Source organism: Halpernia sp. GG3, from assembly GCF_052976925.2.
Genome location: NZ_JBRIIR020000006.1, coordinates 230686 through 288356, shown reverse-complemented (window position 1 = coordinate 288356; position 57671 = coordinate 230686). Strand labels below are relative to the sequence as shown.

The following is a 57671-nucleotide window of genomic DNA, read 5'->3' as shown; positions in this document are numbered from 1 at the left end:
ACAATTGCGATATAATTACTACTATCTCTTATAAAACATTGAACTTCTACTTGCGTACAGGCTCATTCACAGCAAACTCCGCGAGATCAGGGTTTTACAATCTTTCCCAATTTGCATTAAGTTTAGATAAAATATTTTCTTCAAAAAGGGTAATGATTTTTTCTTGTTGTTTTTTATCTATTTTGTCTGAATTAAATCTAATCCAATTTCTATTGTCATTATCAAAAGATACACTAATTAATCTAACACTAGTAGGCTTTTCAGCGATATCTGAACTAACATTAATAACGAATAAAATCGTAATATTTTCAATTTTGAAATAATTATTATAAAAATAAATATTGTCGTCTTTTATTCCATCCTTTAATTCTTTAGTACTTTTTCCAGTCCTGAAAACCTTAAATGCTGGATTTTGCGTCTTCATTTCTAATAATTTTCTAATTACTATATTTCGAGACTCATTCACTGAAAAATTAATGGAATCATTATAACTTCCACAAGAAATGAAAATATTTGATACTAGCCAGAGCAATAGCAACCTTTTAACAATCATAATTTTATTTATTTTTGGGGAAATTAATGCCAACATTTGAAACGGCTTGTTGGGTAATTATCTGTTTAAACATGAATATACCAAAAAATGTTTCGGAAGTTGCAATTGACCTTGCTTTTTCGGTAAGATTTGGGTTTGCTAATGCGTTAATAAAATTATATACTGCTAGTTTTAAATCAGCACTTCTAACGGACGTGTTAAATAATGCACCATTAATTCCGCTTGCATTCTTTCTATCGTATTCCCTATCATGCCCCATTGATCCATATTCACTTAAATTTTTTGGCATAAATTGATAAGAATCTGTACCATCATATGCTTTCGGATTATTAGGTCCAGTATAAGTTGTTCCCATATAATTTTTATATAACGTTTCTGCATTTACACAACTATCACAAGTGCCAAATATAGTATATGATTCTCCGTATTTGATTTTGGTATTATCTAATACCTTGTCATTAATATCTTTAACTGTACCATCCTTATTTTCTTTTTCATCATTTGTAAAAGTGTATTTTTCCAACAATTTTCCATCTGCATCTTTTATAGAAAGAGTTGAACCCGAACCCATTATTTGGACTGCATTTTCTCCATACTTTTTATCTGCTTCTTTTTGCGTTTTAACATCTCGATCATAATAGGCTTCATAATTCCCATCATGCATTCTCAAAACCCAATACAAACCATCTTTATCAGTTTTTATTATAGGATTGTTACCTACATAATTATACGGCGAATGTGAGTAATAAAGTTCACTCAACAAATCTTGCACTCCCCATCTCCCAATATCGGGCATGTACATCCTTGCGCCGTATTCGTACATCCCGGTCTCCTGAAGTTCCTTGCCGTTGTACTTGTAGTTGTAGGATGTATTTCCTGCTAAACCATCATAGCCATAACCAGTTTGCTCTAAACCGAAGGGGTAGTAATTACTTTCTCTATCAGTCACCGCTTCGCCGTTTGTACCTTTAAAATAACTTAATCTTACGTTTCCAAGATGATCAACGTAGTTGTAAACGTACCGCTTGTTGACGTAATCATAATAACCTTCTGCCGTCGGGAAGAACTGCAATGCATTATTTTGATATTGAAAGCCGCCTAAATAATCTGTTATTTTTGTCCCTATCTTTTTCTGCAATTTCGTGCCGTCTGCTCTGTACACATAATTGGTAATTGCTCCACTTTGTGTGACTTGGTTTGGTAAATTTAGAAAATTATACGCTATTGCAGTAATATTTTTATCATTTTCTGAAGTCATATTGCCATTAGCGTCATAAATAATCGTTTTTCCAATTGCTCCGCCCGCTAATGGGTATCCACTAAGAGCATTACCATTACCTTCTTTTATATAGAGTAATTTATTACTCATTTCTGTATTTTCATAATGATAAGTAAGATCATCCATTAACTCTGCGGCAGTATAACCTATAAGTTTTTTACCAGTTCTGAAGAGGGTTTTTATATTGCCATTTACATCATAAGAAAGGTTTTCTTGATAACTGCCATTGTTTAAATTCATGGCGTCCCAAAATGCAGCAGAAACAAGTCGGTTTAGACCATCGTAAACATAATCGTATCTTCTTAAAGGTTCGTTTGATGCATATTCATGATTTGTATTTCTATATTAAATTATCACAATTTCTTTTATTATAGTACCTCCTTTTAAAACTTAACTTTGTCCAGTATAATTCTGTCTACATAAATTATAGGGTCATTTTCCGCAAAAACCGGGATCTTTAAAATTATAATTTACTCACACAATCAGATTGAATTATAGTATATTTCCGAAAAAAATAACTGGTGATTTTATGGAAGTTTGGGTAGCATATAGTTTTCTGAATAAAAATAATTCTGAAAAGATCGAACATCTATTTAACAAACTTCCTGAAAGTCTTGTAATGTCTGTTGCACTATATAAAAATATTGACGATAGATTGGGGAGAATGACCTCAAAGTTATTACTAGAAATTCTGGTAAAGAAAATACTACCTCAAGAGGATTTTTTTTGGGATCTGTATAAAAAAGATTCTTTATCAAAACCTTATTTTGACGGGTTGAATATCAGTTTTAACAGTTCTCATACAGAAGAATTATCTGTAGTTTGCGCCGTCCGAAACGGAAAATGCGGTATTGACACGGAAATCAATAAATCTGTAGATATCAATCTTTATAATGATTTCTTGCATGAGAAAGAAAGAAAATTGCTGAGTGAACAAAATAATCCGTTGGTGTCTTTTTATGAAATTTGGGTAAAAAAAGAAGCCAGTTTAAAAGCTTCAGGACTTGGGCTTACGGAAGACTTGGCAAAAATCGACGCGCATCAAAATTTTGTTTTGATTAATAAACAAAAATATTTTACAAAATCGTTAGAACTTTCTCCCAATCACAGCACCTATATTGCCACGAAAAATCGTGTCGGGAAAATTAATCTGGAAGAAATTATCTTCTAATCTTTAAAGCCATTTTTCATACACAAGTCTTACGGGCTGATAGCCTTGCAGGGCAAGCCAACGCTGCATTATTTCATTGTTGCATAAAGTATAGCGGTATATTTTTCGGATGTTATATTCTTTATAAGTTTCCTCAAAGGCTTTATTGAGCGCTGAATAAATCCCCTGTTTTCTGTATTCCTGCTTTATATAACCTTCCGAAACATATAAATCATCAGCATCTCCCAACTCAAAGTTACTATCATCTTTTTCGTCTATATATCCGAATAAAAAGCCAATGGGTTTTTCATCAATTGATGCGATAAGAAAAGTGCCGTCATTTTCATCCTCACATTCCATCATAAAATTAAGATAATGGTCGCGAATGTGCGGCCAATCAGCCGTTTTATCATTCATTTCTTTCTCAGAAATGTGAAGTTCTCCTACCAGTTCATCTACGACTGGCAAGTGTTCAGAAATTTTTATTTTTTTAATGCTATAATTCATCATTCGTTTTTTATTTCCCTCTAAGAGGACTTCCTTGCCATGAGGTACCATCTGAAAGAGATTCTCCTTTCATCACTAACGAAAGCGCATCGATATTCACATTATTCCCAATTTCGGTATCATACAAAATAATAGTTCTAGAATGGATTGTGGTCTGGCTTCCTATTTTGACACTTCCTACTTTCATGATTCTATCTTCAAAAAGGTGGGTTTGCGGACCACAATCCTCATTTAACATCGCTTCATCGCCGATTGAAACCATATCATATTCTGTAATATCGGTTGTATTTAGCCATACTTTTTTACCGATTTTTACACCTAAAAACCTCATAAAGAAGGGCAACCATAATGTACCGCGGAGGAAGTCCAGAAAAAATATTACGGGTAATGCCTCGTAGATTGTCGTAATTCCTTCGCTCATCCATACTTTCAGGCTGTACATCGGCATTTCTGTTTTTTTATATTTTCCTACCAATACCCATTTCAATAAGACCGTGAGAAAAAAGGAGGGAAGGGCAACAATTCCTAAATAATAAAATGGCGCAAATAATAAAAGATATTGAATCTTTCCTTCCAGATAAATACTTGTATATGCAATGAATAAGACACTGCAAATGATGATGATCGTTTGTGGAAGTATAATTCTGATACCTTCTACTATGCCTCTTGCTAATCTAAGACGGAAAGGCGGATTATAGGTAAGACTATCTTTAAAAGATTCTGATTTTTGTCTCGAAGGAAGTCCGATTGGAGGTGAACCAAACCAATCTTTTTCTGAGGAGTTTTTAAGTTGTTCCTCTGAAGGTGCTTTGCTCAGCACGCCAATTAGCATATTGTCTTTTAGCTCATAACCCTGTGGAATTACTCCACTATTTCCTACAAAACTGTTATTTCCTATTGTTGTTTTTGCTAAAATTAATTTTTCATTTCTTACATCGTGTTCCCCGAGAATTACGGCATCTGCGATAAATGAACCTTCGCCAATTTCCAAGAGATTATGCGAAACATCGCTTGCCGTTGATATTTCTGAGTTTTTACCAACTTTGGCACCCATCATTATATAAAATTTACTGATATAGATAGAGGCAAAAATCGGGTGAACAATAGTCAGTGATAAATTAAAAATCTGGTCTTTTACCCATTTTTTATAATACATAAAACTATAAACTGGATATATTCCCGGTTTCATATTATGTTGCAAGAGTCTTGTAATAAGGCTTACTACACCGATGAATAAAAGAATGTATATGGTGGATAATAATGGAGCTTGCCACAAATAGTAGAAACTATAATCGGGTGAGCGATCGTCCAAATAGTACAAAGTATAAAGTGTAGGAGCTAATGGTAGAACGATCAGAAGCGGGAAAAAAAATAAAGAACACGCGTACAAAACTGAATATTGATTTCTTTTTTTTGCAGAAGATAATAATGGAATCTTTACTTCCTCTTCAGTTTTTATCCTTATTTTTTCAGCCGGACTACCATCCCAGATTTCTCCAAATCCAATAGTTTTTCCTTCATTTAAGCAACTCAAATCTTGTAATTCCCCAAACGCTTCAATTGTTGTGCCTCCACAGACAATTGCTGAGGAGCCAAGATAGGCATGAGCTTTAATATGTACTCTTCTTATTTTTAAAACACCGTTTTCGACAGAAGCATTGTCGATACTGCATCCAGAGCTTGTAGTCACATTTTCATCAATCGTCACGAGATCTTCTGCTGCGATTTGCAAAAGACTTAACTGCGCACCAGGATGCACTTTTACACCTAATAATTTAAGATATTTTGGATATAATGGGGTTTCAACAATAAATTCGGAAGGCATCAATCTTTTAACGGTTTTCCACAGCCACCATCTGAAATAATACCAACCCCAAAGCGGATAATCACCTTCTTTTATTTTTCCGATGACCAGCCATTTGGCTAAAAGAATAATCAAGGAATAAATTGGGGGAATCAAACTGTATAAAAGAACAGCACTAAGTAATGCATATATGGTTCCATATCCATTAATCTGGAAATAATAGTAACTTATATAAGGGAAAAATATCTGAATACTGAAGAGTGCAAACACAGCCATCAAGCATAAAGTCTGAGCGGCATTACATGTGTAATACTGAAAATTTGAAACCCTTTGAAAAGGCTCTTGATCTACCGGTTTTTCACTCTGTTTATTTTTTAGACATTCGGCATAAGCTGATAACGGACGGTTCTCATAAATATCTTTTAAAGAAGCATATGGAATGCCTGCCTTTTGTCTTAAATGTGAAACAAGAGTCGCTGCCAGTAAAGAATGTCCACCAAGATCAGTAAAAAAATCATCATTCAGATTAATATCTTTTCCTGGAAATACCCATTTGAGAGTTTGAATCAGTTTTTCTTCTAAAGAAGCCTCTAAATCAATTTTAATTTCCTCTTTTTTTTCATGAAGACTAAAATTTTCGGGAATAGGTAATTTTTTTCTGTCGATTTTTCCACTTGGCATTCTCGGCATTTCTTTCAGTTTAATGATCGAAATAGGAACCATATATGGCGCTAAAAATTTCGCCAACTCTTTCCGCATTTCATTTTCATCAAATAAAGAATCGTCGTTCATAACGGCATATCCTACGAGTTGCGCTTGCTCATTAGAGTCTTCTTTAACGGCAACAGCGGCTGAAGAAACGCCAGGAAGCTGATTCAATCGCGTTTCAATTTCACCAAGCTCTATTCTATAGCCACGAAGTTTGATCTGATCATCTATTCTCCCTTGGAATTCGATAAATCCGTCTTCTCGAATAATAACTGCATCTCCCGTTTTGTAAATGGTATCACCAGGGAGTTCAGGGAAAGGATTATTTAGAAATTTTTGTTCGGTAAGCTCGGGAAGATTAAAATAACCTTTACTTACGCCAGGTCCCGAGATGACCATCTCACCACGTTCACCTCTAGGAACAATTTTTAGATTTTCATCAATGATAGCAATGTGATAATTAGGCAAGGGAGGACCAATGGTAAGTTCTTGCTGTGCATTCAGAATTGCCATGTTAGAAGAAACAGTGGTTTCCGTAGGACCGTAACTATTAATAAATATTCTATACGGTTGGGCCCATTTTTTCTGTACTTGTTTTGTACAGGCTTCGCCACCGGTATTAATTAATCTTATGGAAGGAACTTCATCAATAATCGCTAAAATACTTGGTACCGCATGAAGAACAGTAATCTTGTTTTTAGTTAATACCTCGCTAAGTTCATCGATTGCTTTTACGGTAATAGCATCGGCAATCCATAAAGTTGCGCCAGCGAAAAGGCTTATCCAGACTTCTTCACACCACATATCAAATGAGACGGAAAATCCTTGATAAACAATATCAGTATCTTTTATTTTTATAAAATCTTCTTCAGACCTTATTAAATGACAAATGTTTCTGTGAGATATGGGGATTCCTTTGGGGTTTCCCGTACTTCCAGACGTAAATAATACATATGCCCAATTATCCGAAAAATGATAAGATGGTAAAGAAGGAACAATAGAATCTGGTTGATCAGCAATTTGCAAAGACTTACAATGGATTCCAGCATCCGTATCAGAAAAATAGGTCTTAACTTGAATATCAGTAAAGACTTTTTTTATTCTGTCTTCTGGCATTTCTCTATCCAAAGGAACATAAGAGGCTCCGGCTTTTAATATTCCCAATATGGCAACAGGAAGTTCAAGACTTCTAGGATACCATATCCCAACACAATCGCCAGGCCTTACACCCGATTGTTGTAGTTGTTGGGCAATTGCATTACTCCAGTTATCAAGTTCTCCATACGTGAGTTTTTTATCTTTAAATATAAAAGCTGTTTTATCATTGTACTTTTTAAAAGTAGGAGCTAGTAATTCTGGAAGAGTTTCATCTCTTATAAATTCAGGAGATATTTTTCCTAAAATAAAGCTTTTTGTCATTGATGATCTATTAAATTCATAAGGTTGATATCTAAATTGCTTAAATCTCTCTGTAAATCTAAGAGATTAATTTGAAATTGATTTGGTGTTATTGAAATATTTCCGGTGATCTATTCCAATTTTTAAAACTTATTTATTTAAATTAAACATCTTGGTCTTAAAGGTATTCTATCCCGCATCAATTAAAGTTGAAATTATTTTTAAATTAAAATCATCTTAAAATGTGCCTCCATTCTAATTTCCTTTTGTCTGCCATCGTAGTATTGATACGGCAATTAATTTAGGCTTAGAGTTTTAGAAGTAAAATTTTAACTTTGTAATCATTAATAGACTGAAGGTATTTATTTTCAATAATTGTAATTATCAAACTATCTTTGCATCAAAAATTAGAGATAAAAAAAGATATTAAAATAAAGAAACGATGAAAAATTTAGGACAATTCAAAATAATTCTTCTCGCTGTAGGATTATTCTCAGGATTACTTTTTGGACAAAAAATTAGCAGTAACTCTGTTAAAACAGTAGTTTCGGGAACCTCTACTTTTCACGACTGGACTATGACTTCTGAAAACGGGTCTTTTTCTGGAATCATTTCCGGAAATATGATCAAAGATGTTAGATATTCTATGAATGGTAAAACTCTCAAAAGTGGAAAAGGTGCTATGGATAATAACGCATACAAAGCAATTCTCGCAGATAAATTTCCAAACATTACTTTTATCGCAACCTCCATTAATATTGGAAAAGGAACGATGACCGGCAAGCTTACCGTTACCAATATCACAAAAACAATAAATCTTCCTGTTAATGTAACTAAAAGTGGGGATTCCTATAACATTTCGGGTACAACCACTATCAAAATGACAGATTATGGCATAAATCCTCCTTCAATGTTTTTAAACACCTTGAAAACAGGAAACAACCTTGCTATCACCATCAACGCTATCGCTAACTAAACGAAGAGAAAAAAAATCTTAAAAAATTTTTATTTAACTGTTGCCTTCTCTAATTTTCTTGAAGGAATCACTCTAATAGAATCTTTATCTGTAAAAATAGTATCATTTTGAATAATTGAAAAAGCTTTCGGGTTTTTTTGAAATAGAATCTTTTTATAATCTTCTTTTTGAAACTGATAATATTTTTTTATACTTTCAGGATTTACACTAAAAACAATTTCCACAACTTTATTTAAACTTAAACTTTCCTTTAATTTATTTGCCAAAATTTTATAGCTGCCTTTGGATAAACTGTCATTTGGAAAGGGTTTTAAATTATATTTTAAATTTTCTATATCTAAATTTTGCTTTATAGAATCCGAAATATTTTGAACCGAAATTGGCGCTGATTCTTTTTTCTGATTAATAATAAAAAAATAAACGATACTTCCAGACCATAAAAATAGAGAGCAAAACGTCAAAATTTTAAAGACATCGTATTTTGGTTTGTCAGATCTATTATTATTTTTAGATTTTAATTTAGAATTATTGTTATCCCAATTTTGATGTGAAAAATTAGAATTTTCAAAATCTGGTTTAAATTTTAATTCAGAAAACGGTGTTAATTTAAAATTTACAACTTCTCTTCCATTTTTTAAACTATCCAAAAATTGACGCTTATTTTCGACAAAAAATTGTTTTACATGGTCGATATTTTGATGAGATTTTAGTAATAAGATTGCTTCACTGATAATTTTTAAGAATTCTGCATAATTTTTATTACCGTCTGAAATGTTTTTTTTTAAAGCATTTATTTTATCGTGATTTTCCTCATGAAATTTTAAATTTATACCAAGCTGCGTTTCCAGTTCCGAAACCCTTTTATCTCTTTCTATACCTAAATTTTTTTTTTCTTTTTCAAATTCCAAAATTTGAAAATTAATTTTTTCTTCATGTTCTAATTTAAAATCATTGAGTTCATTTTCATACTCTAAATGATGTCCAACGTTTTGGATCAATTTATAAATCCCTTTCTCATTTACAAATTTTGCTATTTCTTCACTGTTTGTAAAGTAAATGCAATCATATTTATTGAGCATTTTTAAAGCTTCGCTAAAATAATTATTCAGAGTATTTGGCTTTGTTTCACAAAAGACAACTAAATATTTATTGGAACTTTTAAAATCCGTTAAATCATTAAAACTTTTAGAATTAAAACTCAATTTATCAAAATCCTTTGGCAATTCTGCGGAAAACTGATTGGAATGATTGACGGAAATCACATCATCCTTGGTGTTTTTTAATACCAAAGTTTTGTGAAATTCATTTAACTTAGAAATTGTAATATTTTCATCAGCAATTTCACCAATAAAAATTAAACTCGAACCGATAAAGGTGCCTCCACGATCAGAATCCTGCTCCTTAGCATAAGTATAAATCGTGTAGGCAACTGTCTTTAAGCCGTTTACAATTTCCTTCCGGATGGCGTAAAGTGTATTTCCGGGGAAAAGTTTAATACTGTTTGTATTTAAATCAAATGTTTTAATTGATTTAAAAAATTGAGGATCTTCTGCAATAAAAGGACTTTGCCGGAAACCATTGGGATTTCCAAATGTACCAAAAGCCAGTAAATAAATTGGATCTTTCATATGAAGTTATTTATTGTTTTTTAAGGTCTTATGCAATCGCCTAACTTCATGAGTCTTCATTTGTAAATTTATTAAGCGCAAGGTCATAAAGCATTAAAAACCAAATTTAATCTTCTCCCAAAATGTACCTTCATAGTCCAACGGATAACCGACAATACTTTCATACAACCAATTTGAAAGCACTTCCGCAGGCGCTAAATTGAGTGATCTAATTCTTTCACCTTCACCTGCATTTTCTAAACTTCCTATTGTAAAATAGGTTTTATTAAGTTCATAGGAATTAATGCGGTTATTGGTTCTTGGTAATCTTTCTATGATAAAATTCTCTAATTCTGCTTCACTGGAAACATCAGAACGACCAGATTTATCCCATTTGGAAACCACTAAAATCACGTTTATTGATTTCAGATTTTGACCTTTTCGTTCCAGCTCATCTAAAAATTCATTGATTAATGTATCTTCCTGATGCGCCTTATCATAACTTGTAACAATAATAAAAGTGAGCGGAATATTGGCGTTTAAATAAGCGTCAATACTGCTGTGATAAGTACCGCCACGTCCAATATCTTTATGATTTTCCCCAGAAGTTTCCAGAAATGTAAGGTTAATGGGGGGCACTTTTTTAGATTTATTATTCGGCTCAAAGATCAGATCTAATCTTGTGACCTGATCGCGCGTTGTTCTACTCGGTAAAACTCCTTGTCGAATATTTTCAAAAAAGTCTGACAGTAAACCTTGTGCTTCTTTTGAATTTGGCGTACCCAATTTTGGTCTTAAAACTCCAGCTTGTGAACTTAAATAATATAAAATAGCCGAAAGAATTACGGATTTTCCCGATTCTCCAACACCAAAAAAGAAGACAAAATTGCTATCTTTATTTTTTATATCATTTGTTGTTGCGTTTGCTAAAGGCACGAAATTATCGTTTGAGCCGGTATTGGTATCAAAAGATAAGGGCTTTATGGTTTCCTGATTTTCAAAAGACAGCGGATCAAATTTTTCAGTATCGTCCATTATTTTCTAATTTTTTGGGATTAAAGTTCTGCCGCTTCGCTTATTATTGAAAACACTTCCGTTATTATCATTATTTCCACTGTTATCTGGCGTTACCAAAAGAACAATAATTACAATTACAAAATCTAATAAAATACAGCCCATTAAAACCACGAATTGATAAACACCAAAATTTTTGATTGCATGTTCAAAAGCAAAACCAATTTTTCCCACTTCCTGCGTTTTGGAAACTTCTGGTGTAAATTTATATTTTTCAGCACCTAAGACGGTTTGCGCCCGATTCCCCAATTTATTATAATCGGATAAAGATTCATCAATCAAACCTTGTGAGGCTTCATCTTGTTCTTTTTTTGACAAAAGTAACAGATCCTGAATTTTTTTATTCCATTTTACAACCGAAACATTAATATCACTTTTCAGCACACTTTCTTCTGGTGACAGATCTGATATCATATTATCGATCTGTTTGCCCATTCTTTCTGATAAATCTGCGTAATCGTTTTTTACTGGCGTTAATAAGTCCACTTTTTGACCCGTTAATTTTTCAATATCTGCAATTAAAGATTGCGCTCTCGTCCCAATTCCTTTATTACCAGGATCTTTGATCTGTTCTATTAATTGCTTCTTTTTAATTTCAACATTCTGCGTGGTGGCTTTATCGTATTTATAATTAAATTTAGTCTCGACATCTGCCTGTAGTTTATTAAAATTTTCATTAATGCTTCGAAGTTCCGACGTATAAATATCCGTGCGCATGAAACGCGTATAAAGCGCATTGAAATTAGCAATGAAACAAAAGGAAGCTACGAAAATGTAAATCCCGACCAAACTTCTGGTTGGTTTTCCTTCCAGTTTTGCCTGACGGATCATGAATATTAAAAACAATAATAACAGTGATAAAACAAAAGCGATCACAATAGAAGCATTGCCAAAAATTTGCTCTAATCCCAGCCAGGTTTGATAAAAGCTGACACTGATCAACAAAATTGCAAGCACCGCAAGAAAGATTTCACTTGGCCCAATTGCATTAGATTTTTTACTCATTTACTTTAATTTATGTTTGTGATAAGCCTACTATTAATATTTACTGATCATTTTACAAGTGATTAATTTTGCTCAATTATTACTTTTACTTTAAATCAAATTTTATATGATCAGAAATATAAAAACGGATTTTATACAAAAATAATATATTCTACTTATAATGCCCAAAAATCCCAAAATCACTTGGCGTCCAAAGCGCGGCTTTTTGTCCGGCTGCTTTCAAACCATTGTTTGTCCAGGTGTTGCAGGTATAAAGAAAACTATAACTTCCTTTGGCTTCGTAAAAAGAATCATTATCGCCATAGACGGCATTTGTAGAAATTAAAATATTATTTCCATCTTTATTTTTATCAAATTTTATGTCAATAAATTTAATCAAATCACCATATTGATTTTTGGTGAGCATGATTTTTTTACAATCTTTTCCTTCTTTCATTTCATTATAATAAGTGCAGTGCATCGCAGATTCACCAAGCCAAAAAGCAGCATAAAAAGCCGTGGAAAATTTTAATTGAGACCAAGTAGGCGTGTCAAGATAGAAACCTTTGTCGCCCCAACCGATTCCTACATATTTAAAATTTCCATTTTTCGATCTGGTGTCTATATAAGGAATTTTTGAACTCCAGTCAATCTGCTCAGATTTTACAGGAACAACCAAATCTGTATGGTCACCGTTTGTAAATATATAAATGGGAATGTTCGCGACATCATTTGTTGTTTTTTTTGCAACTTCGATCAAAGGAATTACCAAAGCTAAAATTACATAGATTACTACAAATCCTAGAATAGCACCGATGATTTTTAAAAGTATTCTAAGTGTTTTTTTGAGCATATTATTTGTTATTTTTTAAAATAGTAGCCATGTTGGTTTTCGTAAAATTAGATTAAAAAGTTAACATTGCTTTTAATATTAAATTTATTATAAACCAAAATTCTTCCTGATTTTTTATAAAATACTAATTTTTGGTTAAAAATCTAATATTTCTCTCTAAGCCCGCAAATTTTGTCCTTTTTACGGGAGATTTTTGAAATATTTCCGAGAACAGATCCTGACTTAGTTCCTGCCAATTTTCTTTTTTAAAATCTTTCAAATAAGCATTTGGTTGAAACTTTTCCTGCTTATTTGGTAAAGAAAATCGATTCCAGGGGCAAACATCTTGGCAAATATCGCAGCCGAACATCCAATCTTCCATTTTACCTTTAAATGACGTGGGAATTTCATTTTTTAACTCTATCGTGGCATAAGAAATACATTTGCTACCATCAATAATTTTATCTGAAATTATCGCATCTGTCGGGCAAGCGTCGATACATTTTCGGCAAGTTCCGCAATGATCAGTAGTTTCAGAATCTGCGATTAAATCTAAATCGCAAATAATCTCTGCCAAAAAATAAAAAGACCCGTTCTGTTTCGTGATTAAATTAGCATTTTTTCCGACCCAGCCAATTCCAGATTTTCTTGCCCAACTTCTTTCTAAAACTGGCGCCGAATCAACAAATATTCGGCAATGAAAATCACCTATTTCCTGCTTAAGTTCATTAACTAAGTCATTTAAAATTCCTTTGATAATTTCATGATAATCTTCTGCATACGCATATTTTGAAATTTTAAAATTGTCTAAAGTTTCAATTTTTTCGGTAGGAAAGTAATTGTAGGAAAGGGAAATGACAGATTTTGAATCTTCAACTAACAAAGTAGGATCTAATCTTTTATCAAAATGATTTTCCATGTAAGCCATTTCGCCGTGGTAATTATTTTTAAGCCAATTTTCTAATTTTGGTGCATCTTCTTCCAAAAATTCTGCTTTTGAAATACCACAAGATTGAAAACCAAATTTCTGGGCTTTTTGCTTTATTAAATCCGAGTATTTTTGTTGATTTTGAAGCATTCAAATTCTTTGTGGATAGTTGAAATTTTGGTAAATTTGTTTTCAACAAATACAAAAATACATTTAAAAATAATAAAATGACATTATCAGAAATTATAGAAGCGGGAAATTACCATTTAATAGATGTTCGCGAAGAAATGGAATTGGAAATGGATGGACAGATCGAAAAAGCGCACAATATTCCCCTTGGTGAAATGGAAGACAGAAAGCAGGAAATAATTAATTTTAATGGACCAAAAATTTTCTTTTGTAGGAGTGGTGCTAGAAGTGAAAAAGCGATGCAATATTTTAAAAATGAAGGAATGCTGGATGTTTACAATGGCGGCGCATTCGAAGAAGTTAAAAGAGCTCTAGAGCAAAATTAAATTCTTTTCATTCTAAAATTTTGAATAATCGGCAGAATTAAACTCTGATAAAAGATTTTCAAATACTTTTTCAACGGGCAAGATTTCCTTTATTAAAGAGGAAACTTGCCCGATTTCTAATTCACCTTCTTCTAAATCTCCGTCGAACATACCAAGCTTTGCGCGTGCCCTTCCCAACGTTTCTGTGAGAACTTCTTTATTTCTGCCATTTTCATAATGGCTTTCCAGATCTTGATAAAATTTATTTTTCACCATTCTAACGGGCGCCAATTCTTTTAAAGTTAAATGTGTGTCGCCTTCATTTAATTCTGTTATTTTATTTTTCCAATTTTCGTGGGAACTCGCTTCGTTCGTTGCCGCAAAACGAGAACCGATCTGAACGCCATCTGCACCAAGAATCATCGCAGCTTTCATTTGCGACCCAACTGCAATTCCACCCGCAGCAATTAAAGGTTTTGAAATATTTTCGCGAACATTGGGAATTAAACAAAAAGTCGTGGTTTCATCTCTTCCATTATGTCCGCCGGCTTCGAAACCTTCCGCAACGATGGCGTCAACATTTGCCTCTTCGCATTTGATCGCAAACTTTGTAGAAGAAACAACGTGCGCTACTTTTATACCTTCCTTCTGTAAAATTTCTGTATAAGTTTTTGGATTTCCGGCAGAAGTGAACACAATTTTAATATCTTCTTCTAAAATTATTTTGAAGATTTCTTCTAAATTCGGATACAACATCGGGACATTAACACCGAAAGGTTTTGAGGTTGCTTTTTTACATTTCTGAATGTTTTCCCGTAATATATCTGGATACATACTTCCCGCACCAATTAAACCCAAACCACCGCAATTTGAAACCGCAGAAGCCAACTTCCAGCCAGAGTGCCAAATCATTCCACCCTGAATAATGGGATATTTTATCTGAAATAAAATGTTGATTTTATTTTCACTTGTTTCTTTCATCTTTTTGGCTGTACCAAAATCTATAAAACTACTCATTGCGCAAAAATAAGAAAATTTTGGAAAGTTGGATAGTTGTGAAGTTGTGAATAGACTTATTTAAAGTTTTAAAATAGTATGATTTTAATAAAAAAAAATCTCTGAACGAATCAGAGATTAAATTTTATTTTGACATTGCTGTTTTCTTGTAATTGGTCTTAAATTTACATTCGTCATAGCGGTTATCAATGGAAATAAAGGTTTTAGGAATTTCTACATTAATCCACTTTTCTATCATTTCATTTTTCTTTTTGGTAAGTGCGAGGTCTTTTACGCGGTCATAATCTGTACTGATATCCAAACGGTGCGCTGCAATTACATCTTCTACTTTTAAAAGCGAAACCACTTTTTTATCATTTAGTGTATCCTCAAAAACATCAGTCATATCGCCTTTATTTATGCCTGCAATTTGATAAGCAATATTTGCAGCAAGTGTCGTTTTTTCTAATTTATCAGATCCATCCTGCCCGGAAATTAATCCACCGCTGAATTTTGTCTGTTTGTTATTAGAAAATTTAAAAGCGGCATTTTTAAAAGTAATTTCCCCTTTAGCGATCAATGTTTTAATACTGTCTAATTCTTTTTTAGCAGTTGCAATTTCACCTGCATCTGGCACGGCTTTCAGCAATATATGACGTGCATCATATTGCTTACCAGATTTTTTAACCAATTGAATAATGTGAAAACCAAATTCTGATTCGACAGGATCAGAAATTTCCCCATCTTGTAAATTTAAAGCTGTAGCTTCAAAAACTTTCACCATTTTACCGCGCGAAATATTTTTATAAAGACCACCATTCTTTGCTGAACCAGGATCTTCAGAATAAATTCTGGCCTCATTTTCAAATGTTTCACCGTTTTTAATATCCTGCTTAATTTTTTTTAATTTATCAATCAACTCCTGTTTGTGTGCTTCTTTTAATTTAGGATATAAACTAATTTCCGCCAAAGTGACCTCATCTTTTACTTCTGGTAGCTGTGCTTTATAAAGTGCATAAAAATCTGTTACTTCATTTGGTGTAACATCTGCTTTATCAGTTATTCTAGTATATTTTGCCTGTCCATAATATTGATCAGTATCAATTTTTTCTATCGTATTTTTCATCTCAAATGGAGTTCTGAATTTATACGCAGTAAGCATCGCTTTTTCGTCTGGAAACTGGGACAGAATTTGAGTGTATTTATTATTTGTATTTTCTTTAATTGCCGCGCTACGGTTCTCAATCAAGGTATCTTTTTTAGCCTGATAAATCAATAGTTTGTTGCCGACCATTTTTTCTAAAAACTTACATTTATCGGAAACATTTTCACCTTGCTGTTGCGCATAAGTAAGCTGTTCCTGGATATCTGATTCTAAAACTATTTCGTTCCCAACCACGGCAGAAATACCATCAACAAGTTGACCTGCTTTTATTTGTGCGTCTACTTTTATAACGCCCAAGAGAAGAAAAAATACGAAAAATAAATACTTTATGGCCTTTGTCATTATTTGATTTTAAATAAGTTGCAAATTTATGATTCTAAATGAATTATACTTAATATTTTATTATAATTATTTCTTAAAATTTTTTTCTAAGTCTTTTAAGAATTCTGGCTGAACAATAATTTTGGTTTTTGCCCTTTGCGCCGCAATTGTAGAATTTAATATTTCCTCCGAAACACCATCTTTCAAATAGTCTTCAGCTTCCTTCTCAGTCATCTGAGTTGGTGGCAAAATAGAATCAATCGCGATCACTAAAGTTTTAGAACCCATTTTTGTGGTAAAAACCCCTTTTTTAAAAGGCACTTTGTATTTTGTGAAAACTTCCGCTGTTTGCGACATTTCACCATTTTCAAAATTTACTAAGTTTTGCTTTTTAGCATTTGTTTTACCTTCATACTTCTTTTTTAAAGAGTCCCAGTTTTTTGAATCGCTGATTTCTTTTGAAATTGAAGTCTCTAATGATTCATCAGTTGTAATGGCAACCCGGCCTTCTGCCCTACTTTCCCAAATATACTTGTTTTTATTTTTGTCATAATAAGAAGTAAGCAATTCTGGATGAGCGGTCATTTCTTTTTTTAAATAATTAGAAAAAATAAAATCAGAATATAGATTTCTTTTTACTGCATCTAAACTTGGTTTAACGTCACTTCTAGAAGCAAAATCTTGTGCGTAAGAATTATAGATAAATTGTGAATTGATGATAATCAGTAATTCTTTCCATTGTTCAGGATTCAATTTATCTGAATCTTTCACTTTCTCCGCAAGTAGTTGCTTTAAGTCATCTATTGTCAACTGATGATTGTTGTACGCGTATAAAACCGCAAGTGGTTTTTTTTCGGCTTCAAAACTTGCATAAGATTTCTCAACATTTCTATATTCCGCCGTCTCCTTATAAGCGGGCTGGGATTTCAAATAATCTATCAATGATTTCTGAACCAGTTCTGCATATTGAGACTTCATCATTTCCGACTGAAAAAAGTCTTTGTTTTTCTCCTCAGAATTATAAGGAGTAAGTGCGTAAATATTAAAAACAAAATATTTATCTGCGACTAAAACAGGCTCAGAATATTCGCCTGCTTTTTTACCTTGTAAAGCTGAATAAACTTCATCAGGTAAAGTAGGCGAACCCATTATTAATCCTCCGTTGTTTTTTTCTGCCTCAGAAAAACCATACAGTTTAGCAACTTCTTGAAATTTCTTACCGTTTTTTAAATCGCTGTAAATGTCACTTCTCATTTTAGCTGCATGTGTATCGTTTGGGTAAGAAATAGTTCCAAAAACCATATATCCTAAACTTGGCCTGCTATCTAAATACTGCGCAAAAGCAACTACTTTTGAAGTTTGGTATAATTTTGTGAAGCCGTTTTTTGGTAAAGTTTTGATAGAACTATACATCTCATTATCTAAACTTCCCGGTTTTACATAAAAAGCACCTGCAGATTTGTCCATGTATTTCTTCATGGCTTCTTCCATACTTATTTTTCCAGATTTTACATCATTATATATTTGACTGTAAGGCGTTTTGTCTTCTGGTTTTAACTCTTTAATAAAAACTAAAACTTTTCTTTCTACTTTATTATCAGTAATATATTTGGCTAAAAGTGGATCAATGACAGTTGCCGGTAAAAATAATTTATTTCGTAATTCTAACTCTTTTCCGCCTAATCCATTTCGAAAATAAGCCATTGTATCTGCCTTTTTCTCTTGTGCAAACTGTTGCAGCAAATAGAAATCCTGAATGGTTTTAACCGTTTTCTCAACACCTGAATTTTGAAGTCCGTACAAGTTATCTTTCTTAAAATTTGCTAAAGAAATACTGTCTTTGCCAACAATCATATATTGTGCAAAACAAAAATTTTGAATAGAAATAAGGAGTAAGAAAGCAATAATTTTTTTCATTAATTTTAATTTTATAAAGTCACTTCAAAAGAAGTTAATTTTCTAAACTCTTCAATTCTTAATTTCAAATCCTCGCTCGTCACATTTACCAAGCGGTCAGTTCCAAATTTCTCCACTGTAAATGATGCCATCGCGGAACCAACAATAATAGCAGATTTCATATTATCAAAACTGAAATCACCTGTTTTTGCTAAATGCGCCGCAAATCCGCCCGCGAAAGTATCTCCTGCGCCAGTTGGATCAAACACTTCCTCTAAAGGCAATGCAGGAATCGCAAATATTTTTCCTTCATGGAAAAGTAAAGCGCCGTGCTCTCCTTTTTTAATAATGACGAATTTTGGTCCTAATGTATGGATTTTCTGTGCGGCCTTTACCAAAGAATATTCTCCCGAAAGTTGACGTGCTTCTTCATCATTAATTGTAATAACGTCGGTTTTTGCCACCATTTCCATTAATAAATCCCAAGTAAGATCCATCCAAAAATTCATTGTATCAAGAATAACCAATTTTGGACGAGAATGCATTTTTTCTAAAACAGAAAGCTGAACAGCTGGATGAAGATTTCCTAATAATAAAACTTCGGCATCAGCTGAGTCTGCAGGAACTTTTGGATCAAAATTTTCCAAAACATTAAGTTCAGTAATTAACGTATCGCGGGTATTTAAGTCATTGTGATATTTACCTGACCAGAAAAATGTTTTACCGTCCTTAATGATTTCCACACCTTCGATGCCAATATTTTTTGCGGACAGCATATCCAAATATTCTTGCGGAAAATCACCTCCCACCACGGAAACTAAACTGACGTCTGTTTTTAACACTGCTGCGGAAAGCCCAATATAAGTTGCGGCACCGCCTAAAATTTTATCTGTTTTACCAAAAGGCGTTTCTATAGCGTCAAAAGCGACGGTTCCTACTGCGAGTAATTTCATATTCTTATAATTATTTAGCCAAGTCGTGGCTCGTTTTTTATTTCTTTTTTGCTGGATCTTTAGTTAATTTTTTCACTTTCCTGTCCCATATCACATTTTTGATTAATTTAAATCAGACTTATTTCCATTTAAAAGTTTCTATTATATGGAGCATATCTCTTTTAATATAATCTACGGCGGGCGCAAGCGAATCTGGTTTTGGTCTGGAATTAAAATATAAATTGGCTGTCAGAAAATGCTTTGTGCTATCTGTCACATAAAACTGAATGTTTGATGCAGACTGTCCTTTTAATTCGTAAAAATTACCAAACACTTTCTTTTCTGGATAGCTAAAAGACTTTGTATCAATTGAACTGGCTTTAATAGTATGTTCATAAACTAGCTTTTCGGCTTCTTTCACGTGTAAATTAAAATCATTATTTACCGGAAAATAGGTAATAAACACTTTGGCTTTCATTTTTGGATAATCAATGTAGAACCAACATGCTCTTTTCGCATCTTTTATTTGTGAAAATGTAGAATAATCAAATGTAAACGGACAGCTTGGGTTAAAATTTTGATAGTTGTGCGCTGGATATTCTAAACGTAATTCACCGCTCGGTTTAGGAAGCGGATCTTTCACGCAAGAGCTAAGTATCGAGATTAAACAAACAAACAATATGTTTTTAAACATTCGGCAAAAATAGTGATTTTTTTATTTCTAATTAATTGAATTTGTTTTAGAATAATTCACCTTGAAATGAAGCTTTATCTTCTAGTTTTTCTAAGTAATTCTGAAGAGGTTTTGGGAAAGACTTTTGCTTGGCCTCATATAAATCTATAATTTCAAAATTATTATCGGCCGCAAAATCTTTGAATAATTTTAAATCAGAAATTTGAACATCACTAATACTAATCTTTAGTTTTTTGTGTGTTAATTTATGAGCCACAACAGACACCCTTTTTATAAACTGTTCAAAATTTTCCGGAATTTCTGTAGAAAATTCATATAGTTTTTTCCAGATAAAATCGTCTTTTCTTCGTTTAGTAAGAAACTGACTATTATAATTTATAAAATAATAGGTTAATTCTAAATCTGTGATTTTCGTTTTTTTTGTTTTTAAAGGGAAATTATTAATAGTTCCGGATTGAAAAGCCAAGCAGTCATTATTTAATGGACAGACATCACAAAGTGGATTTTTTGGCTTGCAAATTTCAGAACCTAAATCCATTATTGCTTCATTAAAATCTCCAAATTTCTTCTCTGGCATCATCAAAAGTGCTAATTCTGAAAAATATTGGAAGGCTTTTCCGTTAGAAATATCAAAATTATCCGCAAAAAGTCGTGATAAAACACGGTAAAAGTTCCCATCGATTGCGGGATATTTTAAATCGAAAGAAATACTTGCAATCGCTGCAGCCGTATATTTTCCGACACCTTTTAAACTTAGAATTGAAGTATGATCTTCGGGGAATTTTCCCTTAAAATCTAACATGATCTGTTTTGAAGCTTTATGCAGGTTTAGAGCACGGGAGTAATATCCTAAACCTTTCCAATACAATAAAACCTCATCTTCATTAGCTTCCGCGAGACTTTTAACATTTGGGAATCTCTCCACAAATTTTAGGTAATGATTTAAACCTTGTTTTACTTGAGTTTGCTGCAAAAGAATTTCACAAATCCAAATTTTGTACGGATCTTTTGTTTTTCGCCACGGCAAATCCCGAGAATTTGTCTTGTACCAATTTAATAATTTACTACCAAGATGTAGAAAATCAGGCTTTTGTTTTTTTGCTTTCAAAAATAAGTTTTATATTTGCACACCAAAAATATAAACAAAAAAGGAAATGACAAAGGCAGAATTGGTAAACACCATCTCAAATAAATTAGGCGTAGAAAAGAACGACACGCAGAAAGTGATCGAAGCTTTCATGCAGGAGGTACGCACTTCTATGTATAATGGTGATAATGTTTATCTTAGAGGTTTCGGATCTTTTATTATTAAAACCAGAGCGGCGAAAACTGGCAGAAATATTTCTAAAAATACTGCTATAGAGATCCCAGCGCACAACATCCCAGCTTTTAAACCTTCCAAAACTTTTGTAGAGAAAATCAAAACAAAAGTACCAGTAAAATAAATTAATTTTAAACTTATAAATAACAGAAAATTATGCCAAGCGGAAAAAAAAGAAAGAGACATAAGGTAGCGACTCACAAAAGAAAAAAACGTAGAAGAGCAAATAGACACAAGAAAAAATAGGCTTTTCTTAAACCATATATAAATATAGTTGATGCAAATTTGCTGAAAATTTCATTGACTATATTTTTGTTTATACCCTATTTATTCAAATATATTTTAAAATATACCTGATTTTTTATTAATGAAGAAAGAACTTATCATATCACATGAAGGTGAATACACTAAAATCGCGCTTTTAGAAGAAGGCCGGTTGTTTGAACTTCATGAAGAGGAAATGAAAAGTGAATTTGTAGTAGGTGATCTTTTTTTAGGAAAAGTTAAAAAATTAGCACCAAATCTAAATGCTGCTTTTGTAAATATAGGCTATGAGAAAGATGCATTTCTGCATTACCAAGATCTTGGTCCAGAATACCTAACGTATTCTAGTTTTCTAAAAAATGTAATTACCAAAAAATTAGAAAATCCGAGTTTAAAGAATTTTCCTCTAGAAAAAGAAATTTTTAAGAATGGTCTAATCGACAAAGTATTATCTAAAGATGATACGGTTTTATTACAAATCACAAAAGAACCCATTTCTACGAAAGGCCCACGGATTTCTACCCAGATTTCACTTACCGGAAGATTTTTAGTTCTCATTCCATTTGATACCAAAGTTTCGATTTCAAAGAAAATTGAAGATTCTGCTGAAAAAATTCGACTTCGTACTTTAATAGAAAGTATTAAACCTGAAGGTTTTGGTGTAATTATCAGAACTGTGGCCGAAGGAAAAAAAGTGGCGGAACTTCACAATGATATGAATCAATTGGTTCAAAAGTGGGACGCGACTTTTAAAAACATTCAGAAAGCAAAAATTCCTTCTAAAATATTGAGCGAAGAAGATAAAGCCTCTTCTATTTTGCGGGATAATTTCAATGCAGATTTTGTCAACATTTTTTGTGACGATGAGCAGATGGTTTCGGATATGAAAAATTATCTGGAAGTAATTGCACCAGAACGCAAAAACATTGTCCAGTTCTACGATTCTCATGTTCCTCTAATGGAATATTATAATGTAGAAAAGCAACTGAAACAAAGTTTTGGAAAGCACGTCAATATTCCTAGTTCAAAAGGTGCATATCTTGTCATTGAGCATACAGAAGCACTTCATGTGATAGATGTAAACTCGGGGAACAATATTAATTCTAGCAAATCTGGTAATAGAGAACACGCACTTTATGTGAATAAAATGGCGGCAACAGAAATTGCTCGCCAACTTCGTTTGCGCGATATGGGCGGCATCATTGTAGTCGATTTTATCGATATGATAGACGCCAATCACCGCCGTGAACTATTTGACCATCTTCAAGAAGAAATGTTGCGAGATAAAGCGCGGCATAAAATTTTACCGCCAAGTAAATTTGGATTAATTCAAATTACAAGACAAAGAACCCGACCTGAAAAAGTCATAAAAACGCAGGAAGACAATCCGAACGAAAACGGTGAAATCCTTGCGCCAATAGTTATTGTAGAGCGTATGGAAGAAACCATTCGCAACATCATGCAGACCCAAAAAGGCAAACTTTATTTGCACGTTCACCCTTTTGTAGAGGCCTATCTTACCAAAGGAATTATGAGTATTCAAAACAAATGGTATTTAAAATACAAAAAATGGGTCACCATTATTCCGCGAGATTCTTACAAATATTTAGAATACAAACTTTTAAATAGCGACAAAAAAGAACTGGTCAGTTATTCAAATTAAATCTACTGAAACTTCCAAAATCTGGAAGTTTCTTTTATTTTGGAGCAACGCAATTTTCGCTTTCTTTCAAACTTAGTCCTGCTGTTCGCTCTATCTTTTTTGGCGCTCGCTTCGCTCGCACCAAAAAAGGATGCCGCTTCCATCTGGGCTATCTAGACTATATTTTTTTTCTTTTCGACCACTTATTTTTCTTATGTAAAATATTAATCGTAATATTGCAATGTATTAATATAATTAAAAATGGGAGTATCCAAAACCGAAATATTTACAGATGAACAAAATGAAATTTCTTTATTCGCAAAAGTTTTTGGGCATCCTGCACGGGTTTCTATTTTGCAGTATTTGTTTAAGATAAATTCTTGCGTTTGCGGAGATCTAGTAAATGAAATTGGATTAGCGCAACCTACTATTTCACAACATTTAAAAGAATTAAAATATTTAGGTTTGATTAAAGGAAACGTAGAAGGAACAAGCGTTTGCTATTGCATTAACAAAGAAAACTGGACAAAAATGAAGGAAACAATGTTGCAATTTTTAAATCAAGATATCTCTGAAACAGGAAATTGCTGCTAAAATAAATTTAAAATTATTAATCCTAAAATCGAAATAAAAAATATAAAAATGAAACTCTTAGAAATAAAAAATAAACTGAATGAATTGGAAACAATTTCATTTGAGTTGCCAAACGGCAAATTAGTTCCAAATCATTTTCATGTAACAGAAGTAGGGAAAATCACAAAACATTTTATTGATTGCGGCGGAACCGTTCGAAGTGAAGAAGTTATAAATTTTCAACTTTGGAATGCAAATGATTACGACCACAGATTGCATCCAAAAAAATTATTGCAGATCATTGAACTTTCAGAAAAAGCTTTTGAAATCGGAGATTTAGAAATCGAGGTAGAATATCAAGGAGAAACAATTGAGAAATTTGGATTAGATTTTAACGGAGAAAACTTTATTTTAACAGCAAAACAAACCGATTGTTTGGCTAAAGATAAATGCGGAATTCCTGCACAAAAATCAAAATTAAAGTTTTCAGAATTTCAAAAAGAAAATTCTTGTGAACCAGGAAGTGGTTGTTGCTAAAATATTAAAAAAAATGAAAACAGAAAAATCACCTCTATTTTCGTCAATAGATAAAGTAATCAAAGGTTTAAAACCAGAAACTATTTCAAACGAAAGAAAATTAATTTTACAACCATTAATTAAATTTATTCAAACAAAAGTTTCTAATAACTCAGAAATTCGTTTGAATTTTATTTGTACGCACAATTCCCGTAGAAGTCATTTATCGCAAGTCTGGGCACAAACTTTAGCCCATTATTTTAATATTAAAAATGTATTCTGCTATTCTGGCGGTACAGAAAATACGGCGCTTTTCCCGATGGTTACGCAAACTTTACAAAATTCAGGCTTTCAAATCAAAACTCTTTCGGACGGAAAAAATCCAATTTATTGCATTAAATATGCACAAAATGAACATCCTATAATCGGATTTTCAAAAAAATTAAATGATAATTTCAATCCAAAATCTGAGTTTGCAGCAATTTTGACTTGTAATTCCGCGAACGAAGCCTGCCCTATTGTTTTCGGCGCAGAAAAGAAAATCCCAATTACTTTTGAAGACCCAAAAGCATTTGACAATACGCCGCAGCAAGGCGAAAAATACAACGAAAGAAGTCTGCAGATCGCCACTGAATTATTTTATGTTTTCACTCAAATCAAGTCTTAAAAATGATAACAAAAAAATTAAGTTTCTTAGATAAAAATCTTACTCTGTGGATTTTTGTCGCCATGATTGTTGGTGTTGCAATTGGCTATTTCATTCCTTCTTTTCTGGTTTTCGTTAATAAATTCAATAGCGGGACAACCAACATTCCAATCGCGATTGGATTAATTTTGATGATGTATCCGCCTTTAGCAAAAGTAAATTATTCCCTATTGCCAAAAGTTTTTCGAAATACAAAAATCCTTTCCATTTCCTTAATTCTCAACTGGATAATTGGACCCCTTTTAATGTTTTTTTTAGCAATTACATTCTTACGAGATTACCCAGAATACATGGTTGGATTGATTTTAATTGGTCTGGCGCGTTGCATCGCAATGGTTTTGGTTTGGAATGATTTAGCCGAAGGAAGTAGTGAATATGGCGCAGGATTAGTGGCGCTGAATAGTATTTTCCAAGTTTTTGCATATAGTTTTTACGCCTGGATTTTCATAACGGTTCTTCCGCCTTACTTCGGTTTTAAAGGTGTAATCGTTGATATTTCCATCGGAAAAATCGCAGAAAGTGTCGCCATTTATTTAGGTATTCCTTTCGTTCTTGGAATTTTAAGTCGTATGATTTTGGTAAAACTTAAAGGCGAAGAATGGTACACTAAAAAATTTATTCCCACTATTTCACCAATGACATTAATTGCACTTTTATTTACAATTGTCATTATGTTTTCTTTAAAAGGCGAATTAATAGTAAAAATTCCACTAGATGTTTTAATTATCGCTGTTCCCTTACTTATCTATTTTACAATTATGTTTTTCATTGGATTTTTCGTTACAAAAGTAATGGGAGCGGAATATGATAAAACTGCAGCAGTTGCATTTACTGCGGCAGGAAATAATTTTGAATTGGCGATCGCGGTTGCCATTGCAGTTTTCGGCTTAAATTCTGGACAAGCATTTGCCGGCGTAATTGGTCCATTGGTAGAAGTTCCGGCTTTAATATTATTAGTAAGGGTTTCATTTTGGTTAAAGAAAAAATATTTTCCCATAAATCGCGGCTAAAAAGTCATTTCTTTCAAACTTGTGAAATGTTATATTTTAAAGATTTATTTATATTAGCATGTAAATAAAGTATGACATAAATGCTGCGAATATATCCAAATTTAGGCGGCTTTGTATAGTTTTGTGATACATATAAACAAGTTATCGGTCAGCATAAAAAACGGCACAGCACAAACAAACATGAACGACAGACATAAAAATGAACATAATTGAAATCCAAACACGTTTTAATCCGACACTAATAAAAGGAGTTGGTATTGCAAGTGTTTTGTTCTTCGGTGCGACTGGAATTTACGGAATTAAGAAACTGTTCGACAATAATGTGGGGTTGACAATTGACGACAGCGGAATTATTGACAACACAAACGCAACAAGCATCGGACTTATTAAATGGGCTGACATAATTGAAAAAAGAACCGAACAAGTTATGTCGACAAAGTTTTTACTCATTTTCACAAAAGACCCGAATGAAATTTTAGAAAAAGTAAGTAGAATGAAACGCAAACTAATGGCTGGAAATATGAAAATGTATGGAACGCCATTATCTATAACTTCCACGACTTTAAAATATAACTTTAACGCCTTGAAAAAATTATTAAAAGACAGACTAAATTAACAGCGAGAAAGAATACCGAACCGTTAACAGGACCTACCTAAAGGGCAGGGTTTCGTTTTTCAAAGACACATTTGTGGTTAATGGAAGTTTAGTTTTTCAAATTAAGTTTTGTGGTAAAAGTTCCGTCCTTCGGTTAGCTGCAAAACGTTAAAATTTTTTTCTACTTTATTTCCTAAAACATAATTTCTTAATTTTGTATTATGCAAATTTTTGGTCGAGACTTATTAGAAAGAATAAAAAAAGCCCAGTTGGAAGGCGAAAATGCACATGCCGTTTATTCGCCGCCTTACAGGGCCGTACTTTCTGAGCAAGAAATTTTAGCAAATAATCCAAAATTGGCGGCCGTCAATATTTTACTTTATTTAAAAGATAATACCTGGTATTTCCCCTTAATTGTCAGAAGCAAAAATGAACGCGACCGTCACAGTGGGCAAATTTCATTTCCTGGCGGTAAAAAAGAAGAATCTGACGAAAATTTTTCACGTACTGCCACACGTGAAACGTCGGAAGAAGTTGGGATTTCCGAACACTACATCAGGATAATTCGTGAGCTTTCGCCAATTTACATTCCTCCAAGTAATTTTTATGTACATGCTTTTGTATCCTACACCACCAAAAATCCGTCCTTTATTTTACAGGAAACCGAAGCCGTAGATTTAATAGAATTTCCTATAGAATCTTTATTAAATCTTTCTGAAAAACCCGAAATGAAAATCTTAAATTCTTCGCGTGGCGTGGAAGTTCCGGTTATCAATTTTGGTGGTCACCAGATTTGGGGCGCGACTTCTATGATATTAAGTGAATTCAGTTTATTGTTAAAAAATATGTAAATTTGCGCGTAATTTTAATTGATAAATGGCGAAGAAAAACATATTTACAGACGCTTTTGGAAATCTCTATATTCTAAAAAGACTCATCATTTTTGTTTTGGGAATGATTTCCTACAGAAGATTTAATGGGTTTAATAAACTGAAAATAACCGGTACAGAAAATTTAGTAGATCTACCGGACAGTAATGTTTTATTTGTGTCAAATCACCAAACTTATTTTGCGGATGTTGCAGCAATGTATCACGCTTTTTGTTCCGTTAATAATGGCTATTTAAACTCAATTAAAAATCCAATTTATTTACTCAATCCTAAAGTTGATTTTTATTATGTTGCGGCGGAAGAAACCATGAATAAAGGAATTCTATCTAGAATATTTAAATTAGCCGGTGCAATTACGGTGAAAAGAACCTGGCGCACGGAAGGTCACAATGTGAACCGAATGGTAGATTTAACAGAGATTGAAAACATTATGAAAGCGTTAGATAATGGCTGGGTCATTACTTTTCCACAAGGTACCACTTCGGCTTTTGCACAAGGCAGAAAAGGCACGGCCAAATTAGTTAAGAATCAAAAACCAATTGTAATTCCCATAAAAATAAACGGTTTTAGACGGGCTTTTGACAAAAAAGGATTGAAAATAAAAGTGACTGGCGTGAAACCAACCATGGAATTCAAAAAACCGCTTGATATAGATTATGAAAAAGATGACGCGCAAACAATTTTAAATAAAATCATGCACGGCATTGAACAGACGGACGATTTTAATATTTTACACGATTACGAACAGGAATTGAAAGCAGGTAAAATGTCTGACACTAAACCTAAAATATTTCCTTACTAATATCGAAAATTCAAACAGAGAAAAAATTCATTTAAAATAAATTAATTTTGAGGACCCATTTTATTGCAATCGGCGGAAGCGCTATGCACAATCTAGCCATCGCATTAAAAGATAAAGGATTTGAAGTTAGCGGTTCCGACGATGCTATTTTTGAACCTTCAAAATCCCGACTTAGCAAAAAAAATATTTTACCAACAAAATTAGGTTGGTTTCCAGAAAAAATAACCTCAGATTTAGATGCAGTCATTCTTGGGATGCACGCTAGAATTGATAATCCGGAACTTTTAAGAGCAAAAGAATTAGGTTTGAAAATTTATTCATACCCCGAATTTCTTTACGAACAGTCTAAAAATAAAACGCGCGTCGTCATTGGCGGTTCTCACGGGAAAACTACCATTACTTCAATGATTTTGCATGTTTTAAATTTCCACCATAAAAACATCGACTATATGGTTGGTGCCCAGCTGGAAGGTTTTGATTGTATGGTTAAAATCACCGATGATACTGATTTTATGATTCTGGAAGGCGATGAATATTTGTCGTCACCTATCGATCTGCGTTCAAAATTTTTGCTTTATTTACCAAATATTGCTTTGCTTTCCGGCATTGCATGGGATCACATAAATGTGTTTAAAACTTTTGATGATTATATAGAACAATTTAGAAAATTCGTTGCAAGCATAATTCCTGGTGGCGTTTTGGTTTATAATGAAGAAGATGAAGAAGTCGTAAAAGTGATTGAAAGTTCAACTAATTTTTTCAGAAAAATTCCTTATAAAACACCAGATTATAAAATTTCTGACGGTAAAGTTTTTTTAAAAACAAATATGGGCGAAATTCCATTATCCGTTTTTGGGAAACATAATTTATTAAATCTAGAAGGCGCGCGATTTATTTGCCAACAATTGGGCATTATGGAAGAAGAATTTTATGAAGCAATCATGAGTTTTAAAGGCGCTTCGAAGCGTTTAGAAAAAATTGAAAGATTAGATAAAGGTATTTTATATAAAGATTTTGCACATGCACCAAGTAAAGTAAAAGCAGTGGTAAATGCATTTTGCGAACAATTTACAGCAGAAAAAAAATATGGGTTTTTAGAACTTCATACCTACTCTAGTTTGAATCCTGTTTTTTTAGAGCAATATGATTCTGCTTTGAATGGTTTAGAAGAAGCAATCGTTTTCTACGATGAAGAAGCATTGAAAATCAAAAGAATGGACGCTATTTCTGCAGATTTTATTAAAGAAAAATTTAAAAATAAAGATTTAAAAGTCTTTACAAACGCCGAAGATCTACATCAATACTGGGAAACATTAGATAAAACGAAAGGCGTTTTTCTGATGATGAGTTCAGGTAATTTTGGTGGTTTGGATTTGGTATGATTGGGTTTAGGAATTAATTTTTATTAATAAATCTTCTTCAAATTTTTTCAAATCATTATTTAAACTATTATTAATTCTATTTCCAATCCATTTTTTAAAGTTATTTTCAAGATTAATTTTAAGCTTGCAATTAAGGTAAATAATTTGATCTTCGCAGAAATTCAACACATGATTTAATTTAACATTATCTGAATCAATATCAATAAAATGAATTAAGCTTATGTATTCTGAATGTGCATAATTTGAAAATAAACGCCAAAAAGTAACAAAAGATTCCTCATTCAAATCTGTTTTATCAAAATAACTTACTTTATCAAAAATTTTAGTAGGAATTTTTTTTATTTTTTCATCAATGAAATATTCATTTAATTTTATTTCAGACTGAAGAAAATCCTTTCTAATGGATTCATCGTTTTTAATTTCCTCGAATTTTTTAATATTTTTTGGCGTGTATTTGCTTCTATTATGTAAACCACAGTACTCATATAGCAAATATCTGTAACATTTTTGTTGATAATCAATATTTTCGAAATGTAAATAATAGTTTATTAAATAATTTTCATTTAATAATCTCATTAAAGAAAATATCGAATTTATTTCAGGATGTTCATTTTCTATTAATTTAATAATAGTTTTTGACACTAAAATTTGTTTGTTTGATATTAAAATTAAAAATCTTTGATTATCTATGTCGGAAATATTTTCATTCTCTAATATTTCTAAATAATTGTCAATAATTGTATTCAATTGAAAAAGTAATTTATCTTCATCCATTATTTACTATATTTATTTATTAAAAAAATCCCAAACCACTTTTCCTTTCACTTTTCCTAAAATCTCTTCTAAAGTTTCGACATTAGATTCTTTCACGCGCTTTACAGATTTTAATTTATTTAAAAGCAATTCTATTGTTTTCTCACCAACGCCGGGAATTTCTTCCAATTCAGATTTTATAGTAGAATTTGTGCGGCGCGCTCGGTGATGCTTTACGCCAAAACGGTGAGATTCATCTCGCACGCGTTGCAAAATTTTTAAAGTTTCAGAAGATTTATCCAAATATAATGGAATAGAATCTTCAGGAAAATAGATTTCTTCCAGACGTTTTGCAATTCCGATGATGGTAATTTTGCCATAAAGTCCTAATAATTTTAAACTTTTCACGGCCGAACTTAGTTGCCCTTTTCCGCCATCTATTAAAATTAATTGCGGTAGATCTTCACCCTCATCCAGCATTCTTCGGTATCTTCGGTAAATGACTTCTTCCATACTCGCAAAATCATCCGGACCAACCACTGTTTTTATATGGAAAATCCGATAGTCTTTTTTAAAGGCTTTTCCATCCCGAAAAACAACACAAGCACCGACAGGATTTGTGCCTTGAATATTAGAATTGTCAAAACCTTCGATGTGTCGCGGTTCTGCGGGCATTCTCAATAACTTCTGCATTTCCGCCATAATGCGGTTTGTGTGTCTTTCTGGATCAATAATTTGAACCTGTTTTAATTTTTCAATTCTATATTCCTTCGCATTTTTCTCAGATAATTCCAAAATTCTTTTTTTATCGCCCATTTTCGGAACAAAGATTTTCGCATTCGGGATTTCTACAGAAAGATGAAAAGGCAACAGAATTTCTTTAGAAGTGGATTCAAATTTTTGACGAATTTCAATTAAAGCCTCTTCCATAATATCTTCATCACTTTCCTCCAGAATTTTCTTAATTTCTGTGGTGTAAGACTGAATAATATTTCCGTTTCGTATTTTAAAGTAATTAATATAGGCTGCCGATTCATCACTCGTCATCCCGAAAACATCGACATCATCAATATTTGGGTTTACAACCGTGTGTCTAACGCGATAATTGTCCAAAGTTTCTAACCGTTCTTTAATATTTTGCGCATTTTCAAACTCCAGATTTTGTGCAAATTTCTGCATTTGGATTTCCAAATAATTAGTTGCCAATTTAAAATCGCCTTTTACAATTCCACGTATCGCTTCAATTTTATGATCATAATCGGCCTCACTTTCGAACATTTCGCACGGGGCCTCACAATTTTTAATGTGGTATTCCAGACAAACTTTGTATTTTCCTTCAGCAATTTTATTTGGTGATAAATTTAAATTGCAGGTCCGGATTTTATAAATATGCTTAATAATGTCTAATAAAACCCTTGCTGGGCGAACTTTTGCATAAGGCCCATAATATTCTGAGCCGTCTTTTATTTTGTTTCTGGTAAGAAATATTCGCGGAAAATGTTCGTTCTTTATGACAATGTAAGGATAAGATTTATCATCTTTCAGCATTACATTATAAAATGGCTTTTGCTCTTTTATTAAATTATTTTCTAACAAAAGAGCGTCATATTCACTGTTTACAACGGTCGTTTCTAAACGATCTATTTTAGAAATCATCGTTCTTGTTCTAAAACCAACCTGATTTTTATTAAAATAAGACAATACCCTTTTCTTTAGATTTTTAGCTTTTCCAACATAAAGTAATTTACCACTTTTGTCGTAATATCGGTAAACGCCAGGATCGGAGGGCAAAGTCTGAAGTTGTAATGCGAGCGCTTCTTTCATCTAACAAAAATAAGGATTTTAATAAAGAAGATTTGCGTAAAATATTAAATAAAGATTACGTAAATATGATTTAAAAAATCAATATGTGACAATATTTCCGAAAAAATAATATTCTATCTGACATTAATTTGATTTAAAAGAAAATTTTGTTGAAAATATAAATGGCATAATTATAGTCAAAATCAGAATAGAACTTTAAAAAAATATATAAATATGTCAGTAAATTTTAGACCAATTGCAGACCGCGTTTTAATAGAACCGACCGCTGCTGAAACAAAAACAGCCTCAGGAATCATTATTCCAGATACCGCAAAGGAAAAACCTCAAGAAGGCACTGTACTTGCAGTAGGTAACGGTAATGTAGATGAGCCAATGACTGTAAAAGTTGGCGATAAAGTACTTTATGGAAAATACGCTGGATCAGAATTAAAAATTAACGGTACAGATTATTTAATTGTAAAAGAATCTGATATTTTAGGAATTTTAGGATAAAATGAGCTGATACTTTTAAAAAGTACAGCCAAACAGCTTTAAATAATTAAATAAATAAACTTAAATACTTTGTAGTTCTTACATCGTATAAAAATCCAAATAAAATGGCAAAAGAAATTAAATTTGACATAGATAGTAGAGACGCTTTAAAAAGAGGTGTTGACGCTTTAGCAAACGCAGTAAAAGTAACATTAGGGCCAAAAGGTAGAAATGTTGTAATTGAAAAATCTTACGGTGCGCCACACGTTACAAAAGACGGTGTTTCTGTAGCAAAAGAAATAGAATTAGCAGACCGTGTGGAAAATATGGGTGCGCAAATGGTGAAAGAAGTCGCTTCTAAAACCAATGATATTGCCGGTGACGGTACAACTACTGCAACAGTTTTAGCACAGGCGATTGTTCGTGAAGGTTTGAAAAACGTTGCCGCAGGAGCCAATCCAATGGATTTGAAAAGAGGAATTGACAAAGCAGTAAAAGCAGTTGTTGAAAATCTAAAATCTCAATCTCAAGAAGTTGGGAATGAATCAGAAAAAATTAAACAAGTAGCCTCAGTTTCTGCAAATAATGACGAAACTATCGGCACTTTGATCGCTGAAGCCTTTGGAAAGGTAGGTAAAGAAGGTGTAATTACTGTTGAAGAAGCAAAAGGAATTGACACAACAGTTGACGTAGTTGAAGGAATGCAATTTGACAGAGGTTACCAGTCACCTTATTTTGTCACTAATCCAGAGAAAATGATTGCAGAATTAGAAAATCCATATATTTTATTAGTAGAGAAAAAAATCTCTTCAATGAAAGATTTATTACCGATTTTAGAACCGGTTGCGCAATCTGGTAAAGCACTGTTAATTATCTGTGAAGAAGTTGAAGGTGAAGCATTAGCAACTTTAGTAGTGAATAAATTAAGAGGTTCACTTAAAATCGCGGCTGTAAAAGCACCAGGATTTGGTGACAGAAGAAAAGCATTACTAGAAGATATCGCAACTTTAACTGGTGGAACTGTAATTTCTGAAGACAGAGGTTTCACAATGGAGAACGTAACCTTAGAAATGCTTGGAACTGCAGAGAAAATTACCATTGATAAAGAAAATACGACAATTGTAAACGGTGCAGGTGAAGAAAGCTTGATTAAAGGCAGAGTAAACCAAATTAAAGCGCAGATAGAAACCACAACTTCTGATTACGATAAGGAAAAATTACAGGAAAGATTAGCTAAATTAGCTGGTGGTGTTGCAGTTCTTTATATTGGTGCAGCTTCAGAAATTGAAATGAAAGAGAAAAAAGACCGTGTAGATGATGCACTTCACGCTACGAGAGCAGCTGTTGAAGAAGGTATCGTTGCTGGTGGTGGTGTTGCTTTAGTTCGTGCAATAAAAGCGATTAACGTAGAAGGTGCAAACCAAGATGAAAATACAGGTATAAAAATCATTAAACGTGCTATTGAAGAGCCTTTAAGACAAATTGTAACTAACGCTGGTGGCGAAGGTTCAGTTGTAGTAGCGAAAGTTGCAGAAGGTTCTGGTGATTATGGTTTTAATGCGAAAACAGACGAATATTGCAACATGTTTGAGGCAGGAATTATCGATCCTACAAAAGTGGTTCGTGTGGCTCTAGAAAATGCAGCTTCCGTTGCGGGAATGCTTTTGACAACTGAATGTGTGATCACAGAAGTTCCGAAAGAAGATCCAGCAATGCCAAATATGGGCGGTGGAATGCCAGGAATGATGTAAGAAAAATCTTCGTGATTTATAAAAATCCGCTCAAGCAATTGAGCGGATTTTTTTATACTTTTTTTCAAGGTTATATTATAAATAAATTCTTTTCCGTATTTTTAACTATATTTAACGAATAAAAACTAAACACCATGAAAAAAATCCTTTTATTAGCGGGAAGCTTCTATATTCTAAATATAAGTGCACAGCAAACTATCTCGCAAGATAATATGACAGACATTTCTTCGCAAAAAATGAATATTATTAAAACAAATATTACGGCTTATGTCTTTAAAAATATAAACCTAACTTACGAAAGGTCGATTAATAGATGGTTTTCCATAAACGCGGGATTTGGAATAGTTCCCCAAGGAAAGGTCCCCTTTTTAAACTCATTTTTAGCCGAAAAAGATAGAAAGAAATTAGAAAATTTAGAAGTTAAAGCTTCCAATTACACCTTAGAATCCCGCTTTTATATCGGAAAAGGCTACGGGAAAGGATTTTATTTCGCACCTTATTACAGATATTCCAAAATCACTTCCAATACTTTTGATTTTGTTTATGATTACCAGCCGGTAACCGGTGTTACTTATGAAATTCCTTTGAAGGGCTTTGGAAATACCAATGGAAATAGTGGTGGACTAATGATTGGCTCTCAATTTTTTCTCACTAAAAGTCAAAATCTAGTTTTAGATTTTTGGATCGCGGGTGCGCATTATGGATCTGGAAAAGGAATTTTTGATCTTACAACAGACCAAACACTTTCCCCAGAAATGCAGGCACAATTGAAAAGAGAAATTGAAAATTTAAACGTACCTTTTATAAGGTACACAGTCCAGACAAATCCTCATGGCGCGCATATAGATGTAAGCGGACCTTGGGCGGGATTTCGAAGTGGTTTATCTTTAGGATTTAGATTTTAAAATAACAGACCGTTCTATATTGAACGGTTTTTTTAGGGGCAAAAGGTTTTTTTATTCGCTATCGATAATATTCACAATCGCCACTCTACTTTATTGCCAGAAAAAAGAATTTATGACTTCTTCAATTATTAAAAAATCAGACAAGAAAATTAGTATTAAAAGGAATTTAGATTCTACAAAAATCGCAAGAATAAATCATTATTTAAGTCACAGTATTGCGACTGCAGAAAATATTGAAAATCAAATAAAATATGGCAAAGCAAAATTCATTTCGTTTGGTATAGCAGACCAAGATTTTAGAAAATTTAAAGAAAATACGGTATTGATTTAAAAACTGAAGGTTGCGTTATTGATTATTTTTCCTCAAAAAGAGCCAAACTAAACAATACTTTTTTAGCACAATACCTAACAAATAAGTATGGTAAAACCTGGAAAAAAGATCTGCTTTCTAAACCTTTCGGCTTAGATAATATTTAAAAAAATAAAGCCAGATAAGTTACTAAGTGAAACGTCTTTACAAACTAAATTGATGAGCAATTTCAAAAAAATCTTTATCAGCTTTCCATTAAAATAATAAAAATCTAAACCTCTTCTTCAACCTGCAATTGTCCTTGATACAATTTCGAATAATAGCCTCGTTCTGATAAAAGTTCCTGATGTGTTCCTGCTTCCACAATTTTACCACTATCCATCACGATAATTTTATCAGCATTTACTATTGTTGAAAGTCTGTGTGCGATAATAATTGAAGTTCGGTTTTTTGTGATTTTTTCAGTTGCTTTCTGAATTAATTTTTCACTTTCAACATCAACGGAAGACGTTGCTTCATCTAAAATTAAAATTTTAGGATCAGAAAGATAAGCGCGCAAAAATGACAATAGTTGTCTTTGACCAAGAGAAATCGAAGAACCACGCTCACTCACCACAAATTCATAGCCGCCGGGTAAACTCTCAATAAAATCATCCACTTCAATATCCTTTGCAATCGCTTTAATTTTTTCCAGCGTCACACTTTCATCGCCGAAAGAAAGATTTTCAAACACCGTTCCGTGGAAGAGAAAAACATCTTGTAAAACAACACCGATATGTTCCCTTAAATTATAAAGTTCGTAATCTTTTAAATTGACATCGTCGAGCAAGATCTTACCAGAATTAATATCATACAATCTTGTAATTAAACTAATAATAGTTGATTTTCCTGCTCCTGTCGCGCCGACGATCGCAACAGTCTCGCCCGGATTTACAGTAAAACTAATACCTTTTAAAACTTCCTGTTTTTCATCGTAAGAAAAATAAACATTTTTAAATTCTATTTTTCCATCAAAAGTATTTTTAACAATTTTTCCAGTATTTGGCATTTCAAAATTCTCATCCATAACACCCAAAACTCTTTCTGCGCCAACTAATCCTCTTTGAATATTATTAAAACGATCTGCAATTTGTCTTAAGGGACGAATTAACATTGAAATATATTGAATAAACGCGATTATTTCACCCGGGAAAATTTTTATATAACCGCCGTAAAATAAAATTAATCCGATAAAAACTGAGGAAATCAATTCCACAACCGGGAAAAATAAAGAGAAAATATAGACAGTTCTAAGAAGTGCACTTTTTAAGCTGATATTTATGTCATCAAACTTTTTAAATTCTGCATCCTGTCGGTTAAAAACCTGAATAATTGACATTCCAGATAATCTTTCCTGCACGAAACTATTTTGAGTTGCCGTCCATGTACGCTCATCACCAAACGCTTTTTTCAATCTCTTCTGGAAAAACCGTGTGATCACAACCATTAAAGGTAAAATCGCCAGAGAAATATAACTTAGATGAACATTCACCAAAAACATCGCCACTAGAACGAAAATAATTCGTAGAACATCCCCAAAAACCATTAAAAAGCCGTCGGTGTAAACTGTCGAAATTGTTTCAACATCACTTACTGCTCGAGTTACTAACTGACCAATTGGTGTTTTATCAAAAAAAGAAGTTTTAAAATAAATTAATTTATGATAAAGACGTTCCCGAATGTCTCGGATAACGTTTTGAGAAATAAAATTCGAAAAGTAGACCAAGAAAAAATTGAGAATAGATTCCGCAAAAACTAGCGCGATTAAAATATAAATATGCGGCATGAGTTTCGAAAAATCCTTCGATTTCATGATATCCTGATCCACAATATTCATCGTAAGATAGGGTCTGTAAGTGGAAACAATCGCCAAAAGAATAGAAATTATCAGCGTAAAAATAAACCACGATCGGAATTTCATCCCAATTACGAAAAGCCTTTTCAAAATACTACCCGTGCTCTGTTCTTTCATTGGCGCAAAGTTACGCAAAGAATCAAACTTTCACAATTGACGGAATCTATATTTTTTTTCAAAAAAAAGCAAATTAAGTCTTAAAATCATAGCCAACATCCATCAAAAAAAGTCCTTGAGGCGGAGCAGAAGTTCCTGCTAAATTTCTGTTTTTTGCTAAAATAATCTCATTGAAATCTTCCAAAGAAATTTTTCCCGCCCCAAGATCAACCATCGTTCCAACTATTGCACGCACCATATTTCGCAAAAAACGATCCGCAGAAATCGCGAATTTTAGTTCATTTTCCTTTTGTTCCCAAACGGCCTTATAAATTTTGCAATTATTGGTTTTATTATCAGCGTGTAATTTTGCAAAACTAGTAAAATCTGTAGTCTCAAAAAGCATTTTGCAGCCTTCATTCATTTTCTCAACATCAATTTTTCCGCGCCGGATCTGCCAAGAAAAATCGGTTGTGAAAGGATTTTTTTCTAAAGAAATACAATATTCATAAGTTCGGAAAGTCGCATCAAACCGCGCATGAAAATCATTTTTAACCTTAAAAATTTTCTTCACAGCAATATCTTCCGGCAGTAGACTATTTAATCGGTAAACAAAATTTACTTCCAAAATTTCTGCAGTCTCAAAGTGCGCAAACATCTTTTTTGCATGCACGCCCGTGTCAGTTCTTCCTGCGCCCACAATTTTTATTTCAGCACGAAGTTTTGTCGAAAGCGCATTTTCCAGAACTTCCTGCACAGAAATTTCGCGAGGCTGTCTTTGGTAGCCAAAATAATTTTTTCCGAAATAACTGAATTCAATAAAATAACGCTGCATTTTGCAAATTTATGAAAAATTAGAAGCAACTAATTTGTATTTTTTACGAAGACTCGTCCTGCTTTCCACTATATCTTTTCATTTTTTAAGAAAAAATAAAAAGGATGCCGTTCCAATCAGGGCTAAAAATTTTATTTATCTTCTCTTTCGACTTAGGAAACGGAACCGTTACGAAAATTAAAATTTTGACCGTTAAAAAATTTCCACTGTTTGAGTGGCGGCGAAAAACAAACAACTCAGAAAACAATTAAACTTTCCGCCCGAGTTTGGAAATTTTAGGGCAAAGGTTTAATTTTTAGGTGAGTTTCCAGTCTTGAATTTTTGGTTCTTTTGCTTCAAGGCAAAAGAACAGAATAATAAAAAGAAATTTTTAAGATTCAAAAAAAATATCTCAACTTTGAAGCAATGAAAATTCTCCTGCTTTCCGATACGCATTCTCATATGGACGACCGTATTTTAGACTATGCAAATAACGCCGATGAAATATGGCACGCCGGCGATTTTGGTAATTTGGAAGTCTTGGAAAGTTTAGAAAAAATAAAACCATTTCGCGGCGTTTACGGCAATATTGACGATGAAAAAATCAGAAAAATTGTTCCTGAAGTTTTGAGTTTTAAATGTGAAGAAGTTTCTGTTTTGATGATACACATCGGCGGTTATCCAAACCGCTACTCTGCTTTGGCAAAAATTGAAATTGAAAAGCAGAAACCTCAACTTTTTATTTCCGGACATTCGCATATTTTAAAAGCGATGTATGACAAAAAATATAATTTGCTGCACCTAAATCCTGGTGCTTGCGGAAAACAAGGATGGCATAAAGTGCGAACGATGATGCAGTTTGAAATCAATAGCGACAAAATTGAGAATTTAAATATTATAGAATTAGGCGGTCGATAAAATATGTTTTAATTGTCAGTTGAAAATGCAACTCTTGGTTCTTGTCTCTAAAAAAATATGAAAAAAGGCGATTTAATTTCAGTATTGGATGAAACAACTACAGGGAAAATTATTTCTGTGGGAAAAGATTTTGTCCTAATTGAAGATGAATTTGGCTTTGAACATTCCATTGAAATTTCAAAAATCATCCCTAGAGAAGGTCACTTATATGAGAAATCTGCAATCTCAATAAAAGATGATTTAAAGAAAACGACAAGCAAAAAAAATTCTGACAATAGCCGAGTTATTGATTTACATTTTGAAAAATTAGTAAAAAATTCGGCAGAATATTCTGCTTGGGAACGTCTGGAAATCCAGAAAGAAACATTGATTAGTAATTTAGATTATTGCAAGAAAAATTATATCAAAAAATTAAACATCATTCACGGCATTGGTGACGGCATTTTACAAAATTTAGTTTACGATTATCTGCGCGGCTATAGCGGTATTCAATATGAAGAAGACGACTTTTTCTTCCACAGTTCGGGAAATGTCTGGGTGACATTTCTTTAAAACTTCTTGAATTTCAATTATTATAATAAATGAGTATTTGGTAAAATTTTGATAAATTTGCACTTTATGCAGAAATTAAAATTACTTTTCACAAAAGACGGCTTGCAGTATCATCTGACCAATTATAAAACGGTTTTAGAAGATCATTTTTATTTTATGGACGAAGAGTCGCCCGAAAATTTTATCGCAGAAAATTTAAATACAGTCCTTGAAAAAAATGATTTTCAGGAAATACAAGTTATTTCAGCTTTGAACCATTTTGCGCTAATGCCGGAAGAATTTACGCAACATGAACTGGGTTACAAATTAATTTCATACAACGCTTCAGTAAACGAAAACGAGGAAGAATTAATGCTTTCTGTTAATAAAAAATATGGCCTTCAGTTTTATTACACGTTCCCAAAAGAATTTTATCAAAAAATTAAATCTTTAGAAAAATCTGTAAATTTTAATTTTTCAGGCGAGAAATTTTTAAATTCTATTTCGTCAAAAAAGAAATACGAAATTCACATTCATCTTTACCACCATCAGTGTGAATTCATTGCTGTCAATGACAAAAAATTAGTTTTATATAATAATTTAGATCTAAATTCAGAGGTTGATTTTCTTTATTTTATTATGTTTACTTTAAATAAAATAAATTTTTCAATTACGGATACGCACTTTTTTGTTTATGGTGAAACGACTGAAAATGAAACATTTATATCAGAATTAAGAAAATTTGTAAAGCATTTATCAATTAAATTTGATAATCTTCACAAACACAATTTTATCTTAAATTAGATTTTTAATAGTCGTTACGGCTAACAAAGTAACCCTTTGTTTTTGAAGACTTAATCTAAATTTATAATCTATTAATTAAAAAATATGTACAGAATAATAGCAGGAAAATGGAAAGCCAAAAAAATTTCTGCACCAAAAAATTTCGATGTTCGCCCTACCACAGATTTCGCGAAAGAAGCACTTTTTAGTATTTTACAAAATAAATTTGAGTTTGAATTCTGTTCTGTTTTAGATTTATTTTGCGGTATTGGAAGCGTTAGTTTAGAATTTGCTTCTCGCGATTGTAAAGATGTTACATCGATCGATAATAATGCAAAACATGTCGGTTTTATCAACTCAACATCGGCAGAATTAGATTTGTCTTCACAAATAAGAACGATGCGCGCCGATGTTTTTGAATATATCAGGAAGAACAAAGCGCAGAAATCTTACGATATTATTTTTGCAGATCCCCCTTTTGAGACGGAAGAAAAAAAATATGAAGAAATCATAAATGGTATTTTCAATAATGCTTTTTTAAAACCAACTGGACTTTTTATTCTCGAACATCAAAGTAAAATAAAGTTTGAAAACGAACATTTACAAGACACCCGAAAATATGGAAATGTGAGTTTTAGTTTTTTTAAATATGCCGAAAAATAATTTTTGATTAAAATAAAAAAATGTTTCGATTAAAGTTACCGACCGACCCAAGATGGGCGAATATCGCAGAAAACAATTTAGAAGAAATCCTTTCTGATCACGCTTGGTGTGAGCAAAAAGCCGCATCAAATGCGATTCATTTAATTATTCAAAATTCTGAAAAGCCAGAATTGGTAACTGAAATGCTAAAAATTTCCATTGAAGAAATGGAACATTTTAAAATGGTTCACGATATTATTTTAGAACGTGGCTACGAATTTTTACGCGAGCGAAAAGATGATTATGTTGGTGAACTGGCGAAATACATGAAGAAATCTTCTAACGGCGAAAGAGAATCTGGTTTAATTGAAAGATTGCTTTTTGCGGCAATGATCGAAGCGAGAAGTTGTGAACGTTTTAAAGTTTTGGCAGAAACAATTAAAGACGAAAAACTAGCAAAATTTTATTGGGAATTAATGGAAAGTGAAGCCGGACATTACGCCACTTTCATCAATTTTGCCCGAAAATATGCAGAAACAATTGATGTAGAAGCCCGATGGAATGCTTGGTTAGATGAAGAAGCGCGGATTATAAAAAGTTTCGGAACTGGCGAAACGATTCACGGATAATTTACTTTTTCTTATTTTTTTCTTCAATCCACTTGCTCATATATTTTGTACTTTGAAGTGCATTTTGCTGCAAAATTTGACCAAAATAATTTTGATTTCTATGGAATTCTAAATTTTCAGTTAGATTTTTAAGCCTTTCAATAAAATCTTTTTCGAATAAATTTCTATCGAATTTTTTTTCTAAAATTTCAAAACCAATACTTTGCGCAGAATTCCAAATTTCATAATCTGAATAAATCTGAACAGTTTTTTCAATAAATTCTTCGTTAGTTTTTGTTATAAATCCATTCCACTTTTCATTAAATCGCATTCCTTCTGCACCAATTTCTGTGGTAATATTTGGCAATCCAAACTCCATGCTTTCTAATAATTTACCTTTAATTCCTGCACCAAAAGGAATTGGCGCCAATAAAACTTTATAATTTAGAAAAACATCATTTACAGATTTTGCGCGGCCTTTTATAATAAATCCATCTTTTTCATTGTGAAGTTGTTTGGCTTTTTCCGTAACATAACTTCCATAGATGTGCAGTTCACTTTCTGCTAATTTTTGCTTGATATTTTTCCACAGTTTTTTTAGAATTAAAACGGTTTGCCAATTTGGTTCGTGCAAAAAATTACCAATATGCATAAAGTTTTTCCGCTCTTGAAAATCTGGAATTTCACCTTGGTGTTTTTCAGAGAACATCGGTAAATAATATAAAATGTCAGGATTAATTTTATATTTTCCCATTAACAAATTTTGTTCAAAATCTGATATTATTAAAGATAAATCACATCTTAAAATTGATGAAATCTCACGCATGAAAATCTCAGAAATTTCGGATCGATTTCTATTTTCTTCTTTATTTTTAAAATCAAATTCACGCTGTTTTCTTAAAAAATGTAAATCTTCTGTATCTAATATTTTTAACGCTTTTGGACATTGTTCCGAAACGCGCCAACCGAATTGTTCCTCGGTCATAAAACGATCAAACAGAACGATTTCTGGCTGTAAATTTTTAACAAATTTATCAAAACTCAAATCATTAAGTAAAATATTTTCAGTAGAAACATTCAGAGAATTTAAATCAAATGAATGTTCAGATTTTGTCGAGGTAGAGCAAAAAGTAATCTCAAAATTTAAGTTTTGAAAAAGTGAAATTAATTGTAGCATTCTTTTACCTGCTGCGGTAGAAGTTGGTTCAGGCCAAACCGCTCCAATAATTAATAATTTTTTCATGAATTAGATTTGTTTTTGCAATAATATAAAAGATTTAGTAAACATAAAAAAACCGCTTAAAAAATTTAAGCAGTTTGGGAATTTTACTAAATAAAATTAAGATAATAATTTAATTAATTCTTCGGCGGCAGGTCCCGCTGACAATGGATTTTGACTAGTAATTAAATTACCATCAACCTTTACATTAGAATTAAAAGGAATAATAGAGTTGTCTATTTTTGCTCCTAAACTTTCTAATTTATCTTCTAATAAATAAGGAACCTGCTCTGTTTTGCTAACTAATTTTTCTTCAACATTACTAAAGCACGTTACATTTTTATCTTTCAAAAAGCCATTTTGATAATTTTCCGCAGCGATAAAAGCGGCAGAACCGTGACAAACTGCCGTCACATATTTCCCTGCGTTATAAAAATCGATAATTAATTTTCCTGTGTCCTTGTCTTCTGCTAAATCAAATAAAGGACCGTGTCCACCCGGAATAAATAAAGTATCAAAATCTGAAGCCTGAACTTCGCTAATTTTTTTAGTATTTTTAAACTGATGCTGTAAAACTTCATCATTCTGATATTTTCTGTTGGCTTCGGTGATATTTTCAGTCAATAAACTTGTTGGTTCAATCGGTGGTTCGCCACCTTTTAAACTTGCTAACGTGATCTCGAAACCGACCTCTTTCAATTCATAATAAGGATCCGTGAGTTCGCTTAACCAAACACCAGTTTTGCTATTCGTATTAACTAAAGAACTGTGAGACGTAAGAATCATCAATATTTTTTTCATAAATTTTTTTTTGATGCCTACAATTTTTAGATCTAAAAATAAAACTGAGCGGTCAGATTGAAAAAATTAGTTAATCAAATCTTTGAATTTTGAACAAAAAAAAACTCCACAAATATTGTGAAGTTTAAGTGAGCGCGACAGGATTCGAACCTGTGACCGTCTGCTTAGAAGGCAGATGCTCTATCCAGCTGAGCTACGCACCCATTAGAGATTAAATTTTTGCCTAATAAAGATAATCTTTTTGGGAATTTTTAAAAAGTCGGGGCGGCAGGATTCGAACCTGCGACCTCCTGGTCCCAAACCAGGCGCGATGACCGGACTACGCTACGCCCCGAGAATTTTGTCTGAAAGTTGCGGAGAGTAAGGGATTCGAACCCTTGGTACCGTTACCAGTACGCATGTTTAGCAAACATGTCCTTTCGGCCTCTCAGGCAACTCTCCAATGCAATATTTTTAAGAGCTTCTGTTCTGTAATTGCGAGTGCAAATATAAAATAGTTTTAAGTAGTAACCAAAAAAAATTCTAAATAAATTAGTATTTTTGAATATTATAATCAAAAATACCATCAAAAAATGCGTAAATCATTCTATATCATTAGTTTAGGAATTTTACTTTTATCTTGCGAAACTCAAAAGGCAGTAGTTAAAAATCCTGCGCCAAAACCAACACCGCAAAAACAGATACAACCACCTAAACCACCAAAGCCACCCGTTGAAACTATAAAAGGGGAATATTTTACAGTTAATTTATCAGACGCTATGAAAAACGACAATACTGTAAGTTATGGCTCGATTGTAACTGCGAAACCAATGAAATATAATGTCGTAAAAACATACTTTCCAGCATTAGCGCAGAACTTCCGCCAGAAATATTTAATACTTCATTATACTGCTTTAGATGATGAAAAATCAATCAGAGTTTTAACTGAACAAACCGTAAGTGCCCATTATTTGGTGAATGATTTTGAAGATAAGGAAATTTACCAGTTAGTAGATGAAAATAAAAGAGCTTACCACGCTGGAATAAGTGCCTGGAGAAAGGATAAAAATTTAAATGACAATTCTATCGGTATTGAGATCGTAAACAACGGCTTTACTTCAGACGCAACAGGGAAAAAAATATTTGTTCCCTTTCCCGAATATCAATTTAAAAAAGTGGCAGCTTTAGCAAAGGATATTGCGACGAGATACATGATACCACCGACCAATATTTTAGGTCATTCTGATATTGCACCCGGCAGAAAACAAGATCCAGGCCCAGATTTTCCATGGGAGAGACTTTACAAAGAATACCAATTAGGAATGTGGTATGATGATGCTGTTAAACAAATTTTTTATGATCAGGCCGTAAATTCTGATTTTATGACACAAATATCTACGTATCCTTTTATATTTAAAGTTCAAACAATGTTACAGACATTTGGATATGACACTCAACCTTCTGGAATAATGGATGATGCGACGAAAAAAACGATTGAAACTTTTCAATATCATTTCCGTCCCGCAAATTACGATGGTATTTTAGACGCTGAAACATGGGCAATTTTACAGGCTTTAGTTCAGAAATATCCTTGAAATTTAAGAAAAATCTCAGGCAGTCCGACTTGCTGATTAATTTTTAATTTTTCAATTTGAATCATCGTACTATTACTTAATTCTTCGTAATGACAACAAAAAGATTGAGAGCGACAGACTGTTGAGTCTGTTCAAATTATTATCTTTTATTGTGCTAATTCTTTCTTAATATCTGCTTTAAATTTTAGTCTTTGGGTTATAAATCCTAACTTCCAACATAATAATATTTATGGAAAACTTTAGAAAAGAAAGCGATCTTTTAGATGAATTAGACGTCCCAAAAGACGCTTATTACTGTGTATAAACTCAAAGAGCAATCGATAATTTTAAAATTTCCGGTCAGCTACTTTCGTCATATCCAGATTTTATTATAGGTTTTGCGTATGTGAAAAAAGCCGCAGCGAAAACAAACTACCAATTAGGTTTGCTTGATGAGTGACGGCGTTAAATCCTTATATTGGATATAAAAATTCTACAAAAATTGCAAAAGAAGCTCTTCAAACTGGGAAATCTGTTTATGATCTGGTTCTGGAACACAATCTTTTGTCACAAAAAAGATTAGACGAAATTTTAGATCCAAAACACAGGTTGAATCCTGAAGATCTGGTGTCTTAATTTTAAAATACGAAGCATTTCAAAATTTATTCGAAAAGCTTTTCTATTTCTAACTTTTGTAAAAATGACTAGGGAATGCTTCTTTTGGTTTCTGGCGTAAGATATTAAGGAAAAACCAAGATTTCAGGAAACCAAATCCGTAGGAAAACAGTTGAATGTAACTGGAAATAACCGCTAAGGAAGCGATACTAATATTTCTTGTTTTCCATAAAGCATGGAAAAAAATAATAAAAGTGTAAAGTCCATATAGTCCTAAAACCAAACCATGTTTCCACATAAAATAATTGAAAATACCCACAAAATAACCGAGAAAAAAAAGTGTCGGAAAGGCAAAGGTGAGTTTTGTAAACCGCGGATGGCGTTGGTTTAAAATAGGCCGCGCAATACCAAAATGGTAAACTTGTTTTGAAAATCTACCGAAATCTGTGCGCCTTTTATGATAAACACCAATATTGTCAAAAAATTTGGTGGTGAAATTATGTTCCCAAAGTGTCATCGACAAATCCGGATCTTCGCCCACGCGCAAATCAGAAAAACCGCCAACTTCCAGAAAGGCAATTTTTCGAACACCCATATTAAAACTTCTCGGTTGAAATTTAATCACAGATTTTGAACTGCCGCGAATGCCGCCGGTTGTGAAAACGGAAGTCATAGAATAGGAAATTGCTTTTTGAATCAAATTAAAACCGTTGTGTGCCTTATCTGCGCCACCAAAAGCATCACAAGGATTTTCTAAAAGGTTTTTCTTAATATTTTCAATATAATCTTTCTCAACAATCACGTCAGAATCCACAAAAATCAACCATTCATTTTTGGCTCTTTTTGCACCATAATTTCTGGATAAACCGGGGCCAGAATTGGATTTTCTACAAAACTGAATAATTAAACTCTCAGAAAATAATTCTACCGTTGGAAGCAAAGCAATTTTAGACCCATCATCTACTACAATAATTTCAAAATCCTTGTCTGTTTGTAAAACTAATGATGTAAGCAACTCAAAAAGTTCCTCTTTGCGGTTGTAGATCGCGATGACGATGGAAATGCTCAATTTAATAATTTAAATAATGCAGCAATGTAGTATTTTTTTTAGAATTTATAAATCGAAATTTAAACAACCTTTGTAAACTCTGTAATGATAGTATAATTTTTATTTGGACCTTTGATTCGAGTATGATGAATAAAATTAGAACCATTTAAGAATTGAAATCTTCCATCATAACAATCTTTGTTGCAAACATGTTTTTCTTGGGTAAATAAGTGGTTATCTTTCCGGAAATACTGCTGATAAAGATAAAAATTCTGCGTAGGCAGATCATAAAAGTAAATATCTAAACCCAATTTGGTGAAAAAATATTGATAGTTTCTAAAGAAAGCAATCTCCGATTTGTTTTCAATAATATTTAATTTGCCAGATTCTTGGTAAAATAAATAATTGTCTCTATTATCTCTAGTTTCTAATAAAACTTCTCCGTTTGCTTCTGCAAAAAGAATATTAGAATCTGAAATAAAAATTTCTCTATGGATTTGCCACGAACCTTTGAAATAGCTGCATAAATCTTTCACATCTTTATTTCTTACTTACGCAATTAAGAAATTTCCTCATTATTTAATTTATGAATTTTCTTCGTCCCTTCATACATTTCGTATTGTAAAAATCGGCATTCTAATTTTCCGTTAAACAATTTTATTTTTCTTGAAGGTCTTAAGCCCACTTTTTTCAAAGCATCAATGTCAGATGATATAAACCAAGCCAAAGTATTTGGATAATTTTTCTTAAAAGTATCACCTATTTTACTGTAAAAATCATCATCTGTTATTTCAATTCTTTCATCGTAAGGCGGGTTGAAAACCATTAACAATGGAAATAATTCTTTTTTACTTTCAAAAAAATCCTGTTTTCTAATTTCAATCACTTCTTCTAATTCTGTCGCAGCCACATTTTCTTCTGCTGCATCAAGCATCACATTATCAATATCATAACCGACAATTTTGCCGGTAAATTCACGAATTCTTTTGATCCGATTTTCTTTGATGGTCGAAAATAATTGCGCATCATAATTCGGCCAGTTTTGGAAGCCAAATTCCTTGCGAAATAACTGCGCCGGCAGATCCATGGCGATCATCGCGGCTTCTATCAATAATGTTCCGGATCCACACATTGGATCAAGAAAATTCCCTTTTCCATCCCAGCTCGCTAACTGCAACATTCCGGATGCGAGCACTTCATTAATTGGTGCTTCACCCTGCGTTTTTCTATAACCTCTTTTAAATAAAGCGTCACCAGAAGAATCCAGAGAAATCGTTACCAATTCTCGGTCAATATGAAGGTGAATTTTAATTTCAGGGTTTTTAGAATCTACGTTTGGACGCGTATTATACTTAAATTTAAAATAATCTACAATCCCGTCTTTCATTTTCTGCACCATAAATTGCGAATGCGTAAAACGGTCGGAATAGATGGTAGAATCTATGGCAAAACTTTGATCGACCCGTAAATAATTTTCCCAAGGAAAATCAAAAATTTTATCATAAAATCGATTTTCATCCCAAGTTTTAAAGGTTAAAATCGGTACCAAAATTTTTAATGCCGTTCTACAGCTATAATTTATTTTATAAAGAAATCCTAAATCACCTTCACAATTGACGGCGCGGTTTTTAATTTCAACATTCAGCCCGCCTAATTTTTGTAGTTCGTTTGCTAAAATTTCTTCAAGGCCAAAAAAGGTTTTGATCTGTATTTTTAAATTGTCTGAATCCATAGTAAGTTGTTTGTTGATAACTGCTGGTTGCTGGTTTTTAGCGCATACTTTCGAACCTCATCGCGAACCTTTCTCATCACATTTTTGCAAATTTAGTTAATTTTAATGATAGATTTTTTTAGTTTTTAAATAAGATAAATTTTAGAAAAGACCATTAACTACCAACTAAAAATCAATAACTATCAACCAAAAAACTTATTTTTGCGGAATGGAATGGTTTAATACTTGGTTTAATACACCTTACTATCACATACTTTATCAGGATCGTAATTATAAAGAAGGTGAGGAATTTTTGGAAAATCTAATTGGTGTTTTAAATTTACAACCAAATTCTAAAATCATAGATTTGGCCTGTGGTAAAGCCAGACATTCGATTTTTTTAAATAAAATGGGGTTTGATGTTTTGGGTTTAGACTTATCTGAACAAAACATTGGACACAATAAAAGTTTTGAGAATGAAACTTTAAAGTTTAAAATTCACGATATGCGTAACCCCATTGAAAGTGAAAAATCAGATGCCGTTTTTAATTTATTTACAAGTTTTGGATACTTCAAAACTGATGCAGAAGATCAAAATGTATTCACTTCAGTTTCAAATATTTTAAAAGATGAAGGTCTTTTTGTACTCGATTTTATGAATGCTAATTATATTAAAACGCATTTGATAGAAGAAGAAAAAATGACCAAAAGTGATTTGGAATTTACCATCAAAAAAAGAATTGAAAATGAACATGTGATCAAAGAAATTACATTTCAGGATAATGGAAAAGATTTAAAATTTGAAGAAAATGTAAAACTTCATGATTTAAATTCCATCGAAAATTTTGCAAGAAATGTTGGTTTGGAACGCATAAAACTTTGGGGCGATTATAAACTGAATGAATTTGATATCAACGCTTCACCAAGATGCATCAATGTATTTAAAAAAATAAATTAAATATGGTTCAGTTATTTATATTTATATTGCTGGTATTAAGCGTTTTACTAGGTGTTATTTTAGGTAAATACTTTGGTAAGCAAGAAAAATTTGCTAAAAATTTATTAATTTTAAGTGCCGGTTTTTTAATTACGATTTGTTTAAATGAGGTTTTCCCGGAAGTTTATGCCACAGAAAATCACAATATTGGCTTGTGGATTATTGGCGGTGTTTTGTTGCAGATGGTTTTAGAAAGTATGACGAAAGGCTTTGAGCATGGTCATTTTCACAGCCATTCTGAAAAAGCAATCTTACCAATTGCCTTAATGATTGGGTTGTTTTTCCACGCTTTTTTGGAAGGAATCCCGCTTGCATCTCAAAATGAAGTTTTCTCACCATATTTAATGGGGATTTTATTTCATAATCTTCCTATTTCATTTGTTTTAGGCGCTTTCTTAATAAAAGGTTCAAATAAATACAGCGGCAAATCTTGGCTGATCATTTCAATTTTTGCACTTGCTTCACCAGTTGGATTATTTTTAGGACATTATTTTAATCCCGATTTAAAAATATATTTCCTAGCCATTGTCGGTGGAATTTTCTTACATATCGCTTCCGTTATTATTTTTGAAAGCAGTAACAATCATAATATTGATTGGAAAAAAATTATCCTGGTGATTTGTGGCGTTTTGTTGGCTTTGAGCGGACATATATTTCATTTTCAGTAATTTTCTTATTATAAATTATCCCGCAAAAGGGATGGAAGCGGCATCCTTTTTTTACTGATGGAAATCGTAAGCACGAGAACTAAGCGTCGGTAAAAAAAGATAGAGCAAACAGCCCGACCCGGGCGGTGGGATTGCTTCGGCGAGGGAATTGCCCAAAAACAAAAAAGACTTTCACAACTGCGAAAGTCTTTTTAAATAAGATTGAAATTTATTAAAATTTATAACCTACAGTCAAGGAAATGTTGTTTTGGTTATTTTTAACTGCGCTTACTGCATAATTACTGCTTGGCAAAACAAAGTTATTTGAAAAGTAATTAGAATTATTTGCTGTAGTTCCTTGTAAAAAAGGACTATTGTATGTCGATTGAACGTTTTGATAGGCTGCATCCAAATAAATTGAGCCAAAGTCATAACCTATACCTCCAGCAACAGTTGTTTTTTTACCTAATATTAAATTATTAAAAGATCGATTACTAACTGAACCATCATTTTGATAAGCTGAAATAGTTTGGGAATTGAAAGGGCTACTTGCAAAACCGTATCCACCTCGCAATCTAAAACCCATCACCCGGTATTCTGCTCCCACTTTCACTTCAGATAAGTTTTTGTAATTATTATCAAAATAATTATTTAATTCTGTCTCAGCACCTCCATATACTTTATATTTTGGTTTTGTAAGTCCTAAAGTGTAATCTACATTTATCGCAAAATCTTTACTTCCCACAAATGCAGCACTAACAGTAGCTTTCAAAGGGGAGCTCACTCTTCGGTCTTCTGTGTAAGTACCATCAGTTGGGTTGGCGTATTCGCTATATACACGACTTATGTCCCAAAAAGTTGGTGATTCTATTGAGGCGCCTAATCTAAATTCATTACTTACTTTCCCAATCACACCTAAACTTGCCGCAAAACCATTTGATTGCTCAGAGAATGGAGTATATTGTTTATTAAAAATTTCTGTCGAATTTGCAAATGTATCCGTAAATGCCGCAGTGTCATATTGATTTATATTTGCTGATTTAAAGTGAAGCGCGGCACCGAAATAAAGATTATTATTATAATTTGCACCTACAGCGACACTGGTTTTTGAAGTATTACCGTAGCGATTATAGGCATGACCATTAAATTGGAGCGTAGTTGTTGCGCTTGGTATAACAAAATTGATATTGCTGTTTCCAGCTGTTTCACTATAATCCTCAATACTTTGATTGGAGTAATTAACAGCAATGTTTAAAAATTTCCAGGAGCTGTTGTCTCCTACCCTTAAAGTCGCAACGCCACCTATCTGACCTAAATCTGTATTTTTTATTTTGTAATCTAGAGATTTACCATTAAAGTTCGTAGTATCTTTACTATTATTTATCGATAGTGTACCAGAAATATCGCTCGATATAAATACACCAATTCCCGCAGGGTTAGTATTTATCGTTGAAACATCTCCACCTAAAGCACCCATCGAACCCGCCATTCCTTGAAATTTGGCAGATCCCGAATTTAAATTATTTGAATAAACATCAACAGTATTTCTTATCGTTGAAATGTCCTGTGCGCTTAAAAGGGAAAAACTTGCGGCAATTGTTAAAATCACCAATGAATTTTTTATCATTTTTTTTTATCTAATATTTTATAAAATTATCTTCTAAAACCACCTCCGCCGCTTGATCTGTTAGAACCGCTTGATTGAGAACTTCCACCATTTGAACCAGATCTGAAACCACCATCGCTGGATGAATTATTTCTTGGCTGATAACTTGGTTCCGGTCGCTGTTGATACTCTTGATTTCTTGTTCTTATTTGCTGATCAGATTGTGATCGTCTCGGCTGATTTTGTTGTCTCTGTCTATATTGAACAGGACTGTTATCATTTCTGTATCTAACATTACCGTTTTGACCATTTAAAGTATTATTTCTATTTCTTACAGGATTTTGATTCTCATAGCCTCCGTTTCTGAATCCACTATTTTGGATAACATTTTTGCTTGTGCTATTATATCTATTATTACTTTGACGGTTATTTAGACCTGAACCGTTTTCGCCACTTCTTTTATAATTATAAGCATTGTAATAATTGCCGCGTCCGTAATAACTGCCATAACCACCATAATAACTGCCATAACCACCATAATAATTGCCATAGTAGCCATAATACGGATTATAATTTCCTACTGACCCGTAGCCAAATGGGCTATATCCAAAAGACCAATATGGATTATAACCGTAGTAATTACCATATCCGCCATAACCGCCGTAGCCACCGTAACCTCCATAGCCTATTCCAAAGTAGTTGCCAAAACCGTAATTAGAATAAATATCATAATTTGTTTCCGTACCTGCAAAATTACCCCAGTCGGAATCCGTGCTATTGTTATTCCAAGAATCATAGCGATTCTGCTTCATGCTTTGATTTTCGTTACTTTTTTGAATAATTGACTGATCCTGGTAGTTGTAATAATCTCCAACTTGATTTGCGTCGTTTGTCGCATACCCTTGAGGAAGAGTATCAGTATTTGGATTATAGTAAACACCATCCGTCTCTGTATAAGCACCAGTTTGCATAACGCAAGAAGTCATCATCAGCGATGCTGATAAAAGTAATAAGCTTCTCAAAGCGAACTTAAAATTCCAATTTATTTGTATATTTTTTCTCATGATGATGTATAGATTTTAATTATAAATTATATTTGCACTTTGTACCAAAATTATACCAATTTCAGGGCTAAATTACGGTATAAAATTAAACATTTAAAGTTAGATACGAATAGATATCAAAAGTTAAAACTAATTTAGAAAAAATATGGCAAAACTTACAACAAGAACGGAAGATTACAGTAAATGGTATAATGAGTTGGTTGTAAAAGCTGATTTAGCAGAAAATTCTGGCGTACGCGGCTGTATGGTGATAAAACCTTACGGCTATGCCATCTGGGAGAAAATGCGCGATGAGATGGATAGAAAATTTAAAGAAACTGGCCATCAAAACGCCTATTTTCCACTATTTATTCCTAAAAGTTATTTTGAGGCAGAAGAAAAAAATGCGGAAGGTTTTGCAAAGGAATGTGCCGTTGTGACACATTATCGTCTAAAAACAGATCCAAACAATCCAAAAAAATTAATTGTTGATCCGGAAGCCAAATTAGAAGAAGAACTTATTGTTCGCCCAACTTCCGAAGCCATTATTTGGAATACCTACCGCGGCTGGATTCAGTCCTACCGGGATTTACCAATTTTAATTAATCAGTGGGCTAACGTAGTACGTTGGGAAATGCGGACCAGATTATTTTTAAGAACTGCAGAATTTCTTTGGCAGGAGGGACACACCGCACATGCGACAAAAAATGAAGCCATTGAAGAAACTGAGAAGATGCTTCATGTTTATGCAGATTTTGCAGAAAATTTTATGGCGATGCCAGTTATCCGAGGAATTAAAACAGAATCGGAAAGATTTGCAGGCGCCGATGAAACCTACTGCATTGAAGCTTTAATGCAAGATGGAAAAGCCCTTCAAGCAGGAACATCCCACTTTCTGGGACAAAATTTCGGAAAGGCCTTTGATGTGAAATTTACAACTAATGAAGGGAAAATAGAACATGCTTGGGGGACTTCCTGGGGAACTTCTACCCGATTAATGGGCGCTCTTATTATGACTCATTCTGATGATTTCGGATTAGTTCTACCTCCAACTTTAGCTCCAATTCAAGTAGTGATTGTTCCGATTTTTAGAAGTGAAGAGCAGTTAGCGCAAATAAATGAAGTAGCAGAAAAAATTCAATCTGATTTAAAATTGAAAGGAATTTCGGTAAAATATGATAACCGGACCGAAAATAAACCAGGTTGGAAATTTGCAGAATATGAGCTAAAAGGCGTTCCTGTTAGAATTGCAATTGGCCCGAAAGATCTAGAAAATGGAACGGTAGAATTGGCGCGAAGAGATAATTTAACAAAGGAAACTCAGCCGTTACAAGATTTAGACAGACACATTGAAAATCTTTTAAAGACTATTCAAAAGGATATTTATTTAAAAGCTGAAAAATACCGTGATGAAAACATTTCTAAAGTTGATTCATATGCAGAATTTAAAAAAGTTTTAGAAGAAAAAGGTGGCTTTATATTAGCACACTGGGATGGGACTGCCGAAGAAGAGGCACAAATCCAAGAAGAAACCAAAGCTACAATCCGATGTATACCTTTGAATAATAGCTTAGAAGAAGGAATTTCAATGATTTCAAAAAAACCTTCTACACAAAGAGTAATTTTCGCAAAAGCTTATTGATAATAATGTGAATTTTTAGTTAATATTATTATAAATTCTGAATAATTCACAATCTTAACATTTTAATTTCTTATATTTACTTTATTAATACACAAAATTAAACTATTATGTCAGTAAACATTATTGATCTTATTAAAGGGCAGTTGGGGCCTGAATTAATTTCACAAGCTTCAACTCATTTAGGGGAAAGTGAGTCGGGAATAAGTAAAGCAATCAATGCTTTATTACCGACAGTGGTAGGTGGTCTTGCAAATAATGCAGATAAACCTGGAGTTTTAGATTCTATTTTGGGAGCATCTCATGGGGATTTATTAGGCAATCTTACCGGCGACACACACGGCTCAATGATTACTACTTTATTGACAGCATTATTTGGTGATAAACTGAGCGCCATTTTAAATTCTGTTTCAAATTTTGCAGGCATAAGCGAAACTTCTTCTAATTCAGTTTTAAATATGGTAACTGGTGCCGCAATCGGTTCCTTAGGAAAATATGCTTCAGAAAACAACATGGGTTCATCGGGAATTTCCACTTTACTTTCTGACCAGAAAGGAATTGCTTATTCTTTATTACCTGCAGGTTTATCTTTAGCTTCATTAGGACTTGGAAATTGGGGACATGATGAAATGGCCGCCGTTCCACCTTTAGCAGAAAATGTGAAAGTAACTTCTTATGAGGAACCAAAAGTTGACGTTACCCGCGGTGGAGAAACTCATATGAATATAGAACCAGATAATAACGACGGTGGAGGTTCTATTTGGAAATGGCTTTTACCTCTGCTAATTACACTACTTGCAGTGTTGTTTATTTGGAACCAGTTTAACAAAAAGCAAGCTACAAATACGGTTACAAATACAGATTCTACAATGATGAAATCTGATTCTACAGCAACTGCGCCAATGATGTCCGACTCTACAAGTATGAATACTATGCCAAAAACTGATACAGACATCGACCTTAATGGAAAAATGATAAAAGGCTACGCAGGTGGAATGGAAGCATCAATGATTTCATTTTTAAAATCTGGCGGTTATAAAAATGCGGCAGATGATGCTGCATTAAAAGGAACATGGTACAACTTTGATCATGTAAATTTTAAAATTGGTTCTGGAAATACTTTAGAATCTGGCTCTGAAGGGCAATTAGATAATTTGGTAGCGATTTTAAAAGCCTACCCACAGGCTAAAATTAAAGTTGGTGGTTATACTGACAAAACAGGAACGGAAGCAACAAACGTAAAATTATCCCAAGACAGAGCAGACTTTATTAAAGCAGCCTTAGCGAAAGCTGGAGTTGGCACACAAGTATTAGAAGCAAAAGGTTACGGAAGCTCACAAGCGACTTTTGCAGCAACTGCCTCAAATGATCAGCGAGCGGCCGATAGAAAAATGGCAGTTAGATTTACAAAATAATTTTTAGAAAATTAATATTGAATCCTGGAAATCTCCAGGATTTTTTTTGTGTTAATATTAAATATTTTTCAGTCTTTGTAGAATCTTAATAAAATTAAAGTTTTTATTAATTAATTTTAATAGTAAGAATAAATAAACTACTTTTGTTAGATTAAACTAACATTTATGGCGAGCCGAGGCTGGAGAAAAGAAAAACATCAAAATTCATTATCAGAAGTATTCTCTTCTATCAATATTCCACAAGACGCCGGTTTCTGGAAAAAATTACTAGCATTTACAGGTCCTGGTTTGATGGTCGCCGTCGGGTATATGGATCCAGGAAATTGGGCAACCGATATTGCAGGCGGTGCTAAATTCGGTTACACGCTACTTTCAGTCATTTTAATATCAAATATTTTCGCCATTATTTTGCAGCATTTAGCAGTTAAATTAGGCGTTGTTGCAGAGCGGGATTTGGCGCAGGCTTGTCGAGATCATTTCAAGCCAACCACAAATTTTATACTTTGGGTGTTATGTGAAATTGCAATTGCAGCGTGCGATTTGGCAGAAGTTATCGGTTCTGCAATTGCTTTAAATTTACTTTTCGGCATCCCGCTTACCTGGGGCATCGTCATTACGGGTATTGATGTTTTCATAATTTTACTGTTACAATCGCGGGGGTTTCGCTGGATCGAAGCCTTTGTTGCAGGTTTAATTTTCGTGATTTTTGCCTGTTTCGGTTATGAAATTATTGCGAGTAAACCGGATTTATTTCCTCTTTTAAAAGGTTTAATTCCGACAAAACAAATCGTTTATAATCCTTCTATGCTTTACATTGCGATCGGGATTTTAGGCGCAACGGTAATGCCGCACAATTTATATTTACACAGTTCCATAGTGCAAACAAGAAATTATAAAAGGAACACTGAAGGTAAAAAGATGGCTATCAAATTTGCCACAATTGACAGTACTTTTTCTTTATTTTTAGCTTTTTTCGTTAATGCTGCTATTTTAATAGTTGCCGCTGCTACTTTTCATAATACCGGCTATCAAGATGTTGCCGATATTTTTGATGCCCATAAATTATTAGATCCACTTT

Annotated in this window: 55 protein-coding genes, 3 tRNA genes and 1 pseudogene (1 of these 59 running past the window's edge); 30 read left to right on the top strand and 29 right to left on the bottom strand. The window is 32.9% G+C overall.

The features are described from left to right. Positions 1–94: 94 nt before the first annotated feature. Positions 95–589 (bottom strand): hypothetical protein, encoded by a 495-nt coding sequence (locus ACVBED_RS02340; RefSeq protein WP_447120973.1) that lies wholly within the window; start codon positions 587–589, stop codon positions 95–97. Then, positions 558–2072, bottom strand: coding sequence for an RHS repeat domain-containing protein (locus ACVBED_RS02335; protein WP_447120972.1), 1515 nt, complete (start codon positions 2070–2072; stop codon positions 558–560). The genes ACVBED_RS02340 and ACVBED_RS02335 overlap by 32 nt, the downstream gene beginning before the upstream one ends. Before the next feature lie 289 nt (positions 2073–2361). Between ACVBED_RS02335 and ACVBED_RS02330 the strand changes: the two genes are divergently transcribed. Then, complete coding sequence (locus ACVBED_RS02330; RefSeq protein ID WP_447120971.1) at positions 2362–3003, top strand: 4'-phosphopantetheinyl transferase family protein; 642 nt, start codon at positions 2362–2364, stop codon at positions 3001–3003. Between the two features lie 3 nt (positions 3004–3006). On the opposite strand, the gene ACVBED_RS02325 is transcribed toward ACVBED_RS02330, so the two are convergent. Together ACVBED_RS02325 and ACVBED_RS02320 are read right to left on the bottom strand one after the other, a co-directional pair. Continuing rightward, complete coding sequence (locus tag ACVBED_RS02325; protein ID WP_473094420.1) at positions 3007–3489, bottom strand: GNAT family N-acetyltransferase; 483 nt, start codon at positions 3487–3489, stop codon at positions 3007–3009. Between the two features lie 10 nt (positions 3490–3499). Next, on the bottom strand, positions 3500–7420 hold the full coding sequence (locus tag ACVBED_RS02320; protein ID WP_473094419.1) for a Pls/PosA family non-ribosomal peptide synthetase: 3921 nt from the start codon (positions 7418–7420) through the stop codon (positions 3500–3502). A 421-nt stretch (positions 7421–7841) separates the two neighbouring features. Here ACVBED_RS02320 and ACVBED_RS02315 point away from each other — a divergent pair, with 421 nt between their 5' ends. After that, on the top strand, positions 7842–8375 hold the full coding sequence (locus tag ACVBED_RS02315) for a YceI family protein (protein ID WP_447120966.1): 534 nt from the start codon (positions 7842–7844) through the stop codon (positions 8373–8375). A 29-nt stretch (positions 8376–8404) separates the two neighbouring features. Here the strand turns inward: ACVBED_RS02315 and ACVBED_RS02310 are convergent, their stop codons facing one another. The 5 genes from ACVBED_RS02310 to queG form a co-directional block, all read right to left on the bottom strand. Next, positions 8405–10003: a hypothetical protein gene (locus tag ACVBED_RS02310; RefSeq protein WP_473094418.1), complete on the bottom strand. Its 1599-nt coding sequence runs from the start codon at positions 10001–10003 to the stop codon at positions 8405–8407. A 93-nt stretch (positions 10004–10096) separates the two neighbouring features. Further along, positions 10097–11017, bottom strand: coding sequence for a hypothetical protein (locus ACVBED_RS02305; protein ID WP_447120962.1), 921 nt, complete (start codon positions 11015–11017; stop codon positions 10097–10099). A 6-nt stretch (positions 11018–11023) separates the two neighbouring features. After that, positions 11024–12061, bottom strand: coding sequence for a hypothetical protein (locus ACVBED_RS02300; protein WP_447120961.1), 1038 nt, complete (start codon positions 12059–12061; stop codon positions 11024–11026). Between the two features lie 151 nt (positions 12062–12212). Next, positions 12213–12893: a TIGR02117 family protein gene (locus tag ACVBED_RS02295; RefSeq protein ID WP_473094417.1), complete on the bottom strand. Its 681-nt coding sequence runs from the start codon at positions 12891–12893 to the stop codon at positions 12213–12215. A 124-nt stretch (positions 12894–13017) separates the two neighbouring features. After that, complete coding sequence (gene queG, locus ACVBED_RS02290; protein WP_447120960.1) at positions 13018–13950, bottom strand: tRNA epoxyqueuosine(34) reductase QueG; 933 nt, start codon at positions 13948–13950, stop codon at positions 13018–13020. 77 nt (positions 13951–14027) lie between these two features. Between queG and ACVBED_RS02285 the strand changes: the two genes are divergently transcribed. Next, entirely contained in the window at positions 14028–14315 is a 288-nt protein-coding gene (locus tag ACVBED_RS02285) for a rhodanese-like domain-containing protein (protein ID WP_447120959.1), read from the top strand. Between the two features lie 12 nt (positions 14316–14327). On the opposite strand, the gene ACVBED_RS02280 is transcribed toward ACVBED_RS02285, so the two are convergent. The 6 genes from ACVBED_RS02280 to mutY form a co-directional block, all read right to left on the bottom strand. Then, complete coding sequence (locus ACVBED_RS02280) at positions 14328–15311, bottom strand: NAD(P)H-dependent flavin oxidoreductase (RefSeq protein ID WP_473094416.1); 984 nt, start codon at positions 15309–15311, stop codon at positions 14328–14330. Positions 15312–15435: 124 nt separating this feature from the next. After that, positions 15436–16797 carry a peptidylprolyl isomerase gene (locus tag ACVBED_RS02275; protein WP_447120958.1) on the bottom strand — a complete coding sequence of 454 codons (1362 nt, stop codon included), beginning with the start codon at positions 16795–16797 and terminating at the stop codon, positions 15436–15438. A 66-nt stretch (positions 16798–16863) separates the two neighbouring features. Then, a complete protein-coding gene (locus ACVBED_RS02270; RefSeq protein ID WP_447120957.1) occupies positions 16864–18693 on the bottom strand; it encodes a peptidylprolyl isomerase in 1830 nt (609 codons plus the stop codon). Between the two features lie 11 nt (positions 18694–18704). Next, positions 18705–19625, bottom strand: a complete 921-nt coding sequence (locus ACVBED_RS02265) for a PfkB family carbohydrate kinase (RefSeq protein WP_447120956.1) — start codon at positions 19623–19625, stop codon at positions 18705–18707. Positions 19626–19743: 118 nt separating this feature from the next. Further along, complete coding sequence (gene gldD, locus ACVBED_RS02260) at positions 19744–20298, bottom strand: gliding motility lipoprotein GldD (protein ID WP_447120954.1); 555 nt, start codon at positions 20296–20298, stop codon at positions 19744–19746. Positions 20299–20344: 46 nt separating this feature from the next. Then, positions 20345–21406: an A/G-specific adenine glycosylase gene (gene mutY / locus ACVBED_RS02255; protein WP_447120952.1), complete on the bottom strand. Its 1062-nt coding sequence runs from the start codon at positions 21404–21406 to the stop codon at positions 20345–20347. Between the two features lie 46 nt (positions 21407–21452). Here mutY and ACVBED_RS02250 point away from each other — a divergent pair, with 46 nt between their 5' ends. The 10 genes from ACVBED_RS02250 (at position 21453) to ACVBED_RS02205 (ending at position 29999) form a co-directional block, all read left to right on the top strand. Next, positions 21453–21743 carry an HU family DNA-binding protein gene (locus ACVBED_RS02250; RefSeq protein WP_090082143.1) on the top strand — a complete coding sequence of 97 codons (291 nt, stop codon included), beginning with the start codon at positions 21453–21455 and terminating at the stop codon, positions 21741–21743. Between the two features lie 243 nt (positions 21744–21986). Then, on the top strand, positions 21987–23546 hold the full coding sequence (locus ACVBED_RS02245; protein WP_447120951.1) for an Rne/Rng family ribonuclease: 1560 nt from the start codon (positions 21987–21989) through the stop codon (positions 23544–23546). Positions 23547–23786: 240 nt separating this feature from the next. Then, positions 23787–24119, top strand: a complete 333-nt coding sequence (locus tag ACVBED_RS02240) for an ArsR/SmtB family transcription factor (RefSeq protein ID WP_447120950.1) — start codon at positions 23787–23789, stop codon at positions 24117–24119. A 48-nt stretch (positions 24120–24167) separates the two neighbouring features. Then, entirely contained in the window at positions 24168–24635 is a 468-nt protein-coding gene (locus ACVBED_RS02235; RefSeq protein WP_447120948.1) for a DUF6428 family protein, read from the top strand. 13 nt (positions 24636–24648) lie between these two features. Next, positions 24649–25281: a low molecular weight phosphatase family protein gene (locus tag ACVBED_RS02230; protein WP_447120946.1), complete on the top strand. Its 633-nt coding sequence runs from the start codon at positions 24649–24651 to the stop codon at positions 25279–25281. Positions 25282–25283: 2 nt separating this feature from the next. Further along, the gene (gene arsB, locus ACVBED_RS02225; protein ID WP_447120945.1) at positions 25284–26330 is read left to right on the top strand and encodes an ACR3 family arsenite efflux transporter; all 1047 of its coding nucleotides are present in this window, start codon (positions 25284–25286) and stop codon (positions 26328–26330) included. Between the two features lie 199 nt (positions 26331–26529). Beyond that, entirely contained in the window at positions 26530–26946 is a 417-nt protein-coding gene (locus ACVBED_RS02220) for an STM3941 family protein (protein WP_447120944.1), read from the top strand. 200 nt (positions 26947–27146) lie between these two features. Beyond that, entirely contained in the window at positions 27147–27776 is a 630-nt protein-coding gene (locus ACVBED_RS02215) for an NUDIX hydrolase (RefSeq protein WP_447120943.1), read from the top strand. A gap of 25 nt (positions 27777–27801) precedes the next feature. Then, the gene (locus ACVBED_RS02210) at positions 27802–28617 is read left to right on the top strand and encodes a lysophospholipid acyltransferase family protein (protein WP_447120942.1); all 816 of its coding nucleotides are present in this window, start codon (positions 27802–27804) and stop codon (positions 28615–28617) included. Between the two features lie 47 nt (positions 28618–28664). Next, positions 28665–29999 (top strand): UDP-N-acetylmuramate--L-alanine ligase, encoded by a 1335-nt coding sequence (locus ACVBED_RS02205; protein WP_473094415.1) that lies wholly within the window; start codon positions 28665–28667, stop codon positions 29997–29999. Between the two features lie 6 nt (positions 30000–30005). On the opposite strand, the gene ACVBED_RS02200 is transcribed toward ACVBED_RS02205, so the two are convergent. Next, complete coding sequence (locus ACVBED_RS02200; protein WP_447120941.1) at positions 30006–30773, bottom strand: DUF5677 domain-containing protein; 768 nt, start codon at positions 30771–30773, stop codon at positions 30006–30008. A gap of 12 nt (positions 30774–30785) precedes the next feature. After that, the gene (gene uvrC / locus ACVBED_RS02195; protein WP_473094414.1) at positions 30786–32576 is read right to left on the bottom strand and encodes an excinuclease ABC subunit UvrC; all 1791 of its coding nucleotides are present in this window, start codon (positions 32574–32576) and stop codon (positions 30786–30788) included. Positions 32577–32789: 213 nt separating this feature from the next. On the opposite strand from uvrC, the gene ACVBED_RS02190 reads away from it, so the two are divergent. From ACVBED_RS02190 to ACVBED_RS02170, 5 genes are all read left to right on the top strand, one after another. Beyond that, positions 32790–33068 (top strand): co-chaperone GroES, encoded by a 279-nt coding sequence (locus tag ACVBED_RS02190; protein WP_447120939.1) that lies wholly within the window; start codon positions 32790–32792, stop codon positions 33066–33068. A gap of 104 nt (positions 33069–33172) precedes the next feature. Then, complete coding sequence (gene groL / locus ACVBED_RS02185) at positions 33173–34798, top strand: chaperonin GroEL (protein ID WP_447120938.1); 1626 nt, start codon at positions 33173–33175, stop codon at positions 34796–34798. A gap of 134 nt (positions 34799–34932) precedes the next feature. Further along, a complete protein-coding gene (locus ACVBED_RS02180; RefSeq protein ID WP_447120937.1) occupies positions 34933–35703 on the top strand; it encodes a DUF3575 domain-containing protein in 771 nt (256 codons plus the stop codon). A gap of 112 nt (positions 35704–35815) precedes the next feature. Then, positions 35816–36034 (top strand): hypothetical protein, encoded by a 219-nt coding sequence (locus ACVBED_RS02175; RefSeq protein ID WP_447120936.1) that lies wholly within the window; start codon positions 35816–35818, stop codon positions 36032–36034. Next, on the top strand, positions 36025–36180 hold the full coding sequence (locus tag ACVBED_RS02170; protein ID WP_447121152.1) for an FEKKY domain-containing protein: 156 nt from the start codon (positions 36025–36027) through the stop codon (positions 36178–36180). The genes ACVBED_RS02175 and ACVBED_RS02170 overlap by 10 nt, the downstream gene beginning before the upstream one ends. A gap of 104 nt (positions 36181–36284) precedes the next feature. Here the strand turns inward: ACVBED_RS02170 and ACVBED_RS02165 are convergent, their stop codons facing one another. After that, positions 36285–38024, bottom strand: a complete 1740-nt coding sequence (locus ACVBED_RS02165; protein ID WP_447120935.1) for an ABC transporter ATP-binding protein — start codon at positions 38022–38024, stop codon at positions 36285–36287. A gap of 73 nt (positions 38025–38097) precedes the next feature. Further along, on the bottom strand, positions 38098–38838 hold the full coding sequence (gene truA / locus ACVBED_RS02160) for a tRNA pseudouridine(38-40) synthase TruA (protein WP_447120934.1): 741 nt from the start codon (positions 38836–38838) through the stop codon (positions 38098–38100). 405 nt (positions 38839–39243) lie between these two features. Between truA and ACVBED_RS02155 the strand changes: the two genes are divergently transcribed. The 5 genes from ACVBED_RS02155 to ACVBED_RS02135 all read left to right on the top strand — a co-directional run bounded on the left by ACVBED_RS02155 (position 39244) and on the right by ACVBED_RS02135 (position 42320). Beyond that, complete coding sequence (locus tag ACVBED_RS02155) at positions 39244–39735, top strand: metallophosphoesterase family protein (protein ID WP_447120933.1); 492 nt, start codon at positions 39244–39246, stop codon at positions 39733–39735. A gap of 57 nt (positions 39736–39792) precedes the next feature. Next, the gene (locus tag ACVBED_RS02150; RefSeq protein WP_447120932.1) at positions 39793–40287 is read left to right on the top strand and encodes a Smr/MutS family protein; all 495 of its coding nucleotides are present in this window, start codon (positions 39793–39795) and stop codon (positions 40285–40287) included. A 66-nt stretch (positions 40288–40353) separates the two neighbouring features. After that, entirely contained in the window at positions 40354–41070 is a 717-nt protein-coding gene (locus ACVBED_RS02145) for a DUF3822 family protein (protein ID WP_447120931.1), read from the top strand. 84 nt (positions 41071–41154) lie between these two features. Further along, the gene (gene rsmD / locus ACVBED_RS02140) at positions 41155–41712 is read left to right on the top strand and encodes a 16S rRNA (guanine(966)-N(2))-methyltransferase RsmD (RefSeq protein WP_473094413.1); all 558 of its coding nucleotides are present in this window, start codon (positions 41155–41157) and stop codon (positions 41710–41712) included. Positions 41713–41732: 20 nt separating this feature from the next. After that, positions 41733–42320: a MiaE family protein gene (locus ACVBED_RS02135; RefSeq protein WP_447120930.1), complete on the top strand. Its 588-nt coding sequence runs from the start codon at positions 41733–41735 to the stop codon at positions 42318–42320. A gap of 1 nt (position 42321) precedes the next feature. On the opposite strand, the gene ACVBED_RS02130 is transcribed toward ACVBED_RS02135, so the two are convergent. From ACVBED_RS02130 to ACVBED_RS02110, 5 genes are all read right to left on the bottom strand, one after another. Next, positions 42322–43542: a glycosyltransferase gene (locus ACVBED_RS02130; RefSeq protein WP_447120928.1), complete on the bottom strand. Its 1221-nt coding sequence runs from the start codon at positions 43540–43542 to the stop codon at positions 42322–42324. A gap of 96 nt (positions 43543–43638) precedes the next feature. Further along, positions 43639–44319 carry a type 1 glutamine amidotransferase domain-containing protein gene (locus ACVBED_RS02125; protein WP_473094412.1) on the bottom strand — a complete coding sequence of 227 codons (681 nt, stop codon included), beginning with the start codon at positions 44317–44319 and terminating at the stop codon, positions 43639–43641. Between the two features lie 129 nt (positions 44320–44448). Beyond that, positions 44449–44522, bottom strand: a tRNA-Arg gene (locus ACVBED_RS02120). Between the two features lie 56 nt (positions 44523–44578). Next, positions 44579–44653 (bottom strand) — tRNA-Pro (locus ACVBED_RS02115). A gap of 20 nt (positions 44654–44673) precedes the next feature. Then, positions 44674–44760: transfer RNA gene (locus tag ACVBED_RS02110), tRNA-Ser, on the bottom strand. A gap of 131 nt (positions 44761–44891) precedes the next feature. Here ACVBED_RS02110 and ACVBED_RS02105 point away from each other — a divergent pair. After that, positions 44892–45893 carry an N-acetylmuramoyl-L-alanine amidase gene (locus tag ACVBED_RS02105; RefSeq protein ID WP_447120925.1) on the top strand — a complete coding sequence of 334 codons (1002 nt, stop codon included), beginning with the start codon at positions 44892–44894 and terminating at the stop codon, positions 45891–45893. 435 nt (positions 45894–46328) lie between these two features. Further along, a pseudogene (gene aspA / locus ACVBED_RS02100) lies at positions 46329–46508 on the top strand (aspartate ammonia-lyase); the annotation flags it as partial. 49 nt (positions 46509–46557) lie between these two features. On the opposite strand, the gene ACVBED_RS02095 reads toward aspA, so the two are convergent. From ACVBED_RS02095 to ACVBED_RS02085, 3 genes are read right to left on the bottom strand one after another with little or no spacing between them, the layout of a single operon-like run. Continuing rightward, positions 46558–47556, bottom strand: coding sequence for a glycosyltransferase family 2 protein (locus ACVBED_RS02095; protein WP_447120924.1), 999 nt, complete (start codon positions 47554–47556; stop codon positions 46558–46560). A gap of 59 nt (positions 47557–47615) precedes the next feature. Beyond that, positions 47616–48071: a DUF6314 family protein gene (locus tag ACVBED_RS02090; protein ID WP_447120923.1), complete on the bottom strand. Its 456-nt coding sequence runs from the start codon at positions 48069–48071 to the stop codon at positions 47616–47618. A 23-nt stretch (positions 48072–48094) separates the two neighbouring features. Further along, positions 48095–49267: a THUMP domain-containing class I SAM-dependent RNA methyltransferase gene (locus tag ACVBED_RS02085; protein ID WP_447120922.1), complete on the bottom strand. Its 1173-nt coding sequence runs from the start codon at positions 49265–49267 to the stop codon at positions 48095–48097. A 208-nt stretch (positions 49268–49475) separates the two neighbouring features. On the opposite strand from ACVBED_RS02085, the gene ACVBED_RS02080 reads away from it, so the two are divergent. Both ACVBED_RS02080 and ACVBED_RS02075 read left to right on the top strand, forming a co-directional pair. Then, positions 49476–50204 carry a methyltransferase domain-containing protein gene (locus ACVBED_RS02080; RefSeq protein ID WP_447120920.1) on the top strand — a complete coding sequence of 243 codons (729 nt, stop codon included), beginning with the start codon at positions 49476–49478 and terminating at the stop codon, positions 50202–50204. Between the two features lie 2 nt (positions 50205–50206). Then, positions 50207–50911, top strand: coding sequence for a ZIP family metal transporter (locus tag ACVBED_RS02075; protein WP_447120919.1), 705 nt, complete (start codon positions 50207–50209; stop codon positions 50909–50911). A gap of 211 nt (positions 50912–51122) precedes the next feature. Here ACVBED_RS02075 and ACVBED_RS02070 read toward each other — a convergent pair whose 3' ends face one another. Both ACVBED_RS02070 and ACVBED_RS02065 read right to left on the bottom strand, forming a co-directional pair. Beyond that, positions 51123–52517: an OmpP1/FadL family transporter gene (locus tag ACVBED_RS02070; protein ID WP_447120918.1), complete on the bottom strand. Its 1395-nt coding sequence runs from the start codon at positions 52515–52517 to the stop codon at positions 51123–51125. 26 nt (positions 52518–52543) lie between these two features. Next, positions 52544–53560 (bottom strand): prolyl-tRNA synthetase, encoded by a 1017-nt coding sequence (locus ACVBED_RS02065; protein ID WP_447120917.1) that lies wholly within the window; start codon positions 53558–53560, stop codon positions 52544–52546. Positions 53561–53705: 145 nt separating this feature from the next. Here ACVBED_RS02065 and proS point away from each other — a divergent pair, with 145 nt between their 5' ends. From proS to ACVBED_RS02050, 3 genes are all read left to right on the top strand, one after another. Next, the gene (gene proS, locus ACVBED_RS02060; protein ID WP_473094411.1) at positions 53706–55181 is read left to right on the top strand and encodes a proline--tRNA ligase; all 1476 of its coding nucleotides are present in this window, start codon (positions 53706–53708) and stop codon (positions 55179–55181) included. Between the two features lie 107 nt (positions 55182–55288). Next, the gene (locus ACVBED_RS02055) at positions 55289–56593 is read left to right on the top strand and encodes a DUF937 domain-containing protein (RefSeq protein WP_447120916.1); all 1305 of its coding nucleotides are present in this window, start codon (positions 55289–55291) and stop codon (positions 56591–56593) included. Between the two features lie 165 nt (positions 56594–56758). Then, a protein-coding gene (locus ACVBED_RS02050; protein ID WP_447120915.1) for an Nramp family divalent metal transporter crosses the window boundary here: on the top strand, positions 56759–57671 show its 5' portion. Its footprint extends 416 nt past the window's final position; only the first 913 of its 1329 coding nucleotides appear in the window; the start codon lies at positions 56759–56761; its stop codon lies beyond the right edge, outside the window.

Bases quoted from the DNA above. Each gene is read 5' to 3' on its own strand.
- ACVBED_RS02315 (WP_447120966.1), top strand. From the start codon at position 7,842: ATGAAAAATTTAGGACAATTCAAAATAATTCTTCTCGCTGTAGGATTA.
- ACVBED_RS02320 (WP_473094419.1), bottom strand. From the start codon at position 7,420: ATGACAAAAAGCTTTATTTTAGGAAAAATATCTCCTGAATTTATAAGA.
- truA (WP_447120934.1), bottom strand. From the start codon at position 38,838: ATGCAGCGTTATTTTATTGAATTCAGTTATTTCGGAAAAAATTATTTT.
- ACVBED_RS02240 (WP_447120950.1), top strand. From the start codon at position 23,787: ATGGGAGTATCCAAAACCGAAATATTTACAGATGAACAAAATGAAATT.
- ACVBED_RS02070 (WP_447120918.1), bottom strand. From the start codon at position 52,517: ATGATAAAAAATTCATTGGTGATTTTAACAATTGCCGCAAGTTTTTCC.
- ACVBED_RS02325 (WP_473094420.1), bottom strand. From the start codon at position 3,489: ATGAATTATAGCATTAAAAAAATAAAAATTTCTGAACACTTGCCAGTC.
- ACVBED_RS02190 (WP_447120939.1), top strand. From the start codon at position 32,790: ATGTCAGTAAATTTTAGACCAATTGCAGACCGCGTTTTAATAGAACCG.
- ACVBED_RS02075 (WP_447120919.1), top strand. From the start codon at position 50,207: ATGGTTCAGTTATTTATATTTATATTGCTGGTATTAAGCGTTTTACTA.
- proS (WP_473094411.1), top strand. From the start codon at position 53,706: ATGGCAAAACTTACAACAAGAACGGAAGATTACAGTAAATGGTATAAT.
- ACVBED_RS02295 (WP_473094417.1), bottom strand. From the start codon at position 12,893: ATGCTCAAAAAAACACTTAGAATACTTTTAAAAATCATCGGTGCTATT.
- rsmD (WP_473094413.1), top strand. From the start codon at position 41,155: ATGTACAGAATAATAGCAGGAAAATGGAAAGCCAAAAAAATTTCTGCA.
- ACVBED_RS02180 (WP_447120937.1), top strand. From the start codon at position 34,933: ATGAAAAAAATCCTTTTATTAGCGGGAAGCTTCTATATTCTAAATATA.
- ACVBED_RS02200 (WP_447120941.1), bottom strand. From the start codon at position 30,773: ATGGATGAAGATAAATTACTTTTTCAATTGAATACAATTATTGACAAT.
- ACVBED_RS02065 (WP_447120917.1), bottom strand. From the start codon at position 53,560: ATGAGAAAAAATATACAAATAAATTGGAATTTTAAGTTCGCTTTGAGA.
- groL (WP_447120938.1), top strand. From the start codon at position 33,173: ATGGCAAAAGAAATTAAATTTGACATAGATAGTAGAGACGCTTTAAAA.
- ACVBED_RS02150 (WP_447120932.1), top strand. From the start codon at position 39,793: ATGAAAAAAGGCGATTTAATTTCAGTATTGGATGAAACAACTACAGGG.
- queG (WP_447120960.1), bottom strand. From the start codon at position 13,950: ATGCTTCAAAATCAACAAAAATACTCGGATTTAATAAAGCAAAAAGCC.
- ACVBED_RS02055 (WP_447120916.1), top strand. From the start codon at position 55,289: ATGTCAGTAAACATTATTGATCTTATTAAAGGGCAGTTGGGGCCTGAA.
- gldD (WP_447120954.1), bottom strand. From the start codon at position 20,298: ATGTTTAAAAACATATTGTTTGTTTGTTTAATCTCGATACTTAGCTCT.
- ACVBED_RS02275 (WP_447120958.1), bottom strand. From the start codon at position 16,797: ATGACAAAGGCCATAAAGTATTTATTTTTCGTATTTTTTCTTCTCTTG.
- ACVBED_RS02340 (WP_447120973.1), bottom strand. From the start codon at position 589: ATGTTGGCATTAATTTCCCCAAAAATAAATAAAATTATGATTGTTAAA.
- ACVBED_RS02250 (WP_090082143.1), top strand. From the start codon at position 21,453: ATGACAAAGGCAGAATTGGTAAACACCATCTCAAATAAATTAGGCGTA.
- ACVBED_RS02165 (WP_447120935.1), bottom strand. From the start codon at position 38,024: ATGAAAGAACAGAGCACGGGTAGTATTTTGAAAAGGCTTTTCGTAATT.
- ACVBED_RS02280 (WP_473094416.1), bottom strand. From the start codon at position 15,311: ATGAGTAGTTTTATAGATTTTGGTACAGCCAAAAAGATGAAAGAAACA.
- ACVBED_RS02310 (WP_473094418.1), bottom strand. From the start codon at position 10,003: ATGAAAGATCCAATTTATTTACTGGCTTTTGGTACATTTGGAAATCCC.
- ACVBED_RS02085 (WP_447120922.1), bottom strand. From the start codon at position 49,267: ATGGATTCAGACAATTTAAAAATACAGATCAAAACCTTTTTTGGCCTT.
- ACVBED_RS02210 (WP_447120942.1), top strand. From the start codon at position 27,802: ATGGCGAAGAAAAACATATTTACAGACGCTTTTGGAAATCTCTATATT.
- ACVBED_RS02285 (WP_447120959.1), top strand. From the start codon at position 14,028: ATGACATTATCAGAAATTATAGAAGCGGGAAATTACCATTTAATAGAT.
- ACVBED_RS02080 (WP_447120920.1), top strand. From the start codon at position 49,476: ATGGAATGGTTTAATACTTGGTTTAATACACCTTACTATCACATACTT.
- ACVBED_RS02270 (WP_447120957.1), bottom strand. From the start codon at position 18,693: ATGAAAAAAATTATTGCTTTCTTACTCCTTATTTCTATTCAAAATTTT.
- uvrC (WP_473094414.1), bottom strand. From the start codon at position 32,576: ATGAAAGAAGCGCTCGCATTACAACTTCAGACTTTGCCCTCCGATCCT.
- ACVBED_RS02125 (WP_473094412.1), bottom strand. From the start codon at position 44,319: ATGAAAAAAATATTGATGATTCTTACGTCTCACAGTTCTTTAGTTAAT.
- ACVBED_RS02155 (WP_447120933.1), top strand. From the start codon at position 39,244: ATGAAAATTCTCCTGCTTTCCGATACGCATTCTCATATGGACGACCGT.
- ACVBED_RS02135 (WP_447120930.1), top strand. From the start codon at position 41,733: ATGTTTCGATTAAAGTTACCGACCGACCCAAGATGGGCGAATATCGCA.
- ACVBED_RS02305 (WP_447120962.1), bottom strand. From the start codon at position 11,017: ATGGACGATACTGAAAAATTTGATCCGCTGTCTTTTGAAAATCAGGAA.
- ACVBED_RS02300 (WP_447120961.1), bottom strand. From the start codon at position 12,061: ATGAGTAAAAAATCTAATGCAATTGGGCCAAGTGAAATCTTTCTTGCG.
- ACVBED_RS02145 (WP_447120931.1), top strand. From the start codon at position 40,354: ATGCAGAAATTAAAATTACTTTTCACAAAAGACGGCTTGCAGTATCAT.
- ACVBED_RS02330 (WP_447120971.1), top strand. From the start codon at position 2,362: ATGGAAGTTTGGGTAGCATATAGTTTTCTGAATAAAAATAATTCTGAA.
- ACVBED_RS02175 (WP_447120936.1), top strand. From the start codon at position 35,816: ATGACTTCTTCAATTATTAAAAAATCAGACAAGAAAATTAGTATTAAA.
- arsB (WP_447120945.1), top strand. From the start codon at position 25,284: ATGATAACAAAAAAATTAAGTTTCTTAGATAAAAATCTTACTCTGTGG.
- ACVBED_RS02220 (WP_447120944.1), top strand. From the start codon at position 26,530: ATGAACATAATTGAAATCCAAACACGTTTTAATCCGACACTAATAAAA.
- ACVBED_RS02230 (WP_447120946.1), top strand. From the start codon at position 24,649: ATGAAAACAGAAAAATCACCTCTATTTTCGTCAATAGATAAAGTAATC.
- ACVBED_RS02235 (WP_447120948.1), top strand. From the start codon at position 24,168: ATGAAACTCTTAGAAATAAAAAATAAACTGAATGAATTGGAAACAATT.
- ACVBED_RS02265 (WP_447120956.1), bottom strand. From the start codon at position 19,625: ATGAAATTACTCGCAGTAGGAACCGTCGCTTTTGACGCTATAGAAACG.
- ACVBED_RS02130 (WP_447120928.1), bottom strand. From the start codon at position 43,542: ATGAAAAAATTATTAATTATTGGAGCGGTTTGGCCTGAACCAACTTCT.
- ACVBED_RS02215 (WP_447120943.1), top strand. From the start codon at position 27,147: ATGCAAATTTTTGGTCGAGACTTATTAGAAAGAATAAAAAAAGCCCAG.
- ACVBED_RS02245 (WP_447120951.1), top strand. From the start codon at position 21,987: ATGAAGAAAGAACTTATCATATCACATGAAGGTGAATACACTAAAATC.
- ACVBED_RS02335 (WP_447120972.1), bottom strand. From the start codon at position 2,072: ATGAATTTAAACAATGGCAGTTATCAAGAAAACCTTTCTTATGATGTA.
- ACVBED_RS02105 (WP_447120925.1), top strand. From the start codon at position 44,892: ATGCGTAAATCATTCTATATCATTAGTTTAGGAATTTTACTTTTATCT.